The sequence below is a fragment of the Mycobacterium sp. 050134 genome (genome assembly GCF_036409085.1).
Lineage (GTDB): Bacteria > Actinomycetota > Actinomycetes > Mycobacteriales > Mycobacteriaceae > Mycobacterium.
On sequence record NZ_JAZGLV010000019.1, the window covers coordinates 56,551 to 101,321 of the forward strand.

A 44,771-nucleotide genomic window follows, 5' to 3' on the forward strand; every position below is an offset into this window, starting at 1 on the left:
GAGCCCCCGCGCGGAGCCGAGGCCGTGCGGCACGCCGCCGTCCAGCTCGCCGTCTACCGCATGGCGTGGGCCGCGATGTCCGGGATTCCCGCATCGGCGGTGCGCACCGCCTTCTACTACGTGCGAACCCGCACGACGGTTGCCCCGGAGGAACTGCCGGGTCAAGCGGAACTGGCCCAACTCCTGGCGGACGGGGCCGGCAACGGGCCCGCCGGCGTGTGACCTGTGCCGCCCAGGTGCTGCCGGTCCCGTGAGAGTGGTTACATTTGACACGTGCGTGTCTCCGCCACTGCGGTTAAGCCGATGACGGGCCGACGTGGGCAACGGTAGATCGCGCAAACTCGCGGAGCTGAATCAAACGATGGCCGCCCAGCCCGGCCACCAGCTGGTCGGTGTCGTGCGCATCCCGGAAGAGCACGCCAGCCCGTTTCGCGTCATCGCTCGCCGGGTTGCCATCGCCCTGGTGTTTTTGTTCGCCGCCGCGGTCATCGTCTACCTGGATCGCAACGGCTATCGCGACGTTCGGGGCGAGCGGCTGACATTCCTCGATTGCGTGTATTTCGCGGCGGTGTCGTTGTCGACCACCGGCTACGGCGACATCACTCCGTACACCGAAACCGCGCGGTTGACACACACGGTGATTTTCACGCCGCTGCGGATCGCGTTCCTGGCCGTGCTGGTCGGTACGACCCTCGAGGTGCTCTCGGAGCGGTCCCGGCAGGCGTGGAAGATTCAGCGTTGGAGGAGCAAAGTGCGCAACCACACGATCGTGATCGGCTACGGCACGAAGGGCAAGACGGCGGTCGCCGCCATCCTCGGTGACGATGCCGCTCAGGGCGAGGTCGTCGTCGTCGACACCGACCGGAGCGCCCTCGAGAATGCAGCCGCCGCCGGGCTGGTCACCGTCCACGGCGATGCCACCAAGTTCGACGTGCTCCGGCTGGCCGGGGCGCAGCATGCGGCCTCGATCGTCGTCGCCACCAACCGCGACGACACGGCGGTGCTGGTGACGTTGACGGCCCGCGAGATCGCGCCGAAAGCCAAGATCGTGGCGTCGATCCGGGAGGCCGAGAACCAGCACCTGCTCCAGCAGTCGGGCGCGGACTCGGTGGTCGTTTCCTCCGAGACGGCCGGCCGGCTGCTCGGCCTGGCCACCAGCACGCCCAGCGTGGTCGAGATGATCGAGGACCTGCTGACCCCCGACTTCGGGCTGGCCATCGCCGAGCGGGAGGTGGAGCAGGCCGAGATCGGCGGCTCTCCCCGCCATTTGCGTGACATCGTGCTCGGCGTGGTCCGCGACGGCCACCTGCTACGCATCGGCGCGCCGGAGGTGGACGCCATCGAGGCGACCGACCGGTTGCTGTACATCAAGACGGCGGGGCATTAGTGGCGATCGCGAGCGCGGCGGGGCAGATCTGATCGTGGACTTTCAGCTCCGCGAGGTTCCATTGCTGTCGCGCGTCGGCGCGGACCGGGCGGACCAACTGCGTACCGACGTCGACGCGGCCACCGCCGGTTGGGCGGAGGCGGCACTGTTGCGGGTGGATTCGCGCAATCAGGTGCTGGTCGCCGACGGCCGCGTGGTACTCGGCTCGGCGGTCGGTCTGGCCGACAAGCCGCCGCCGGATGCGGTGTTTCTCGGTCGCATCGAGGACGGCCGGCACGTGTGGGCCGTCCGGGGCGCGCTGCAGGCGCCGGAGGATCCGGGCGTGCAGGCCGAGGTGGTCAACCTCCGCAGCCTCGGCCCGATCTTCGATGACACCAGCAGCCAGCTGGTGTCATCGGCGATCGCGCTACTGAACTGGCACGACAGGTCGCGGTTCAGCTCGGTGGACGGCTCACCCACCAGGCCGGCCCGGGCGGGCTGGTCGCGGGTCAACCCGGTCACCGGCCACGAGGAGTTCCCCCGAATCGACCCGGCGGTGATCTGCCTGGTGCACGACGGCGGCGACCGCGCCGTCCTGGCCCGTCAGGCGGTGTGGCCCGAGCGGATGTTCTCGCTATTGGCCGGCTTCGTCGAGGCCGGCGAGTCGTTCGAGGTCTGCGTTGCCCGGGAAATCCGCGAGGAAATCGGCCTTGCCGTCCACGACGTGCGCTACCTGGGCAGCCAACCCTGGCCGTTCCCCCGCTCGCTCATGGTCGGTTTCCACGCCATCGGCGACCCGGCCGAGGACTTCTCGTTCAACGACGGGGAGATCACCGAGGCGCACTGGTTCACCCGCGACGAGGTCCTCGCCGCGCTAGAGGCCGGCGATTGGAGCAGCTCGTCGGAGTCGAAACTGCTGCTGCCTGGGTCCATTTCGATTGCGCGCGTGATCATCGAATCCTGGGCCGCGGCCGGCTGAGCCGTTAGCTGATGCGGTCGGTGACCATCCGCATGATGGTGTTCGCGATCTGGTCCGCCGACTGCAGTCCCACCACCCCCACGGAGACCATGACCGCCGACTTGGTGACGTACAGGTGGGTCCATTGATAAGCGGTGATCCGCAGGGTCGAAGGATTTGGCTTGTCCAGGTTGAACTGGTAATTGGGGTCGTGCAGGTTGTCGCAGGCCTGGATGGCCGTTTCCAGCTGCCGGAAGGCGCCGAGCGCCGCGTCGGTGTTCGGATAGCGGCCGACCGCCTGCGTCACGCCGTTGATCTTCGAGTTGCCGCCCGGCTCGATGTCGTCGGTGATCCCGTGGTAGCCGGCACTGCGGAACTCCGACCAGCTGCTACCGAATGTGGCGGCGTTTTGGCCGATTGCCCGGCATGGCCCCGGCGCGGCGGCGTCCGCGGGCGGCGGCTTGTGCAGATCCGCCTCCGGGTGCGGCGCGAGACTGTCCGCGTCGGCGATGCGCCGCACGTCTTGGACGCTGACGATCATGTTGTCGACTCCGGACGCCGGCGCCTTGCCCGGCGCGGCCGGGGTGGTCGAATGGGAGCAGGCCGCCAGCAGAGCGACCGCGCAGCACAGGCCGCCGGCCGACCGGATCACGTCATTGCGGCTCCAGGGCAGCCGACGCCACGCCATGCCGTTATCGTAAGCTGTCAGGACGCTTTGCCGCCGAGCGAGTTTCGCCCCGCCCATCCCGCGGCCGGCAGGCCGCGTCGTGAACCGTCAGCCGACCTCCGCCAGTTTGGCTTTGACCTGCGCAAGGCTGGGATTGGTGAGCGCCGACCCGTCGGCGAACTTCACCGTGGGAACCGTCCGGTTGCCCCCGTTGACCGAGCTGACGAAATCGGCTGCGGCGGTGTCGTGCTCGATGTCCACCGTGTTGTAGGCGATGCCGTTGGACTTGAGCGCCGTCATGAGCCGGTGGCAGTACCCACACCAGGACGTCGTGTACACCGTGAGTGCAGCGTTGGTCATGCCCCGTTAACGTAGTCCGCCGCCGACGCATTCCATGCCGAGGTCGTCACCCGCGCGGCGAACCGCGACGCGCCGGCAACTCGCCGACGCGCGCCGGGCGGGGCCGCGGTTTGTCGGCGATCACTGCCAAGATGGACGCCATGCCGATGGTCGCCGACCCCTTGACCGCCGGGCTGGACGACGAGCAGCGCGAGGCCGTGCTCGCCCCCCGCGGACCGGTATGCGTGCTCGCCGGCGCCGGAACGGGCAAGACCCGCACGATCACGCACCGCATCGCTCAGCTCGTGGCGGGTGGTCACGTCGCCGCCGGGCAGGTCCTCGCGGTCACGTTCACCCAGCGCGCGGCCGGGGAGATGCGCAGCCGCCTGCGCGCCCTGGACGCCGGCGCCGGGGTCGGTGCGGTGCAGGCCCTGACCTTTCACGCGGCCGCCCACCGCCAGCTGCGGTACTTCTGGCCGCGGGTCGTCGGCGACACCGGGTGGCAACTGCTCGACAGCAAGTTCGCCGTGGTGGCCCGTGCGGCCAACCGCGCCAAGCTGAATGCCAGCACCGACGACGTGCGCGACCTCGCCGGCGAGATCGAGTGGGCCAAGGCGTCGCTCATCAGTCCCGAGGAGTATCCGGCCGCCGTCGCCGGCGCCGGTCGGGACACCCCGCTGGACGCCGCGCGGATCGCCGGTGTCTACACCGCCTACGAGGCCCTCAAGGCCCGCGGGGACGGCGTCACCCTGCTGGACTTCGACGACCTGCTGTTGCACACCGCGGCGGCGATCGAGAACGACCCGGCCGTGGCCGACGAGTTCCGCGACCGCTACCGCTGCTTCGTCGTCGACGAGTACCAGGACGTCACGCCGCTGCAGCAGCGGGTGCTGGCGGCGTGGCTCGGCGACCGGGACGACCTGACCGTTGTTGGCGACGCCAACCAGACCATCTACTCGTTCACCGGGGCCTCGCCCCGGTTCCTGCTGGACTTCTCCCGCCGATTTCCCGACGCGACGGTGGTGCGGCTCGAGCGCGACTACCGGTCCACGCCGCAGGTGGTGTCCCTGGCCAACCAGGTGATCGCCGCGGCCCGCGGCCGCGTCGCCGGCAGCAAGCTGCACCTTGTCGGGCAGCGGGAGCCGGGCCCGGCCCCGTCGTTTCACGAGCACCCCGATGAGGCCGCCGAGGCCGCCGCGGTCGCGGCGGCGATCTCCCGGCTGGTCGAGTCGGGCACCCCGGCCTCCGAGATCGCCGTGCTGTACCGGGTCAACGCGCAGTCGGAGATCTACGAAGAGGCACTGACCGAGGCCGGCATCGCCTACCAGGTTCGCGGCGGCGAAGGCTTCTTCAACCGGCAGGAGATCAAGCAGGCGTTGCTGGCGCTGCGGCGGGCGGCCGAGCGGGACCCGGAACAGGGCCCGGGCGCACCCGTGCCCGAGGTCGTGCGCGCCGTGCTGGAACCGCTGGGGCTGACGGCGGAGCCGCCCACCGGCACCAAGGCGCGGGATCGCTGGGAGGCGCTGACCGCGCTGGCGGAGCTGGTCGACGACGAGGTGGCGCAGCGCCCGCAGCTCGACCTGCCCGGGCTGCTCGCCGAGCTCCGGCTGCGCGCCGACGCTCGGCACCCACCCGTCGTCCAGGGTGTGACGCTGGCTTCGCTGCACGCCGCCAAGGGGCTCGAGTGGGACGCGGTGTTCCTGGTTGGGCTGGCCGACGGCACGCTGCCCATCTCGCACGCGTTGGCGCACGGTGCGGACAGCGAGGCGGTCGAGGAGGAGCGCCGGCTGCTCTACGTCGGCATCACGCGGGCGCGGATGCATCTGGCGCTCAGCTGGGCCCTGGCCCGAAACGCGGGCGGCCGGCAGGGCCGCAAGCCGTCGCGCTTCCTCAACGGCATCGCGCCGCAGACGCGCGCTGATTCCCCCTCGGGCAAGTCCCGGCGGAATCGCGGCACCCCGACGCGCTGCCGGATCTGCAACAAGGACCTGACCACGCCGGCCGCCGTCATGCTGCGCCGCTGCGAGACCTGTGCCGCCGATATCGACGAGGACCTCTTGCTGCGGCTCAAGGCCTGGCGGCTGGACGTGGCCAAGGAGCAGAAGGTGCCGGCGTATGTCGTCTTCACCGACAACACCCTGGTCGCGATCGCCGAGCTGCTGCCCTCCGACGAAAAGGCGCTGGTCGCGATCCCCGGCATCGGCGCGCGCAAGCTCGAACAGTACGGGCCGGACGTCCTTCGGCTGGTCCGCGGCCGCTGATGACGCGGTCCACGCCGAGCGTGGGGTCTATGGCGAAATCCGATGGGTGCGGCGTACGCAGGGCCCACGCTCGACGGCCGGTGGCCGGCCGAAACACGCTGGTCAGAAAATCGGTTGTGGCCCCGGCCGCACACCGTCTACCCTCTAACCCGACCGGCAGTCGCTAGGAGAGGGGGTGGCCACGATGATCGACGACGTGTTTGTCGCGGGCGTGGCCGGCGCGGTACCGACCGCGCGTGCCTCCCATGCCGCCCACTCCGCCGTGCCGGCGGCAGCGGTCAAGCACCGTCTCGCCGCCGCGACTGACGCGTCCGTGGATCGGGGTCACACCTAGGCCCCACCCACGCCCCGGTTTCACCGAATGGCCACGGACCCGAAGTCAAGGATCCGTGGCCATAGTCTTCGTTAGCCTCCCTGGTCCGGATCACCGCAAAAGGTCAACCCGATCAGGAAGCAGGTGAGCAAGACATGACGGCACCGACCGTTCGAAGACAGTCCTTGCCGTGTCACGCTGGCGACCCGGACCTGTGGTTCGCCGAAACCCCGGCCGACCTCGAGCGGGCCAAGGCGCTGTGCGTGGGCTGCCCGGTCCGGCGCCAATGCCTGGCTGCGGCCGTCGAGCGGGCCGAACCGTGGGGGGTGTGGGGCGGCGAGATCTTCGACAGGGGAGCGGTCGTGGGTTTCAAGCGTCCCCGCGGGCGTCCCCGCAAGGACGGGGTGGCGGCTTAGCCGGCGGCGGTGTCGGGGTCGGCGAACCCGGGGATCAGCTGCTCCGACAGCGCCTTGATCGGCACGTGCGCGTCGAGCTGGCACAGGATCGCGGCGACCGACGAGATGACCCGCATCGGAATGGCGAGCTTCGCTGGCAGGTCCATTTGCCGCGCCGTCTTGATTTGCGAGACGGACCGGTCGATCTGACTCACCGTCATCTTCTGCAGCCACTTGCGCGTGTAGTGGAAGACGTCGACCTCGATGGGCTCCACGTATTGGCGCAGCATCTCGTCGATGTCGCGCACCGACACCTGCTGGCCCTTCTGGATGAAGCCGACCTTTTCCATCGTCGGCAACAGCACGTCATAGTCTTTGTCCCGGGCCGAGCGCATGATGAGGCCCAGTTCGATGGGGAAGCCGTCGGGCAGGGGCGCCACAGCGCCGAAGTCGATGACGCCCATCCGCCCGTCGGGCAGCAGCATGAAGTTCCCCGGGTGGGCGTCCCCATGCATCATGCCGACCCGGCGGGGTGCGTCGAAGGTGAGCTCGGTGAGCCGGGTGCCGATCAGGTCGCGCTGCTCGGGGGTGCCGTTGCGGATGATGTCGGCCATGTGGATGCCGTCGATCCACTCTTGGATCACCACCTTGGGCGCGCTGGCCACGATGCGGGGCACGGCGAAGTGCGGGTGGTCTTGGTAGCCCTTGGCGAACGCGCGCTGGTTGTCGGCCTCGAGCCGGTAGTCGAGTTCCATCTCGGTGCGTTCGATGAGCTCGTCGACGACGCCCTGGACGTCGGCGCCGGGCGACAGCTGCTTGAGCACCCCGACCATCCGCTGCATGGTCTTCAGGTCGGCCCGCAGCGCCTCGTCGGCGCCCGGGTATTGGATCTTGACGGCCACGTCGCGGCCATCGGACCAGACCGCCTTGTGCACCTGCCCGATGCTGGCCGAGGCCACCGGGGTGTCGTCGAACGACGCGAAGCGCTCGCGCCACTTGGTGCCCAGCTGGGCGTCGAGCACCCGGTGCACCCGGTTGGCGGGCAGCGGCGGTGCGTCTTTCTGCAGCTTGGTCAGCGCTTCGCGGTACGGCTCGCCGTACTCTTCGGGAATTGCGGCTTCCATGACCGACAGGGCCTGGCCCACCTTCATCGCCCCGCCCTTGAGCTCACCCAGCACGGTGAACAGTTGGTTGGCGGCCTTTTCGAGCAGCTCGGCCTGCACCTCGTCCTTCGACTTGCCGGTCAGGCGTTTGCCGAAGCCCAGGGCCGCCCGGCCGGCCATGCCGACCGGGATGCTGGCCAGCTTCGCGTTGCGCGCAGCACGGCCGCGTTTGATGTCTGCCACACAACCATCATCCACGACGGTCACCGGGCCGTGGTATTGATCTTCGCAACAGTCGAACCCGGCACCCGGTCGGGCCCACGGCACACCGAATCGCGCATCGGAAGGGCGGTACCGACAAAGCCATGTCAGCAAAGCAATCGCAGCACGAGGCCGCGGACTCGCTGTTCCGGGCGATCATCGAGACGCTCGACAAGAACCGGAAGGACGGCACGTTGACGGCGGCGGTTCTCGAGGAGCTCTCGCGGGCTTATGCGTCGGTGGCGACGAGCGTGCCCGAGCCGGGGCGCCTGGGCTAAACCCCCGGCGGCATCCGACAGCATGCGCACAGCGGGTGCGGGGTCCATCGCCGCGCGACGATCGCGCCGGCGTTGAGGTCGAATTCCAAAGTGGTGTTCAGCGTCTGAGGGGGGCCCGGGTCCCGGACCGTCTCCTGGCCCCGCACGGCCGCGATCACGCGATTCACCTGACTGAGCGCCAACGCCGCGGTCGCCAGCACCGTCGCGCGATCGGCCACCCCGATGGTCTCGCGCAGCTGCGCCGAGATGGCCGGCCAGGCGGCGTCGCGGTCGCGGCGGTGCAGGTCCGCGCAACCGAGGCAGCTCGTCACGCCGGGAATGACCAGCGGGCCGACCAGCCCGGTGCCGTCGCGGACCCGGACCGGCAGGTGCGCCACGCCCTGGCCGTGCAGCTCGCGCACCAGGCGGGGGTCGGCGACCAGGTAGTCGGACAACACCACCAGGTCGACGGCGGCCGGGGACACCCCGGCGTGGGGCTGGCTGCTGTGCGCGACGCGCGCCCCAGAGCAGCGCAGCGCGTCGGTGAGCAGTTCGGACAACGGGCCGCGGCCGTGGACCCGAATCGATGCCGCGCGGCCGCGCGGCCGCCCGCATTCGGTCACCACCCCGGCGCCGACGAGTTGGTCGACGAGGTTGGTCAGGCCGGCGGCGTCCCGCAGCCCGCGGTCGGCGGCGTGCCGTTGCAGCTCCGCGATCGGCGTCGGCGACCGCAGGGACTGCAGCAAGGTGGCGAGCTCGGCGGCGCCCAGGCCGCTTGGTGGGCGAACCAGCACGGCACGACGGGGGTCCCAGCCGACCTGAACTGCGCCGTCGGGTCGCAGCAGCACCGGCAACGCCGGATCCAGCGCGTATCGGGAGACCGCGACCGGCGACATGAACCGACACTGTGCCACCCCGGGGGCGACCGCCCCGCCCTTCATCCACAGGCGGCGGAAGCTTAGCGGTCGGTGTCGCCCTCTTCCTCGAGCTTCGCGATCGCCTCGTCGATGCCGCTGGTGTCCCCGCCGATCACGCGGTCGATGAAGCCGGCGGGCTCGTCGAGGTCGTCGGCGGACGGCAGGAGATCGGGGTGCTGCCAGACGGCGTCGCGGCCGTCCACGCCGACGGCCTGGGTCAACCGCTCCCACAACGCGGCGGCCTCACGCATCTTACGGGGCCGCAGCTCGAGACCGACCAGCGTGGCGAAGGTCTGCTCGGCCGGCCCACCGCTGGCCCGGCGGCGGCGCAGCGTCTCGCTCAGCGCGGCGGCACCCGGAATCCGGTCACCCAGGGCGGCCGTCACGACCACCTGCACCCAGCCCTCGATCAGGGCGAGCAGCGTCTCGAGCCGTTCCAGCGCCTGCGTCTGCGCCGGGGTTGCTTTAGGTTCGAAAACACCTTGGCCCAAGAGGTTTTCGATCGCCGCCGGGTCGGACAGCGACGCGGGGTTGAAGTCGCGGGCCAGCTGCTCTATGCCGCTCATATCGATCTTCATGCCCATGGCGTAGGACTCAACCGCGCCCAGCAGCTGACTGGCGAGCCACGGCACGTGACTGAACAGGCGGTGGTGCGCCGCCTCACGGGCGGCCAGGAAGGTGAGGATCTCGCTGCGCGGCTGTTCGAGCCCGGCGCCGAACGATTCGAGGGCGTCCGGCAGGATCGCGGCGACTCCCTTGGGACCTAGCGGCAGGCCGATGTCGGTCGAGGTGAGCACCTCACGGGAGAGCCGGCCCAGCGCCTGGCCCAGCTGCGAGCCGAACGCCATGCCGCCCATCTGCGACATCATCGCCAGCAGCGGGCCGGCCATGCTCTTGGCCTCCTCCGGCAGCGAGGATTCCCACACCGTCGAGATCTGTTGGGCCATCGGGTCGCACAGTCGTTTCCAGGTTTCCAGGGTGTTGTCCACCCAGTCGCCGGGGCTCCAGCCGACGGCCTTCGTGGTGCCCGCAGGCAAGGCCGTCGCCCCGTCGAGCCAGGTCTCGGCGAGGTGGACCGCGTCGGCGATCGCCTTGTTGGTCGAGGCGGGGATCGGCGCAACGAACCCGATCGAGCTCGACGCGACCCGCCGCGCGAGTTCGTAGTTGACCGGTCCCGACGATTGCCCGCCGGCGGTCACGGTGCCCGGGTTGCTGAACATCTGGCCCAGCTGGGTGAAGATCTGGCCCAGGTCGCCCATGCCGAAATCGCCGCCCATGCCGAAGGCGCCGAAGGGGCCGGATCCGCCGGACTCGGGATCGTTCTTCCCGCGTTTGTCGGGGTCTTCCCCGCTAGAGAAGCCGAAAGGCTGGTCAGGCATACCGTCAACGGTACTCACCGCAGGAACGGAACGTGCGGCCTCCGGTCAAGCTCGTAGCTGAACGGGTGACGGCGGCTCCCGGTTAGGGTAATCGGCGTGAACAGGCGGATTCTGACCCTGATGGTCGCGCTGGTGCCGATCGTGGTGTTCGGCGTGCTGCTCGCGGTGGTGACGGTGCCGTTTGTGTCGCTGGGCCCGGGCCCCACCTTCGACACGCTCGGCGAGGTGGACGGCAAGCAGGTCGTGGCCATCGAGGGCACCCAGACCCATCCGACCACGGGCCACCTCAACATGACGACGGTGTCGCAGCGCGACGGCCTAAGTCTCGGTGAGGCGTTGACGCTGTGGTTATCCGGGCAGGAGCAGCTGGTGCCCCGCGACCTGGTCTACCCGCCCGGCAAGTCGCGCGAGGACGTCGACAAGGCCAACAACGAAGACTTCAAGAACTCCGAGGACAGCGCCGAGTATGCGGCGCTGGGGTACCTCAAGTACTCGCCCGCCGTCACCGTCGCGGCGGTCACCGATCCCGGGCCGTCGGCGGGCAAGCTGAGGTCCGGCGATGCCCTCGACGCCGTGAACGGCAAGCCGGTGGCCAACGTCGAACAGTTCACGAGCCTGCTCAAGAGCACCAAGCCGGGTGACGTGGTGACGATCGACTATCGCCGCAAGAACGAGCCCGCCGGCGTCGCGCAGATCACCCTCGGCACCAACAAGGACCGCGACTACGGATTCCTGGGCGTCGCGGTGCTCGACGCCCCGTGGGCGCCGTTCGTGGTCGACTTCAACCTTGCCAACGTGGGCGGGCCGTCGGCGGGACTGATGTTCAGTCTGGCGGTCGTGGACAAGCTCACCACCGGGGAGCTGGCGGGCTCGATGTTTGTCGCCGGCACGGGGACGATCTCCGTCGACGGCAAGGTGGGCCAGATCGGCGGCATCACCCACAAGATGGCGGCCGCGCATGCTGCCGGCGCCACGGTGTTCCTGGTTCCGGCGAAGAACTGCTACGAGGCGAACTCGGACAACCCGTCCGGCTTGCGGCTGGTCAAGGTGGAGACGCTCGGCCAGGCGGTCGACGCGCTGCACGCGATCACGTCGGGCGGGCAGCCGCCGAGCTGCTGAGCTGCACGGGGACGGCGGTCCCGGGATGCGTACAGTTGACACCGTCCGGGAATCGATCAGGGAGCGTAGCCAGTGGGAATGCGGCCCGCCGCAAGGATGCCGAAGCTGACTCGGCGTAGCCGGATCCTGATCCTGATCGCACTGGGTGTGATCGCGTTGCTGCTCGCCGGCCCGCGGCTGGTCGACGGCTACGTCGACTGGTTGTGGTTCGGGGAGCTCGGCTACCGCTCGGTGTTCACCACCGTCCTGGTCACCCGCATCCTCGTGTTTCTGATCGCCGGCCTGCTGGTCGGCGGAATCGTGTTCGCCGGGCTGGCGGTGGCCTATCGCACCCGGCCGGTGTTCGTGCCGAGTAGCGACAACGATCCCGTGGCCCGGTACCGCACGGTAGTCATGGCCCGGCTGCGGGTGGTGGGCATCGGGGTGCCGGTCGCGATCGGCCTGCTGGCCGGAATCATCGGGCAGAGCTACTGGGTGCGGGTGCAATTGTTCCTGCACGGCGGCGACTTCGGGATCCGGGACCCGCAGTTCGGCAAGGACCTCGGCTTCTACGCATTCGAGCTCCCGTTCTATCGCTTGCTGCTCAGCTACATGTTCGTCGCGGTGTTCCTGGCGTTTTTGGCGAATCTGTTGGCGCACTATCTGTTCGGTGGCATCCGGTTGTCCGGCCGGACCGGTGCGCTGAGCCGCTCGGCGCGGGTCCAGCTGGTGACCCTGGCGGGACTGCTGGTGCTGCTCAAGGCCGTCGCCTATTGGCTGGATCGCTACGAGCTGCTGTCCCACACGCGGGGCGGCAAGCCGTTCACCGGCGCCGGGTACACCGACATCAACGCGGTGCTGCCCGCCAAGTTGATCCTGATGGCCATCGCGCTGATCTGCATGGTGGCGGTGTTCTCCGCGGTCACCTTCCGGGACTTGCGCATTCCGGCCATCGGCCTGGTGCTGTTGCTGCTGTCGTCGATGATCGTCGGGGCGGGGTGGCCGCTGATCGTCGAGCAGCTCATCGTCCGTCCCGACGCCCAACGCAAGGAAAGTGAGTACATCAGCCGCAGCATCACCGCGACACGGCAGGCCTACGGGCTGACCGATGATGTAGTGACTTACCGCAACTACACCGGGGATTCCCCGGCCAACGCGCAGCAGGTCGCGACCGACCGCGCCACGACCTCCAACATCCGCTTGCTCGACCCGACGATCGTCAGCCCGGCGTTCACCCAGTTCGAGCAGGGCAAGAACTTCTACTATTTCCCAGACCAGCTGTCGATCGACCGCTACCGCGACCGCAACAACACGCTGCGCGATTACGTCGTCGCCGCCCGCGAACTCAACCCGGACCGGCTGATCGAGAACCAGCGTGACTGGATCAACCGGCACACCGTCTACACGCACGGCAACGGGTTCATCGCGTCACCGGCCAACACGGTGCGCGGTATCGCCAACGATCCCAACCAGAATGGCGGCTACCCGGAGTTCCTGACCAACGTCGTCGGGGCCAACGGCACCGTCGTCTCCGACGGGCCGGCCCCACTGGATCAGCCCCGGATCTACTTCGGCCCGGTCATCTCCAACACCGCGGCCGACTACGCGATCGTCGGGAAGAACGGCGACGACCGCGAATACGACTACGAGACCAACACCGAAACCAAGCGCTATACCTACGGCGGCAACGGTGGCGTGCCGATCGGCGGCTGGCTGTCCCGCAGCGTGTTCGCCGCCAAGTTTGCCGAGCGAAACTTCTTGTTCTCCAGCGTGATCGGCAACAACAGCAGGATCCTGTTCAACCGCGACCCGGCGCGCCGGGTGGAGGCGGTGGCGCCGTGGCTGACGACCGATAGCGCGGTGTACCCGGCGATCGTGAACAAGCGGCTGGTGTGGATCATCGACGGCTACACGACGCTGGACAACTACCCGTACTCCGAGCTCACCTCGTTGGAGTCGGCGACCGCCGACTCCAACGAGGTGGCGTTCAACCGGCTGCAGCCGGACAAGCAGGTGTCCTACATCCGCAATTCGGTGAAGGCCACGGTGGACGCCTACGACGGCACGGTCACGCTCTACCAGCAGGACGAGCAGGATCCGGTGCTCAAGGCTTGGATGCAGGTCTTCCCCGGAACGGTCAAGCCCAAGAGCGACATCACGCCCGAGCTCGCCGAGCACCTGCGCTATCCCGAGGACCTGTTCAAGGTGCAGCGGATGCTGTTGGCGAAGTACCACGTCAACGACCCGGGGACGTTTTTCACCTCGTCGGACTTTTGGGACGTTCCCCTGGATCCCAACCCGACCGCCAGCAGCTACCAGCCGCCGTACTACATCGTCGCGAAAAACATTCTGAAAAACGACAATTCACCGTCGTATCAGCTCACCAGCGCGATGAACAGGTTCAAGCGCGATTTCCTGGCCGCCTATATCAGCGCCAGTTCCGACCCGGCGACGTACGGCAAGATCACCGTGCTGACCATCCCGGGCAACGTCAACGGGCCGAAGCTCGCCAACAACGCGATCACCACCGACCCGGCGGTGTCGCAGGACCTCGGCGTGATCGGGCGGGACAACCAGAACCGCATCCGGTGGGGCAACCTGCTGACGCTGCCGGTGGGCCAGGGTGGGCTGCTCTACGTCGAGCCCGTGTATGCCTCGCCCGGGGCCAGCGACGCCGCCTCGTCGTATCCCCGCCTCATCCGGGTGGCGATGATGTACAACGACAAGATCGGTTACGGGCCAACCGTGTCCGACGCCCTGACCGGGCTGTTCGGCCCGGGTGCCGGGGCGGCCGCGACGGGCATCCAGCCCACCGACGCGGGCGTGCCGCCGAACCAGCCCGCCAGCCCGCCGCCGCCCGCGGGGACACCGGGTTCGCCGCAGCCGCCGGCGGCGGTGCCGCCGGCTCCGGACGGGTCGGTGACGCTGTCGCCGGCCAAGGCCGCGGCCCTGCAGGAGGTCCAGGCGGCGATCGGCGCGGCGAAAGATGCGCAGAAGAAGGGCGATTTCGCCGCCTACGGCGCGGCCCTGCAGCGGCTGGACGACGCGATCAACAAGTACAACGCCACGAAATAATTCACCGCGAGCGTGCGTGTTTGTACGCCGACACGCCGTCAATGCCGGCATTCTGCGCACCCCCGTGACGACAAAGACCCGGCCATGGAAACGACTCAGCCGCGGGCCGTCGTGCGGAACCTCTCCCGGTAGGCCCTCGGCGAGACGCCGAGGTGGTCGACGAACACCCGCCGCAGGCTTTCGGGGCTGCCGAACCCGGCCAGCCGCGCGGTGTCGGTGACGGTGTGGCCCGCGTCCAACGCCGCGCGGGCGGCGTCGATGCGCACCATCTCGACGTAGCGGGCGGGAGTCGTGCCGAGTTCGGACTGGAACAGCCGGGTCAGCTGCCGCGTGCTCAGCGACGCCCGCGCGGCGAGGGTCGTAACACTGTGGTCGCCCGCCGGGTCGGCCGAGATCGCATCGGTGACCCTGCGCAGCGGCGACTGCGGCGGTGGGTTTGCTTCCACCAGCGCCGAGAATTGCGATTGGCCGCCAGCGCGCTTGAGGTAGACGACCAGCCACCGAGCCACCTCCCGGACCAGATCGGTGCCGTGGTCCATTTCGACCAGCGCGAGTGCGAGGTCGATGCCGGAGGACACCCCGGCGGAGGTGAAAACCTCGCCGTCGCGGACGAAAATCGCGTCCGGCTCGACGGTCACCTCGGGGAAAGCCCTTGCGAACGACCTGATTTCGCGCCAATGCGTGGTGGCGCGGCGGCCGTCGAGCAGGCCCGCCTGGGCGAGGATGAACGACCCCGTGCAGATCGAGGCCAGCCGCCGGGTGCGGCCCGCCACCGCCCTGACCGCACGGACGAGTTCGGGATCGATTGGCCTCCGCGGCAGGTTGTCGCTGCCGGCGACCATGACGGTGTCCGCGGACTCGATCGACGCGAGGCTGTCCGTGACGCCCAGCCGGGCGCCGATCGAGGTCGTGACGTCGCGGCCGTCCACCGACGCGATCTTGATCCGGTAGTCGGCGCCGAACCGGTTGGCCTCAGCGAACACCTCGCCCGCCCCGGCGACGTCGAGCATCGTCACGTCGTCGAAGACGACGATGACCACCACCCGTGACCGCGCGCCGCCTCTAACCATTCGCTGATTGTCGCAACTCGCGTCGCTTTCTGTGGAGAAGACGTCGCAGTGGCCGTGGGTGGATGGGGCTTCGCGCCCGCAAACTGTTACTACCCCAACCGAGGAGACGGATCATGGCCACCCAGCCGATCGAAGCCATCGCCGACGTCGTCGTACCGGACACCCCGCTGGTGCGCGAGATCACCGAGTACATTCGCGACACCGAAGACGACCTGCTCTTCAACCATTCCCGCCGCGTGTTTCTGTTCGGCGCGCTGCAGGGCCGCCGGCGCGGACTGCAACCGGACCTCGAATTGCTGTACGCCGGGGCGATGTTTCACGACATCGGCCTCACGCAGCGCTACCGCACGTCAGAATTGCGCTTCGAGGTGGACGGCGCCAACGCGGCCCGCGACTTCCTGCTCGAGCGGGGTGTCGGAAAAGCCGATGCCGACAAGGTGTGGTTGAGTATCGCGCTGCACACCACTCCCGGCATACCCGAGTTCCTGAGGCCCGAAATCGCCTTGGTCACAGCGGGAGTCGAAACCGACGTGCTGGGCATCGGCCGTGCGGACCTTCCTCCAGAAGCCCTCGCCGCGGTCACGGCCGCCCATCCGCGTCCGGATTTCAAGCGGCGCATCCTCGCGGCCTTCAACGACGGCATGAAGCATCGCCCGCGCAGCACCTTCGGCACCGTCAACGCCGATGTGTTGCAGCACTTCGACGCGACGTTCGTCCGCGACAACTTCGTCGACATCATCCTCACCAACAGCTGGCCGGAATAGCGAGGCCGCGAAAGGGAGCAGCGATCATGGTCATGCACTCGATGGAAACAATTGCAGGCGTTGCCATCCCCGGCACCGCACTCGTCCGCGACGCCACCGAGTTCATTCGCGGCGCCGAAGACGACGTGCTCTTCGACCATTCCCGGCGGGTGTTCCTGTTCGGTGCGCTGCACGGGCGGCGACTCGGGCTGGCTGCGGATCCGGAACTGCTGTACGTGGGGGCGATGTTTCACGACTTCGGCCTGACCGCCCGCTACCGAACATCCACCCAGCGTTTCGAGATCGACGGGGCCGAGGCGGCGCGCGACTTCCTGCTCGAGCGGGGTATCGGAAAAGCCGACGCCGACAAGGTGTGGCTGGGCATCGCGCTGCACTCGACGCCTGAGGTGCCCGCGCGCCTCGACCCCGAAACCGCCTTGCTCGCGGCCGGCGTCAAGACCGACGTGGTTGGCGTCGGGCGGGAGGCCCTCGACCCCCAGGATGTCGCCGCGGTGACCGCCGCCCACCCGCGCCCCGACTTCAAGAACCGCATCCTGGCGGCCTTCAACGACGGTATGAAGCGTCGCCCCGACACCACCTTCGGGACGATGAACGCCGACGTGCTGGCGCACTTCGACCCCACCTTCGAGCCGCGAAACATGGTCGATTTCATTCTTAACAGCACATGGCCCGAATAGCGGAAAGGAGTAGAAGAATGGAGATCCACGAGGCGCTGTACACGACCAGGATGATGCGGCGGTTGCGGCCGGACCCGATCCCGCTGGATGTACAGGCGCGCATCAGTTCCCCCGCTGCTCTTCGTGTTCGCCGTCGATGACCTCGGCGGCGCCAACATCTACCCCGCGATCTGGAGCGCCCTGCTCGCCGCCCGCGCCGAGGGCGTCGGCGGCGTCATGACGATGGTGCTCCGAAATTTCGAGGACGAGGTGAACAAGCTGCTCGGCGTCCCCGTCGAGGAAGGCTGGAAGATGTCGGCGATGCCGACCCTCGGCTATCCGCGTGGCAAGTGGGGTGTCGCCGCGAATCGGCCCCCGTGCACGAGGTTTCGTCCCGCAACCGTTGGGGTGCGCCGTTCGGCGTCGAGGTTCCCGAGCCGCTGTGGCGGCCTCGGGAGTCGGCCGCACTGGTCGCGGTGAGCTGAGATGCCCGGCGGGGAAGGTTCGACGTTCGGTGTCACGATCGTGCGCCCGGGGAAAGGGGAGCGCGTGGCGATCCCGGGCTTCGGAGCGGTCTTCAAGCTATCGAGCAAAGCAACCGGCGGGCGGGTGTCCATCGTCGAGCACCCCTTCGAGGTCGGGCTGATCACTGCCCCGCACCGGCACTCCCGCGAAGACGAGCATTCCATCGTCGTGGCGGGCGAGATTGGATTTCGCTCCGACGACAGTGAGGTGGTGCTGGGCACGGGCGGCTACATCACCAAGCCCCGGGGGCAGATGCACGCGATGTGGAACGCCGGGAAAGAGCCCGGCCGCATCATCGAGGTCATCACGCCCGGGGGATTCGAAAACTACTTCCGCGAGTTGGGCGAGCTGCTCGCCGACCGGGCGGACGACCCGATCGCGCAGGTCGTGCGCGAAAGGCCCGAATTCCGTGAGCTCGCCGATAAATACGGGCTCACCTACGGGTCGCCCGACTGGTGCGACGACATCGTGCGGCGATACGGCCTGAATCCGCCCACTCACTGAACCCCCTACCCGGCGGCCTCCTTGTCGAATTCCGAGGCGATGTCCCGCGCGACCCGCTTGAGCAGGGGCGTGATCTCGGAGGCGGATTTCAGGGTGACTCGTGCCGCGGGGCCCGAGATCGAGATCGCCGTGAGTGACGGTGCGTCGGGCACCGGCACGGCGAAGCAGCGGACGCCGACTTCCTGCTCGCCCTCGTCAACGGCGTAGCCGCGGGAGCGGCACAGCTCGATGTCCTGGATCAATTCGTCGGGCGTGGTGTGGGACTTCTCGGTCGAGGGCGGCATGCCCGTCCGGGCCACCAGCGCGCGCACTGCGTCGTTGGGAAGCTGCATCAGCAGCGCCTTGCCCACACCCGTGCAGTGCGGGTACACGCGGCGGCCGACCTCGGTGAACATTCGCATCGAGTGCGGGGAGGGCACCTGCGCGACGTAGACGGCCATGTCGTTGTCCATCAGCGCCATGTTCGCCGTCTCACCCGTCCGTTCCACCAGTTCGAGCAGGTGGCCCCGCGACCACATGCCGACGAGCTGGCCCGCGCTTTCCCCGAGGCGGATCAGTTTTGGCCCCAACGAGTAGTGCCGGTTGGGCAGCTGCCGCAGGTAGCCCATGGCCAGGAGCGTGCGAGCGAGCCGATGAATCGTGGGTGCCGGCAGGTCAGCGTGGGCGGCGAGATCCCCGAGCGCCCCGGTCCCGCCCATGGTGGCCAGGATCTCCAGCAGCTCGAATGCCCGCTCCACCGACTGAACACCGCCCGTGCCTGCAGTTCCACGAGTTCCGCGAGCCATCACCGCTTCCGATCCAGCCCCGCGGGGCCCGTCCATGCTGCCTGGGCTTTTTCGTATCACGAAACGAACTCCGGCAGCAAGGAGGGCCACCGCTCAGTCGTAGAGCAGCGCGGCGGTCGGTGAGTCGTCGATGGATGCCGACAGTTCGTTGTGTTCGGTGATCTTGTCGATGTCGGTGCCCATCGCGATGTTGGTGATTCGCTCCAGGAAGACCTCGACCACGACGGGGACCTTGTGTTCGCGGGCGAGCTGCTGTGCCCGGATGAGCGCGGGGCCTATCGCGTCCGGCTCGGTGACCTGAATGGCCTTGCAGCCCATGCCTTCCACGACGCTGCGGTGGTCGACGCCGTAACCCTTGGGCAGGTCGGTGTCGCCGGCCTCCTGGGCATTGATGTTGTCGAAGGCGAGGGAGACGAAGTAGTTCATGTCGAAGCTGAGCTGCGCCTGGCGGATCAGCCCGAGGTACGAATTGTTCACCACGACATGCACATACGGAAGGTTGAACTGCGCCCCGACGGCGAGCTCCTCGATCAGGAACTGGAAGTCGTAGTCCCCCGAGAGCCCGACCACGGTGGCGTCCGGGTCGGCGGTGACCACCCCCAGTGCGGCGGGCACCGTCCACCCCAGCGGTCCCGCCTGGCCGCAGTTGATCCAGTGCCGGGGGTTGAACACCTGCAGGAACTGGCCGCCGGCGATCTGTGAGAGCCCAATCGCGGTGACGTACCGCACATCCCGGCCGAAGGCCCGGTTCATCTCTTCGTACACGCGCTGGGGCTTGATCGGGACGTCGTCGAAGTGGGTCTTGCGGTGCAGGGTTCTCTTCCGTTCCTGGCAGTCGCGGACCCAGCCGCCCCAGTCCGGCAGCGTGCCGGCGGCGGCTCGCTGCGTGGCCTTGGCGACGAGCAGCTCGAGGGCGGCCTTGGCGTCGGAGACGATGCCCAGGTCGGGGGTGAACACGCGGCCGATCTGCGTCGGCTCGATGTCGATGTGCACGAAGCGGCGGCCGCGCCGATACGTGTCGAGTCCGCCCGTGTGGCGGTTGGCCCACCGGTTGCCGATGCCCAGGACGAAGTCGGATTCGAGCATGGTCGCGTTGCCGTAGCGGTGGGCGGTCTGCAAGCCCACCATCCCGGCGGCCAGCCGATGGTCGTCGGCGATGGCGCCCCATCCCATCAGGGTGGGCACCACCGGGACGTTGAGCAGCTCGGCGAGCTCGACGAGCAGGTCGGACGCGTCGGCATTGATGATGCCCCCGCCGGCGACGATGAGCGGCCGCTCGGCCGTCGCCAGCATGTCGAGCGCTCGGTCGATTTGCGCGGAACTGGCCGCGGGCTTGTAGACCGGGAGGGGGTTGTATGTTGCTGGATCGAAATCGATTTCGGCCATCTGTACATCGATGGGTAGGTCGATCAACACCGGGCCGGGCCGTCCCGAACGCATCAGGTGGAACGCCTGGGCGAACGCGCCGGGCACCTGGCCCGGTTCGAGCACCGTCATCGCCATCTTCGTCACCGGCGCCGCGATGGCGGCGATGTCGACGGCCTGGAAGTCCTCTTTGTGCAGCTTGTTGACCGGCGCCTGGCCGGTGATCGCCAGGATCGGAATGGAATCCGCGCTGGCGGAGTACAGGCCGGTGATCATGTCGGTGCCCGCCGGGCCGGACGTGCCGATGCACACGCCGATGTTGCCCGGGGCGGCGCGTGTGAACCCCTCCGCCATGTGGCTGGCCGCCTCGACGTGACGGGCCAGGACGTGCCTGATCCCGCCATGGGCGCGCATGGCCGCGTAGAAGGGGTTGATGGCGGCGCCGGGCAGGCCGAACGCCTGTGTCGCGCCCTCGATTTCCAGGATCTTGACGGCCGCGTCGACCGTGCGCATCCGCGTCATCGTGCCTGGCCTTCCGCGCGGCCCGACAACCGCTCGACACCCAGCAACAGGCCAGAGTGATCGAGGGCGCCGTCCCCGTTGGCGAGTGCGGATGCCATCAGCTGGGCGACCATCGAGCCGAGTGGGATGACGACGTCCGCCTCGCGGGCCGCGCTGGTCACGATGCCCAAGTCCTTGTGGTGCAGCTCGATTCGAAATCCCGGATCGAAATTGCGGCCCAACATCTTTGCGGCCTTCTGGTCCAGCACCGCCGAACCGGCCAGACCGCCGCCCAGCACCTTGACCGCGGCTTCGAGGTCGACGCCGTAGGCGCGCAGGAACGTGATCGCTTCGGCGAGGAGTTCGATGTTGCCCGCCACGATCAGCTGATTGGCGGCCTTGACGGTCTGTCCGGCCCCGTTCGGGCCGACGTGCACGATCGTCTTGCCGACGGCCCCCAGGATCGGTTTGGCCGCGGCGAAGTCGTCGTCCGCGGCGCCGACCATGATCGACAGCGCCGCGTTCTTGGCACCCGCCTCGCCGCCGGAAACCGGGGCGTCGATGAGTCGCAGCCCCCGCCGTGTCGCCTCTTCGGCCAGCTGGGTCGTGACGTCCGGCCGGATCGACGAGAAGTCGATGATCAGGGTGGAGGGTTGGGCGTGCGCGAAAACCCCACCGTCGGAAAGCAATACGTCCTGCACATCTGGCGAGTCGGGCACCATGACGGCCACCACCTCGGCGTCCTTCACCGCCTCCTCGATCGACTCGGCCGTGACGCCGCCCGCCTCGACCAATGCCTTGGTGCGCTGCGGGGAGCGGTTGTACCCGACGACGGAATGGCCCGCCTTGACCAGGTGGCACGCCATGGGGCTGCCCATGATGCCTAGGCCGATGAATGCGATTCTGCTCATTGGTCCCTCGTCCCCGCGAGTGCTGCCAGGGAAGTGGTGTCGACGCCGCCGTGACCGCGTTCGGCCCGAGGTAACCAGTCGAAGGGGTCCGGTGCGGTCGGCTTGTATTCCAATCCGATGTATCCGCTGTACCCGCGGTCGAGCAGCATCGCGAGATAGCTGCCGAGGGGGATCTGGCCGGTTCCCGGCTCGCCGCGCCCCGGCGCGTCCGCGATTTGCACATGCCCCACGCGGTCGGCGTAGGCGCCGAGCGCGCCGGTCACGTCGTCGCCGTTGACGTAGAGGTGGTACAGGTCGGCAAGGACCCGCAGGTTGCCTTCGCCCGCCCGGTCGACGACCTTGACGGCGTCCGCCAACGACTTGATCGGGTAGCGCGGCGCGCCGCTGACCGGTTCGACGAGTACGGTTGCGCCGATGCGTTGCGCGGCCCGTGCCGCGTACGCGAGGTTTTCGACGGCCACGTCATCCTGGATGACGTCGGCCACCCCGGCGATCCGGTTGCCGTAGAGCGCGTTGAAGGCCTTGGTGCCCAACGCCTCGGCGATGTCGACGGCGATGTCGACGTTGTCGCGAAATACCTTGACATAGGCGGGGTTCGACAGGACACCGCGGTCACCGGCCGGCATGTCGCCCGCCGCGAAGTTCAGGCCGGTCAGCCGCACACCCGCGTTACGGGTGGCGCGGACGAACGCATCGACCTCCGCGTCGGGGGGCGTCGGCTCCGGGAAGGGCCACCAGAATTCCACCGCCTCGAAGCCGGCCTCTCGGGCAGCGGCCGGCCGGTCCAGCACGGGCAGGTCGGTGAACAAAATCGAGCAGTTCACCGTGTATGTCGCAGATGCCACGGCAATCCTTCCGGAATGTGGGGGAACACCCATTGGAGTTAAGTTCCGTAATGCGGAATTAGAACATCGAATTATGAAACGAGTGAACGCCCATGTCCCGACTCTTGTCAAGCGCCGACGCCGCCTGATTCGTTCGAAGGGGCACGCGCGGGCAGTACTTGACAGTTAAAGCTACTGACAACAGAGGTTGTCTTTGACCGCGAAACGTGACCCGTGCCACCATGACCGGAGCGAAACTGCTATTCCATAATGCGAAACGCTTCTGATCAGTCGCGACGGTGTCCGCGCGAGAAAAGGATTGCCAATGACGGCACTAGACGAACGCAGCGCCGACCTCGTCACCAGCCTCCCGAACGTGCCCGTCCTCACCGATCCGGACGTGATCGAAAGCTATCGACAAGACCGGGCCATGGATCCGGATGCGCCGCGTCCATTGGCCGTGGTGCGGGCCAGGGGCACCGAGGACGTGCAGGCGGTGCTGCGTTGGGCCAGCGCGGCCGGGGTTCCGGTGGTGCCGCGCGGGGCGGGTTCCGGGCTTTCGGGTGGCGCCACCGCCATTGACGGGGGCATCGTGCTGACCACGGAGTTGATGCGCGGCATCACCGTCGATCCGGTGATGCGAACCGCGGTGGTGCAGCCGGGACTGATGAACGCGGAGGTGAAGCGGGCGGTCGCGGAGTACGGCCTGTGGTATCCGCCGGACCCGTCGTCGTTCGAATTCTGCTCTATCGGCGGCAATGCCGCGACCAACGCCGGGGGGCTATGTTGCGTAAAGTATGGCGTGACAACCGATTACATCCTGGGCCTTGAGGTCGTCCTTGCCGATGGGACGGCGGTGCGGCTCGGTGGGCCCCGGCTCAAGGACTCGGCCGGGCTGTCACTCACCAAGCTCTTCGTCGGAAGCGAGGGGACGCTCGGCGTCATCACGGAACTCACCCTCCGGTTACTGCCGCCGCAGCCGCCCGCCAGCACAGTCGTGGCGTCGTTCTCGTCGGTGCACGACGCCGCGGAGGCGGTCTGCGCCGTCACTCGGGTGATGCGGCCGGCGATGCTCGAATTCATGGACCACGCCTCCATCTCCGCGGTGGAAAGCCACCTCAAGATGGGCCTGGACCTGCAGGCCCATGCGATGCTCATCGCCCAGTCGGACGCTACGGGCGAGCGCGACAAGGAGATCGCATTCATGGCGGAGGTGTTCGAGCGCCACCACGCCACCGACGTTTTCACCACCGACGACCCCAAGGAGGGCGAGGCCTTCACCGCGGCACGGCGGTTCGCCATCCCGGCCGTCGAGCGCCTCGGCCACCTGCTGCTGGAGGACGTCGGGGTGCCCCTGCCCGCGCTCCCGGCGCTCATCGAGGGCATCGAGGCGATCGCCGAGCGGCGCGCCATCGTGTGCGCGGTCATCGCGCACGCCGGTGACGGCAATACCCACCCGATGATCGTGCACGACCCCGCCGATGCCGACCAATCCCGGCGCGCGCACCTTGCCTTCGGTGAAATCATGGAACTGGCAATTGAACTCGGCGGGACCATCACCGGCGAGCATGGCGTCGGCAGGCTCAAGAAGGCCTGGCTGCCCGACCAGGTGGGTCCCGACGTGATGGACTTGAGCCGCCGCATCAAGCGCGCGCTGGATCCGCAGAACATCCTCAACCCCGGGGCGGTGCTGTGATGTTCCAGCCCGACTACACACCCATTGCCCATTCCCTCGGCTGGAGCGCCGCCGTCGCGGCGTTGCCGCTGCTCGTCGTGTTTGTGCTCCTCGGCGGGTTCAAGGTGCGCGCACCGGTCGCCGCGGCGGTCGGCGTCGTGACCGCCGCGCTGATCGCCGGGCTCGTCTACCACATGCCCGTCGGGCAGGTCGGGAACTCGGCGGCGCTCGGCTTCGCCTACGGCATGTTCCCGATCATGTGGTTGGTACTCAACGCGATCTGGGTCTACAACCTGACGGTGGCGACCGGATATCTCGGGGTGTTACGCCGTTCCATGGCGTCCGTCTCGCCCGACCGGCGGATTCAGGCCCTCATCGTCGCGTTCTGCTTCGGCGCGCTCATCGAGGGCCTGGCCGGTTTCGGAACCCCGGTGGCCATCACCTCGTTGATGCTGATCGCCCTGGGGTTCTCGCCGCTGAGGGCGGCGGCGTTGGCGCTGGTGGCCGACACCGCCACGGTCGCCTTCGGTGCGGTGGGGATCCCGATCATCACGCTTGGGGGCGTCACCGGTCTGCCCGTCGGTGAGCTCAGCGCGATGGTCGGCCGGCAGACACCGGTCCTTGCCTGCGTCGTGCCGTTCATCCTGATCTTCATGGTCGACCGGCGAAACGGCCTCAAGCAGACCTGGCCCGCGGCCGCGGTGGGTGGCATCACCTACGCCGTCGCCCAGTTCGTCCTGTCCAACTTCTCGGTCGAACTCACCGACATCGCCGCGTCCATCCTCAGCGCGGGCTCCATCGTGGCCCTGCTGCGGGTCTGGAAACCCAAGGTCCCGTTGCTCAGGACGGGCGACGAGGTAGAACCGCCGGAAGAGGTCACGGACGCCGGGCAGCCCAGGGATACGACGAAAGTGACTGAGCCGCCAGTGTCTTCGGGTCAGCCGCGAAGCGGCCGTGTCGAAGTCTTGTCGCCTACCACCGCGCCGGTGAGCGGGACGCGCGAGGACGTGGTCGACAAGCCGAGGAACGTCCTGGTGGCCTACGCGCCGTATCTGATCATCGTCGCGGTGTTCGCGCTCTCGGTGTGGCGACCGGTCGGCAACGCGCTCAAGCACGGCGGCACGAGCTTCCGGTGGCCCGGGCTGCACATCGCCAACGCCGCACACAAAGCCTCCGCGGTGACCGTCTTCAAGTTCGACTTCCTCTACAGCGCAGGCACATTGCTGTTCCTATGCGGGTTGCTCAGCATGCTGGTGCTGCGGGCCTCGGCGGGACAGGGCGTGCAGGCCTACGTACGTGCGGTGGTCCAGCTGCGCACCGCCACGTTGACCGTTGGCCTCGTGCTGGCGCTCGCCTACCTGATGAATCTGTCCGGCCAGACCACGACATTGGGCCTGTGGATCGCCGGGGCCGGAGGCCTGCTGGCCGTATTCTCACCGATCATCGGCTGGATCGGTGTGACGATCACCGGTTCCGACACCTCGGCGAACTCGCTGTTCGGCGCGCTGCAGGTCAGCGCCGCGAACGCGGCCGGCCTCAACCCGGTGCTGCTGGCGGCGGCGAACTCTTCGGGCGGGGTGATCGGCAAGATGCTCTCGCCCCAGAGCCTGGTCATCGCGACCGCCGCGGTGCAGATGAAGGGCAAAGAGGGTGACCTGTTCCGCAAGGTCTTCAAGTGGAGCATCCTCCTGCTGGCCCTGATGTGCCTGCTCGTGTACCTGCAGAGCACGTCGTGGCTTGGGTGGATGGTCGTTTGATGGTGGGCCACATCGTGCTGGCCCCGGACAAGTTCAAGGGCTCGCTGACGGCCCAGCAGGCCGTGTCGGCGATGGCGCAGGGTGTGCGGCGCGCTGACCCGACGGCGAGGGCGATCGCATGCCCCGTGGCCGACGGCGGGGAGGGAACGCTCGACGCCGTGGTGGCGGCGGGGTTCGACCGTATCCCCGCCCGCGTGGCGGGTCCCACGGGCGCGCCGGTCGACACGGCCTATGCCCGCATGGGGGCGCGCGCGATCGTCGAGATGGCCGACGTGTGCGGGCTGCAGCGGCTGCCCTCGGCGACCCCGGCGCCCATGACCGCCACCAGCTACGGCGTGGGAAGCGTTGTTGCACAGGCGCTCGACGACGGGTGCCGCGACATCGTAATCACCCTCGGCGGCAGCGCGAGCACCGACGGCGGCGCCGGCATGCTGATGGGACTGGGGGCGCGGGTGCTCGACGGCGATGGCAAGCCCGTCGGCCCCGGCGGTCAAGGGCTGGCCGACGCCGCCCACCTCGACCTGAGCGGGCTGCACCCGGCCGTCGGCGAATGCGCGTTCACGCTGGCCGCCGACGTTGACAGCCCGTTGTGCGGACCGCACGGTGCCGCAATCGTTTACGGGCCGCAGAAGGGCGCCGAGGGCGCCGAGGTGGCGGCGCTCGACCGCGCGCTGTGTCGGTGGGCGGACATCGTCGACACGGCGACTCGAACCGATTGCCGGCAAGCGCCCGGCGCCGGCGCCGCGGGCGGGGTGGGGTTCGCCGCGATCGCCGTGCTGGGCGCGCGCATGCGGCCGGGCATCGAGATGGTCCTGGACCTTGTCGGGCTGGACCGAAATCTGCTGGGCGCGAAAGTCGTCGTGACGGGCGAAGGTTCGCTCGACATCCAGTCCCTGCGCGGCAAGGCGCCCATCGGTGTGTCCCGGCGCGCCCACAAGCACGGCGTGCCCACCTTTGCCATCGCCGGTGTCTCGACACTCACCAGCACCCAGGCTCGCGCGGCTCGCTTCGCGGCGGTCCGCACCCTGCACGAGATCGAGCCCGATTTGACGCGCTGCACCACGCACGCCGCCGACCTGCTCAGCATCGTGACCGAACGGCTGATCCGTGAATCCACGCCGCACCAGGGAGGGAACACATGAGCGAGATCTATTACGACGAGCGGTACACCGTGCTGCACTGGTACGACTTCGTCTGCCCGTTCTCCTACATCGGGCAGTCGCGGACGCCGCTTCTCGTCGAGGCGGGTTTCAATGTCGTGGGGCTGCCGTTCCAGGCACACCCGGCCATGCCCCGCGGCGGCCTCCCGGTCCGGCCGGGTTACGGCACTAGGCACACCGCCCTCGAGCGCGAGGCCGAGGCCGCTGGCGTCGAATTGCGCTGGCCGCGGCGGATACCGCACAGCCGGCGCGCGTTGGCCGCCGCCGAATGGGTTCGGCGCAATCAGTTCGACGCGTTCGACGACGTCCGCCGCGGCCTGTTCGACGCCCACTTCGTTCGGGGGGAGGACATCGAAGATCCGGCGGTGATCGATCGGCATGCGGCGATGGCCGGGGTCGATGTCGGCCGGCTGCGCGCCGCGCTGGCCGACGGCAGCGCGGTGGCGGCGGTCGCGCAGGCAGAGTGGGTGGGCCGGCAGGCCGGCATCGACGGCACCCCGGCGTGGATGGTCGACGGCCGTCCGATCGTCGGTCTGCAGCCGGAGGAGGCTTTTCGGCGGCTCGCCCCGGCGACCGCCCGCGCATGTCGATGAAAAGCCGCTGTTCAGGGCGCGATTTGGTCGCCGCCGCCCAGGTTCGGTAACCTGGCATTTACCCAACGCGGGGTGGAGCAGCTCGGTAGCTCGCTGGGCTCATAACCCAGAGGTCGCAGGTTCGAATCCTGTCCCCGCTACCAGCGGAAATGACCCCAGAGGTGTGACCTCTGGGGTCATTTCCATGCCCGATGGCCACGCGTTTGGCCACATTAGTCAGGCTAGTTAGTTAACTGACCTGTGCTTTCGCGAACTGGATCCCACCCTTTTGCCGACGATAATCCTGCCCCCTTGTTCCGACGGCGTTTCGGTCATCGTTTGCTAAGGGCGCGTTTTACGCGGAAGCTCAGTGCTAGATGGCTGAAAGTCGGTTCGCTGGATGCCAGCATCGTGCTGGTCCCGGGTGACGTTCGACGGCGGTGTGCGGAGCGCAGTGGCCAGGTCATGTCGGCGTGGACCGCTCCGCCGTAGGCGGCGTCGTCGGTTATCAGCAGGGACGGCAAGACCGGGCTCATCGTGGCGGGTATTTTCGGGGCGGCGAGATCGGCGCTCAGAAGATCGCGAAGCACCTAGCCGACGAACTGGTGCACGACAGCGACGGTGTCACAGTCCGTGCCGGCGGCGTCGCGACGGTGTATTCGCAGGTCATCGATGGGGGTTGCGCCGATCACCGATCGGTGATGATGACCGGGCAGTGTGCCCCCGAGGAAAGCAGGGGCGCCCGATCAACTAGTCAGACGCGAACAACTAGGGCGATCTGGTTCCGGCGGTCGGACTATGACTCGGTGCGATCGCGGCGCCGCTCTCTGGCCAGAGCCGCCGCGTTGTCAGGGCAGCCGGCCCGGAAGCAGCGCGGATCGCTCTGGCCGCTAAGGATTTCGGCACCGTTTGCCAGCGTGTAGCGGTACTCGATTTGCTCGGGATGGTTGCCGCCAGAGTACGTGCCCGTGGGCACCTGTCGCTGGTTGAGTTGCATGCCCCTGATGGTATGCGCCGGAGCGACCACATATCGCCTATGGGTGAACGGGCTGCTCGCGAGCCTCAGGCAAGCATGTTCCGACTGGGGTTGTCGATCTTGGTCGCGACGCATTGTTGTTGGGCGGCAAGCAGAATCGAGCAAGCGGTCAGAAACACTGGTTTTTCGCAGTCGGCGGGGTTGATGGGCAGGTTGGCGGCCTGGCGCAGCAACATCAGGGCGAGCGCGCTGTGAGTCGCGTACGGGACAATCAAGAGGTTGGCGCTGCCGTCGTCGCCGCTGACGGTCATCAGGTGCTGGGGTTTGTATCGCCAGCCCAGCCAGTTCAAGTCGGGTGGTCGTCGTAGCGGTGGCCAGTTGACGTTGATGGATGTGATGTGTCCGAGCAAGGGCATCAGGACGGCGACAAGGTGGGGTAATTCGTTGGCGATGCGGTCTGCGCGGGGCCACCAAGCGCCGTCGATGTCGTGGCCTAGCGTGCGGGCCACGCACAGCCGTACGGGATCAGCCCGAGGCGGGCCTACGACCGGATGGATCATCGGAGGTTGGCTAAGTTCCCTTGGCGACCACTTGATCGGCAGTAGCGCGCATCCGACCCGACAATCGAAGCAGATCGTGCTCGCCGACCCCGTTGGGCACGGTGTAGGCGAGCTGCCGTAACTCGACGGCGTAGTTGCGCAACTCCCGGCGGAGCTGCGCCTCAACGGCGGGCGTGAAGTCTGCAAGTTGTGCGGGAGTGATTTTGTATCTGTGGTCGAGCATTGCTGCACCCTCGGGATCTAGCACCCGGGTGCGATGAGGGCGCGATGGTTGTTCCGACCAGTTTGTCTTCGGCGGCAGCACAGAACGCGGACCCAAGTCATCATCGCTACCTTGACCGGTGTACTCACTGTACCCCTTTGTTCCATGTCGAATCGGTCATCTCGGGCTGGCGGTGCCCGCCACAGCTGCCCGGTCGGGGCATAGCTGTCGGGGTGGGCGGCATTCGACGATGCCGGCGCACTTGACATCAATTCGCCTCAAGTTTGAGCTTGCAGTCGGAGGGTTATCCCTGCGTCGCTGAGCACTCCCCGGCGTGGTCGATGTCGGTGCCACATCAGCGTCGATGCTGTCGATCCGGCCGAACATGTGCGCAGACAGAAATTGGTGATGGTCGGCGAGATGCCGAATTGAGCGCTCGGCCCAACTCATTTGGCTGTTGCTTTACCTGGATAGGCGGGGTAGACCTAAGGGTACGGATCCACGGCAGACCAAGGTCGGACCGAAAGAGAAGATTCCTCCTCTCGGCTGTGGCGCCCGGCACGAGCACCAGGCATCCACGCAAAGCAATACCCATCAACTGGGTACAGTGCGGTGGGCTTGCGTCAGGTAGGAAAATGTCTCCTGACGCCGAGGCCACATTTCACCGCGCCATCATCCGCGATTGGTAACCAGGTGGTCCGTGCTTCGGACGGCGCTCCTTTTATCAGGAGCGCCGTCCGACCCGTGTATGCCGAACTTCCCGGTGGCGCAACGCATTACCGGTTGCTGGAAACGGTGCGCCAGTACGCGCTGGAAAAACTTTGGGAGTCCGGCGAGGCCGACACCGCGCACACCCTCACCGCGACCACTATGTGTTGCTCGTTCGGCTTCAAAGTGCGTCGCAGCATGCTCTGGGGAGCGAACAACCTCTTGGCCGTCTCGGACACCACCACAGTCAGCCATTCCATCCTCGCGGTTTCGCCCGTTGCGCCACTCTGATTCCGGACCAGACGCGCGTAGGGTGAAAGTCATCTGCGGTATTTTGTGCGCGACCGGTCGGGGTCGTGCCGTCGCCGATTTCGAATAATTGGCCGGTTGGTGGTCAAGAGGGATCGTCGCAATGACGATGGAACAGGCCCGCAAGAGCTGCAGGCAGCACGACACACCGCGCGTCCGCACACCGCGATTGCGATTGAAGCCCCAGGAGTCTCCCAGCGGGCACGTGGATGGGGCGTGGTGGCCGCGTAGCGATGACCTCACCGTGGAGCTGCCGGATCTGATCGCGGTGTTGTCGTTTCGACTCGACGAAATTGACCGGGTGACGTACAACGTCAACGAATGGATAGAAGCCCCAGCCCAATTCACCGCCGGCGGGCGACCCGTCCGACTCGACGGATGCCACGGCCCGCCGTCCAACACGCTCGGAGTTCTGGACGCCGACCGCAACAAGATCGTCTTGTTGGTCGTCCCGTGGTACACCGCCCCCGACTACGCATACGCGATCGTGATGTCCGCCGCAGCACCAAACGACGCCTCTAGTGTTGACACCCTACTCATGATCAGCGAGCAGGACCGGGAAAGCCGCACAAGAGCAACCGCCACGCAGCGCCACTGGGAATCACAAGGCCGATCCCAACGCTCAGCGAGTCGGAATCGACATCGCCCTCAAACGATTTCCCGCGACTTCCCGGTCTAGCCGCAGGTTCACTGCACCGCATCACACGTTAGGGACAAAGTACAATGACAAGTGACGAACCAACATTCAAAGCCTTCAGCAGTTTTGGTTTTGACGACCTGCCTCTCGAAGCAGTGATTTCACAACGGATGCTTCGGCGACTCGAGGACATCGACAATGCTACGAACGCTGGCCCCACCAGCCCGGCTGCGCGCGCAGCCCTGGCATCTAGCGTCGTCGCACATGCGGTGGTCGAACTCGAGACCCGGCTGATCGAGCTGCAAAGACAACTGGCCTTGAAAGAATGCTGAACCCTCCGATTATCGAGATCGATTGTCCGACCCGGGCACGGGTTTCCGTGGGGGAGGGGGTGGCGCGCTGATGGTTATCCGCTTGTCTGCGGCAGATGCGTTGTCGCTGCACACCCAGACTTCAACGACGCCGGCGCACACCGTCGCGCTGATCATCATGGAGGCTTCCGATCAGCTCAGCCACGACCGGCTACACCGGCTGGTGGCGTCGTCGCTACCGGCTTTGGCGCGCTTCCGCAGCCGGCTGGTAGGCAAGCCACTCGGTATGGGCCAGCCCGTGTGGGCCGAGATCGACGACTACGACCCAGCTCCCCAGATCCATGGCGCAACTGTTCACAATCCCGGCGGCCGGAGCGAGTTCGCCGACCTGATCGGGCAGCTGGCCGCCGAACCACTGGATCGCCCTCTGTGGGAAGCGTGGAGCATCGACGGTCTGGCAGGCGGCCAGTGGGCATTGGCGGTGAAGATGTCACCTGCAGTGAGCGGCGCGGCCGGCGGATCAGCGTTGGTGTGGCCGCGGCTCCTGACTACCCGTGCGCACGACCCCGCCGATACCATGCCGACCGAGCAGAGCCTGGGCACGCCCTCCCTCGGCGAGGTTGTCACCGACACAATGACCGAGGTCCTCGAGAACAATGTCACCGGAGCTTGGCTTCTCGCCGAGGCCGTGACTGATGGCCTCCGGGTCGCCCGCAGTCGGCTGCGCGGCGCGCGCGAACACAAACCCATCGCGCCAGCTGCGTCGTCGATGAGCGGTCCAGTGCCGCACACCGTGTTCGACGCGCCCCTGACCGAGCGGCGGGCGGTCGCCTTCGCCTCGATCCCGCTGGCCGACCTGCAGACCGTCAACAACGCGTTCGGGGGCAGCATCACCAACGTTCTCCTGGCTGTCTGCACACTGTCCCTGCGCGCCTGGCTGCAGCGGCACGACACCGTGCCTGACGCGCCGCTCCTAATGCAGATGCCGCTCGCGCCGCCAGACGCCGATCCCACCGCGATCGGCAATCCGTTGACAGTCGGGCGAATTCGCCTCCCGGTGCAGCTCGACGACCCCGTGCTGGTCCTCACCAACCTGCACACCGCCACCGAGAGGTTGAACACCGTCTGCGAGTGCGCCATCGAGAAGGGCTATGGGACAGTTGATTTCGTGACAATCGCGTCGGTGATGCCGCCGACCGTAGCCCGCGCGGCATCGCAGCTCTACACCCGACTGGGCCTGGCACCGATCTGTCACGGCAGTGTCTCGTACCTCGCCGGCAAGCCCGTGCCGGCGTACTGCGCGGGGGCTATGGTCGTCGGTTTGCACACCGTGGCGCCGCTACAAGCTGGTTGCGGGTTGACCATTGCGCTGACGTCGCGCGGCGACGTGCTCGATCTGAGTGTGTGCGTGTGCCCCGACAACGTGCCCGTAGTCGACGACATCGCGACCGGTATCGCAGAGTCGGTCGACATCCTGGTGGCGGCCGCGCGGGAGTCCCCTCGCGGTCATGGCCGTTCAGTTGTCACGAAGATCACGTCACACGCCACCAAGCGGTCGCACGGCCGGCGCTATTAGCCGCGTTGCACCCCTTGCGCGCCGGTCAAGAGTAGGTCCTCGACCGTCGAGGCGTCGTCGGGGGCCGCCGCAGCCATCATGGTGTGATGTGCGTCGTCTGTGTCGGTGGAAGCGGGTACCACCAGCAGGATGATCTTGCTTCTGTTGCGTCCGGTGACTTCGATGATGTTGACCGGCTGCCGGTTGTATCCCGCGAGTCGTAGCACGCCTCGCTCGGTTGGCAGTTTCCTCGGGGCCGTCACCCATTCGGCGAGGTTGTATATCACACGATCGATCGGACCAAGTCGCACCGAGAGCACCGCGAGCAGATCTGGGAGCTCAGTCGGAAGGTCATCGCTGCGCGGCCACCATGCCCCATCGACATACCCAGTCGTGGGTGCCTTGGGCTTCAAACGCAGGCGCGGTGTGTGCTCGGGCGGGGTCTGTTTCCAACCAGCGCCGGTTCTGCCCTTTTCTAGCGTCATTCGACGCTCCTGTCCTCGGCCGCGAACCGGCCAAATTATTCGAATCGGCGATGACACAATCTCAAACGGTCGTATACGACGTACCGCCGATGCCTCTGATCGTACTCGCGCTGCGGGTCTGTTAGCGACCCACCTGCTGAGCGAGCGCGGCGGGGATCTGATCCAGACGACTCCGTTGACCGCATCACACAATAGCGACTGATCGTCTTTAGGCAGCTGCCACTGGTCAACATGGAGGTGAACAGCCCCAACGCCACACACCCGGCCTTTGCGGGCTCCAGTCGGGAGCAGCTGGGTTATTCGTACATGAAACATGTTCTGGCCCAGTCGAATACAGATCCTACGCGCCGCGCGTGCTACGCTAGGCGGGGATGCCTGTCGGCATCCGTTCAAAATGAGAGAAGTTGAAGGTATGACACAGGGAACTGTGAAATGGTTTAACGGCGAAAAAGGCTTCGGTTTTATCGCTCCGGACGGCGGCGCAGCAGATGTGTTCGTCCACTACACAGAAATACAGGGAAGCGGCTACAGATCGCTCGAGGACAACCAGCGAGTTGAGTTCAATATCGAGCAGGGGACTAAGGGTCCGCAGGCAGTCGGAGTAACTGCCGTCTAGTGCGAGCTCTACCCCGTGTGGGCTGGTGGGTGTTTGCCGCCAGCCCACAACGCGCTGAGGGGTTCCCGGCTTACTCCCGGCAGGCATACGATCAAGGCGTCGGGACCGCCAAGGCCCGGTATCCGGGGATTGAATTGCCGATAAATCTCCCCCGAAAGCGACAAGAAACATAAGCGGGTAGTTCAAACGCGCCATAGTTGAGCTCGCATCATCGAGACCTGAAGTGCTTCACATTCGGAAGCAGTTGGTGCACAGGGTCTTTGACCCGAATTGGTCCCGTCCGGGACGCGACGTGTCTCGGGTCGGCGGTATGTCGCGCGCGACCATCTGAGATCGCGTCGTCGCCGACTCGCTTGATATTGACCGGTTCGCGGCCAAGACGGGAATGTCGCTATGACACGACGCGAAGGACGCGCGGTTTGCGGTGGCCACCACACGGGACCAGAGAACATGTCGCGGCTGCGTATGAAGCCCAAGGCACGGACGGCCGGGCATGTCGACGGGTCACGGGGGCCGCGCAGCGATGACCTGTCGAGTGAACTGCCTGATCTACTGGCGATGCTGGGGGGGCGACTGGACTCCGTTGGGCGACTGATGTACGACCTTGCTGCAGGGCCGAAGGCGCCGGCACGACTCGCAACCGGTGGACGATCAGTTCGACTCGAGGGGTTCACCTGCCGGCCAGCCAATACCCTCGAAGTGCTCGGGGTCGACCGGAAAAAAGAGTCCTTCTGCTGTTGGTGGCTCCGAGCACCGATCCAGACATTGCACACGAGGCGATTCCGACAGCGGCGCCGCCAGACAACGCGTCCACAGTCGGCGGCGTGCCCGGGATCAGCGCGGGGGGCCAAGAACCGCCGGGCGCGTGATACCGACCGGCATTTCACCAACGTGTCCGGAGGTTTCGGGCATGACAGTCAAGGTGACACTTCCCGGCGAGGGAAAAGACAAGTACTTGCGGTTCGGTGACGTGTACGTCAAGCACAACGACGGCAGGCTCGACGTCTTCCGGGTCGGCGCCAAGCCGGCGTACAGCTATGCCTGCGGTGAGTGGACCGACGTAGAAGGCGACCAGATGAGGGTCAAGAGGCGCGGTTTGTGGGGTGACCAACGCCGCCAGTCGTTCGGCGAGACGTCTTTCCTGAGGCTCGCGTGTAGATTGGTTGGTAAGCCGTTCGTGTTGGGCACTGCCACCGTAGACATTTTTGTGTGTAGATGAGCAGCTCACGAATCGATCGCCCTTCGCTCGACAGACCAACGTTTGAGCCGAAACCGAACCAATTTAAGGACCCCGCCCATGAAATCATCGGATTTGTTTTCACATCGCTACGAGCCCGAAGTCGCGTCCGACACCGATCGCGATTCGGAACCGGTGCAACTTCCTACTTTCTCCGACCGCCCCAAGAGCGATTCCGCGGTTACGACACCACGTTCGTGAATGGATTGACCGGGACGCGGCGCCGCGTTCGACCCACCAGACTCACTCCCGCACAGCAGTTTGGGGGCCGATACCGACGGCACGCGGTGACCCGACACTGGTGTCACGGACGTGAATCGCCGGACCGCATCGTCCCCGATGTTGGCTATTCGTGCGGTGCACTGGCGCGCGTGGGACGCTGGTGCTGCCGTAAGGATTCGGCCATGCTGCAATCGGTTTCGTGACAGCGCTACTGAGCGAGTTGCTGGCCGCGATCGACACCTGATCGTCAGGCGACAGGAGGGACAGATGAGGCGAGAGGTCGCCGCTGAACTCGAGGTCGAGATCGCCGAGGCGACGACCTTGGAGTTCCAGATCGCCGTTGCACCGCATCCCAACACTGAGGTATCCGAGTTGTTGTCCTTTGTCTTGGACGGAAAGCCTCTGCAGCCGTTGGAGATCAGCGGTGTGCACGGTAACCGCATCCACAAGCTGGACGTTCCGGTGGGTAACCTCAAGGTCGACTACGCCGCGACGATCGTGGGACAGACCGATCCGGCACCGGTGACCGAGTACGACCTATCGATGTACCTTCGTCCGAGCCGCTACGCCGAGTCCGACAAGTTCTTTGGTTTCGCCGCAACCGAATTCGGGAATTACCTCGATTCGACGACTCTGTTGGAGAGGGTTTCGCTTTGGGTCGGCAGCCGTCTGAACTATGTACCAGGCTCGAGTGACCCTATCGATGGAGCGGTGGATACCTTGCTCTCCGGTGCCGGTGTATGTCGAGACTTCGTGCATCTGGTGGTGGCGCTGTTACGGGCCGTCAAGGTGCCTGCTCGTGCCGTTTCGGTGTATGCGCCAGGCTTGTACCCGATGGACTTTCATGCGGTAGCCGAGGCGTTCGTCGAGGGGCGCTGGCGAGTGGTCGACGGCACGCTGTTGGCGCCGAGGCAAACCCTGGTGCGCATCGCCACCGGACGCGATGCCGCCGACATCGCCTTCCTCGACAACCACAACGGCGCGATCACACTGGACAAACTGGTGGTGACGGCCGTCGTTGACGGCGACCTGCCCAGGGACTCGATCGACCAGCTGGTGTCAATCAGCTGAAGCCGGCCCCGGCCAACGAGTTGACGTGAGCACCAAAGTGGCTCTTCCGGAAATGGGGTGCAGGTAGGGGTGGCGGATATCCGCTGTTGGTTGCCGTGTCGGTGAGCTGAGACGGGCCCCGGCCGACAGATGATGCAGGTTCCTACGCCTTTGCCGTCTGCCTTCCGGGGAGCCCTGTGTCTGACCCTACGTCGTTGCCTGCCGCTGTTGTTGCCGACACGATCGTGCGCACTGTTGAACTCGGTGTGACGATCACCAACGCCGCTGTCGATGGTGTGACCACGGTGGTGTTCTGCGATCTGCTTGACGACGGCCGACGTGAGTGTCCGGGGTGCGGCATCGCGGGGGTCTACCGCGACACCGTAATCCGCCGAGTCACCGATGTGCCCGTAGTCGGGCATCCGCTGCGGCTGCACGTTCGAGTCCCGCGCTACCGGTGCGTGCCCTCCGGTTGCGAGCGAGAAGTATTCGCCCATAACACCGATCGATTGGCTCGCCGCGGCTGGTCTACCACCCGGCGTTGTGCCCGCTACATCTGTCGCCGGCTGATGATCGACCGGGCCACCGTCGCCGCTGTCGCGCGGGAGCTGGGCCTGTCGTGGGACACCGTCAACACCATCGCCATCGACGCCGCCGCGGGGATCGTGGCTACCGACAGCACCCGCCTGGAACAGGTGAAGGTCATCGGGGTCGATGAACACCGCTGGTCGCACACCCGCCGCAGCGGTGACGATGGCTACGTCACCGTGATCGTTGACTTGACACCGGTCTTGGAGGGCACCGGCCGCGCCCGACTGCTCGACCTGGTCCCCGGACGCTCAGCAGCAGCGTTGAGGACCTGGCTGGCAGCTCAGACCGCAACGTTTCGTGACCAGGTCAAGGTCGTGGCCATGGACGGCTTCGGTGGCTACAAGACCGCGGCCACCGAGCAATTGTCCAAGGCCATACCGGTGATGGACCCGTTCCACGTCGTGGCACTAGCGGGCCTGAAGTTGGATCTGTGCCGCCAGCGCATCCAGCAGCAGACCTGCGGACATCGCGGTCGCGCCGGGGATCGGCTCTACGGCGTCCGGCGCGCACTTCGCACCCGGTTGCCCCTCCTGACAGCCCGCCAAAAGCTCAGGCTGGAAACCGTTTTCGCCGACGAGGACCACCTCCCTGTCGAGATCTGCTGGGGCTTCTACCAACGGCTCATCGCCGCCTACGCCCACCCCGACCGGCGGCGCGGCAAGACCATGATGACCGCGATCATCACCACGCTGCGCCGCGGCGTGCCCACCGTCCTAGAGGAACTGGCTCAGCTCGGTCGCACCCTGTGGCGCCGCCGCGCCGACGTGCTGGCCTACTTCGACCACCACGCCTCCAACGGCCCCACCGAAGCCATCAACGGCCGCCTTGAAGCACGACGCCGCAACGCCCTGGGATTTAGAAAACCTCACCCACTACCGACTGCCCTCACTACTGCACTGCGGCAACCTCGCCCAACGAATCGACGCACTCTAATTCCGGAAGAGCCACCAAAGTCCGACCCACAGCCATGCTCAAGCAAATATCCGCGGCCGGCCCCGACGATCGATCCTGCTGAAATGGGCCGGGTGGATCGGCAATCTTGGCTCGTCCTTGCGTGAGCGAGCTAGGACGCCTAGGGGAAAGTCGTTGTGCGTCAGCGCTTCTTGTCGTGGAGCAGGGCTTCGGTGGAGGAGACCCGAGCCGCCGCCTTAGCATGTTTGGCGGCGCGCCTCTCTTTCAGGGATTTTCCGGACTTCTTGGACATCGTTTGCCGCGGAGATTTGTCAGACATGGCCGCCCCTTGATCATGGGGGCCTTTGTGGTCCCGGATGCCCTGACCTTACGCCCGAACACACGACGCGACGGGATCGGATGACCCGATTCAGTTCACGAGGGCCAGCGCGTGGGCACGCCGCAGCTTCCCCGACGGGGTTTTCGGGATCATCCCGGGCTGAAGCACCACCACGTTGCGGGGGCGGACATCGACCTCCGCGAACACCTCGTGCGCCGCCTGACGCTCGATGCGGCGCACCTGCGCTGGGTCGTCGTATTCCTTGGATTCCACCGCCACCGCGAACGTCTCCCGCGAGTGCCCGGCGTCGAGTCGCACCGCCACCGAACAGCCCGGCCGGACCCCCGATACACGGCAGGCGGCGCGTTCAATGTCGGTCGGGTAGATGTTGCGACCCGCCATGATGATCACGTCCTTGAGCCGCCCGCACACCACGACATTGCCGTCCTCGGTGAGATAGCCCAGGTCGCCGGTGTCGTACCAGCCCCGCTCGTCCTGCGCCGAGACGAAGCCGGCCACCGTGATGTAACCCTTGGTCACCGGTTCACCGCGTACCTCGATGACGCCGATGCCGCGTGGCGGCAGCACGCTCCCTTCCTCGTCCATGACACGCACCTCCAGCCCATCCAGCGGCCGGCCCAGGGAGACCAGCCGCCGGGTATGTCCCCTGCTCGCAGGGACGGCGCGGTGCAGGATAGCCAGCAGGTCGGCGTCCACCTCGTCGACGAGCATGCCGCCGCCGCACGCGGAGAACGACACCGCCACCGTGGTCTCGGCCATGCCGTAGGCGGGAATGACCGCTGCGGGTTTCAGCCCGAACGGCGCCCCGGCGTCGCAGAGATCCTCGACGTCCAGCGGGTCAACCTGTTCGGCGCCCGAGAGCGCCCACCGCAGCGAGGACAGGTCGAAATCCCCGGGCGTGGCCTGTCTGCGCAACCGCTTGGCGAGCAGGTTGTAGGCGAAGTTCGGTGCGGCCGTCATCGTTCCCTTATATTTGTCAATCAGCCTGGCCCACAACAACGTATCGCGCAGGAAGTCCATCGGCGTGACCTTCACCAGCTCGGCGCCGACGTACATCGGCACCGTCAGGTAGCCCGTCATGCCCATGTCGTGAAAGCACGGCAGCCAGCTCACGATCACGTCGGTATCGAGGTCGAAGTTGCAGCCGGCCATCATGGCTTCCGCGTTGGCGACGATGTTGGCGTGGGTGATCTGAACGGCCTTGGGCGATCCCGTCGAACCCGACGTCAGCTGCATCAGCGCCACGTCGTCGTCGCACGTGTCGACGGGACCGACCGGGGCGTTCGCAAGCAGCGTCTCGACGGTAAGCACGGTCATACCAATGCCCGACAGCACCGGCGCGGCGGCCATGAACGGCTCGGAGACGACAACGGCTTTCGCCGACATCATGTTGATGACGCCGGTTGTCTCGTCGGCCCAGCGCGCCAGGTCGGTGCGGGGAGTGGGCTGATGCAACATGGTGACGCTGGCCCCGCGCATCCAGATGGCTTGCGCGGTGGGCGCGATCTCGACCGGCGCGCCGGCCAGCACAGCGACGGCGTCACCGTGTCCGATGCCCGCCGCCGCCAGCCCACCCGCCACCCGGCGAGCCCGCTGGTGCACCTCGGCCCAGGTATGCCGGACGGGCGCGTGCGGTTCCCCGGTGACCATCCCCTTCGGGCTCGACCGGGCGTTTTCGTACATCGTCTCGGTAAATCGGCTCATGGCAATCCTTCGGCTTATCCGAAATACGACTTTCGCTGACATTGTGTGAGTAACCGGCGCGCGTTTGCGGGCGCGCAGGCAAATTGGGGAGCCGCTGGGGTTCGGCCGTGGTGCGGCACTGTGTGGGGTCAACTATGACTGCGGAAGTGCGTACAACCCTTCGTATACATCCCAGATGGTCCGTCGCTCCGGTCGAAGCGGCATGCCGTGCAGGTCAGATGGCCTGACTGTACAGACCCGATGCGCGGCGAGCAGCCGAGCACGCGGAACTCCGCACAAATCGTGACAATCGCCGCTGAACCTGATGCCGCAAAGGAATGATGATCGGCGCGCTGACGAAATGACACGGCTCGCATCATCACAGCCCAGGAGGCCTTGATGCGACACGGTATTGAGAAGCTACCGCTCTAGCCACTCACCTTCGCTGTTCGCATCATTGAACTGGACTTGACCTCAGGGGGCCGACGGTGGTGTGGACGGACCGATGTTGTGAGCACGAATGTCCTGGAGTAAGTGAACCAAAATGGCTCAGTTCACCAGCTCTCATCCTCCGGCCCGTCGGCTTCAACCTCGCGGCATTGAGCCGCTAGCGCAAGGTGAGCTTGGAAGATCGGGTATTCGCCGCGCTCACCGACAGGGGTGTTGCGCCAGTGCAATTCGTCGGAAAGATCCCACTCTCAACGGCTTTCAACGCTGCAACGACCTCGGTGTTTAGTCCCGACTCCGGCGGTAACTGGTCGGCGGTGATCACACCGGCCTCGATTGCGTCCAGGTAGGCGACGAACCACAGGCTCAGTTGCAGCGACGGATTCCAATATGACCGCGGTTTAACACGGCGCTGCTGGACAAGCTGCGTTCGGCGTCGGCGTGGTCGTCGCAGCGGGCTGGCGGTGGTGCGCACGATGACTGAGAACTGCGGCGCGTAGCAGGGGTACCATGAATACACCGGTCAAGGTAGCGATGATGACTTGGGTCCGCGTTTTGTGCTGCCGTCGAAACAAACTGGTCGGAACAACCATCGCGCCCTCATCGCACCCGGGTGCTAGATCCCGACGGTGCAGCAAATGCTCGACCACACATCCAAAATCACTCCTACAGAACTTGCAGACTTCATGCCCGCCGTTGAGGCGCAGCTCCGCCAGGATTTGCGCACCTACGCCGTCGAATTATGGCAACTTGCCTACACCGTGCCCAACGGGGTGGGCGAGCACGATTTTCTTCGATTGTCGGGTCGGATGCGCGCTACTGCCGATCACGTGGAACGTCAGCGGAGCTGTTGATGAGGGCTGATCACGTCATGAGGGGCAGTCGCCTCGGAGCCGTGAGCTACGAGACCGCTCGCAACCATGACCTGGCGCCGCGTCAGATCGCGCGGTATCGCACCGAGAACGGCGACGAGTTCGACATGCCCTTTGCCGCCGACGCCGAGGTCCCCGGCACCTGGCTGTGCCGCAACGGCATGGAGGGCACCCTGATCGAGGGTGGTGACCTGGCCGAACCCAAGAAGGTTAAGGTGCCGCGCACACACTGGGACATGCTGCGGGAACGCCGCTCGATCGAGGAACTCGAGGAACTGCTCAAGGAACGCCTCGAGATCGTCAGGTCACGCCGCTGCGGCAGCTAGCTTGCTACGAAAGGTAGGCACTGGAAATGACCGACAAGGGATTACTAGCCATGGACCTGGTGTGCCCCGAGGGACACGTCGCCGGCCAACTAATCCGGAACTTTGAGCACCAGGCCAACGAGATCCAGGTGCCCGACAGGGCGCGCGAGGAATGGCCGCGGGGTGGTGAGATCGTATACACACTCCTGTTTTGCCACCGCTGCGATCGCCGCGTGTATGGATCGACGCAAGCGATCCAGGAGAGGGCCACTTGGCTGTATGGGAGTAAGTCCGAGTCGCAGCGCAGATACTCGCTGCGCTACATCTAGGACGGCCTAACGGGTGATGCCCTCGCTTCCCGGTGTCGAGTTCGTCGGCTGCGATTAAAGCCTCTGCGGCAAGCTCATGCAGTGCGGCACCGTCAAGATCGACCCCGTCTCCGAGCCGCGAGCGTTCATCCAGCAGCGCATCGGCCACGCCTAGCGACGGCAGCGGCCCACCCCACCCCCGAGCCGCACCGCGAAGAGCCGCCCCTGTGTTTCAGAAATTCGTTGATTCAATTCGGCCCGCGTTGGGTGGCGCATAGTTGGTTCAGCGGTGAGACACACCCCGCTCCTGGTAGAACTCGCCGGGAGAGTCCGCCTCACAGAGAGGGACCCATTTTGCTGGACGACCAAGGCATCGCCGACAAGACGGTCGTCGTGTTCGCAGGTGACAATGGTGCCGAGGAGTGCCTGCCTTGGCGCCGCACCTCGGGGTTTTTGACGGGGTCGTATTTCACCGGGATGGATGGCTCGCTGCGCACACCATGCCTGGTCCGCTGGCCCGGACACGTTCCTGTTCGGCGGGTCAGCAATGAGATTGTGCACATCACCTACATGCTCACCACCTTGCTCGCCTGGGCCAGGCTGGCAGGCCCCGGGTGACCGCGTTATCGACGGGGTGGACCAGCGGGTCGTTCTCTTCAGATGAGCAAGAGCGGTCCAACCGGGACGGGTTCCTGTTCTGGAACGGCGACCAGCTCTACGGCCTCAAATGGCAAAACCTCAAAATGAGCCTCGTCGAACAACGCAACTTCTTCGGAAACCCGCACCGCCGTATGCCAACCCCGTGTCACCAACCTGCTCGTCGACCCCAAGGAACGCGAACCCGTCGAATACCCCCAGGTGCGGCCCAGATGCCCCACCGGAACTGCCTGGGCATTCATCGTGTTTCGGGCAGTGGGTCCAATGTGGTCAGTCGTCGCGATCAGCAGACGGCTCTCGCCTGTACCGCAGCGCGTTTGTGTTTCTCGCACTCCGTGCGATGAGTCGCTGCTGCATCGAGGTGAGCCTCTTCATCACCGATCTGATCGATGACGGCCTGCTCGTGCATGGCAGCAGTCTCCTCATGTATTCGAGCGGCTTCCTCGTGGCGTTCGGCGTCTGCCAGATGGGCGCGCCGCGCGCGATAATGGGCCTCCTTCTCACGTTGCCGCGCCAAGGCGACATCGTTTTCAGTGGGTGGCTTCGCGTCGTCTTGTAACTCGGCTATTCGACGCGCGAGTTCATCGGCCCGTCTAGCCGCCCAGACGCCGCGGGGCACATCGGGTTCGTCATCCGCCTGCGCGGGGTCAAGGTCTTGCATCATCTGATTCTGGACTTCTTGACGTCGCCGTGTAAGCCATCCCGTCGATTCCCGATGATCGCCCCGCAGTGCCGCCGCGCGGGATGTTCGCCGCCCGACCGTGTCACCCCCGGGGTACCTCCGCTTGGCGACGGGGCGCTGGCTTCCTTCCAAGGGCAACGGCGAAGTCTTCAACACGTGGTGGGTGCGAATGGCTGAAGGACGTTCTAGAGGCGGTGGCCTCGCTGCGCCAGTGACTTGGGCCGGATTCCGTCGCTTCGGCGGAAGACTGTCTGTAGCGTCACCTTCCATACGACGAGGAACCAGGGGACCTGGGTGAGTAGTACCTCAAGTCGCAGTGTTAAGGTGGGTCGTGGTCGCTGAGGACCGCGTGGACATCCCCAATGAGCTTGATCGCCGGGCTGCTGCGCTCGATGAACGCGAGAAGGCTCTCGTGCGGCGTAAGGCTGAGCTCGCACAACGCGAGTCGCTCGCTGCCGAGAGAGATCGGATCGCTGATAAGCGGGACCAAATCGCAAACGATCGCGAGCAGTTGGCAGACGAACGAGAGCTGCGCGCGGACCAACGCGAGGGCCCGACCGCGGAGTGTAAACGCGAGCGACTGCAACGCGTGGACGATTCGGCGGAGCGCAAGAGAGCCGAAGCCTTGCGAGAGCAGGCAGAGGTCGAGCGTGCGATGGCCGAAACCGAACGACGTCGCGACGACGACTAACTAACCCTCGCCCGCGCGGCGGAACGAGCGACGTGGTCGAATCGCGACCCAACTGCCGAGCGGGTACGCATCAGCCCGCGTACGAGTGACGACGCAGGCGTCATCGTGTCTATTGCGGTAGTGCTGTTTGCAGCGCAGGCACTTGAGGTTCGACAGGGGCGGCACGAGTGGACACCAGGGCGACACGCCGAGGATGGCTCAGCGAATTTTCGGCGGGGTTGGCCGAGGTCAGCGAACCTCAGGCGTTAGGGTGCGGCTGGGGTGCGTGCCGGTCGGCGCGGCTCAAAAATAACCGCTGAGCTGCGAAAACACCGGTGCCCCCGGCAGGATTCGAATCTGCTGGCCGGATTAGACCGTCTGTAGCGCACATGAAAACCCCGGCGCGGCCCTCCTGCGCGCGGATCACAGCGTAGATTTCATCCGCTCCGCATCCGCCGCGCCGCTCGTATCGCGTGTTCTGAACCCCAAAGGTTGGTCCAGTTCGTCTGGCTTGACCAGCATGAACGTCTGGCTTCCGACATCGCTTCAGCTTCACACCCGGAAGGTCCTTTCAACTGCGGGCGGTAGGGCGCCATACAAGTCGGTCTAGCACTGTTACGTCGCGCAACACGCCTACGCATATCCGCAGGAAACGAAGCACCCGCGTAACGACACCGAATGACAGAAAGCGCAGTTCAAGAACCATTTCCCCAGGTTTGGCACAGGGTTCGAATCCCCCTAGCCCCGCCAGGGAAATACGGTTTCAGGGCCCTGATGTCCGAGCGTTTGACGACGCTGCCTAACCCGCGCACCAGCAGCCGGTCGGGTCCCCCGCGGGCCTGGCCGGTTCGCTCTGGCTACGAACCTTGCGCCCCATGGGCCGGTGCCGACGGTCACGTAATTCCCCAGGGGCTGCCGTCACGTAATTCCTCGTGTTGGGGCCCTGCTCGGCTGAGGGTAGCGGGTGGTGTGACGGCT

Annotated in this window: 44 protein-coding genes, 1 tRNA gene and 4 pseudogenes (1 of these 49 running past the window's edge); 32 read left to right on the top strand and 17 right to left on the bottom strand. The window is 66.5% G+C overall.

What is annotated here, in order from left to right; all coding sequences use genetic code 11:
* From SKC42_RS21060 to nudC, 3 genes are all read left to right on the top strand, one after another.
* Nucleotides 1–222 carry the 3' portion of an ATP-dependent helicase gene (locus SKC42_RS21060; RefSeq protein ID WP_442932215.1) on the top strand. The gene continues 3,096 nt to the left of window position 1, outside the view, so the window shows 222 of its 3,318 coding nt (coding positions 3,097–3,318); the start codon falls outside the window, past its left edge; its stop codon occupies nucleotides 220–222.
* A 139-nt stretch (nucleotides 223–361) separates the two neighbouring features.
* Nucleotides 362–1,387 (top strand): potassium channel family protein, encoded by a 1,026-nt coding sequence (locus SKC42_RS21065; protein WP_330966210.1) that lies wholly within the window; start codon nucleotides 362–364, stop codon nucleotides 1,385–1,387.
* Nucleotides 1,388–1,415: 28 nt separating this feature from the next.
* Entirely contained in the window at nucleotides 1,416–2,345 is a 930-nt protein-coding gene (gene nudC / locus SKC42_RS21070; protein ID WP_442932216.1) for an NAD(+) diphosphatase, read from the top strand.
* A gap of 4 nt (nucleotides 2,346–2,349) precedes the next feature.
* Here nudC and SKC42_RS21075 read toward each other — a convergent pair whose 3' ends face one another.
* Together SKC42_RS21075 and mrx1 are read right to left on the bottom strand one after the other, a co-directional pair.
* Nucleotides 2,350–3,012, bottom strand: a complete 663-nt coding sequence (locus tag SKC42_RS21075) for a sensor domain-containing protein (RefSeq protein WP_330966212.1) — start codon at nucleotides 3,010–3,012, stop codon at nucleotides 2,350–2,352.
* Nucleotides 3,013–3,099: 87 nt separating this feature from the next.
* Nucleotides 3,100–3,351, bottom strand: a complete 252-nt coding sequence (mrx1, locus tag SKC42_RS21080; RefSeq protein WP_330966213.1) for a mycoredoxin Mrx1 — start codon at nucleotides 3,349–3,351, stop codon at nucleotides 3,100–3,102.
* A 140-nt stretch (nucleotides 3,352–3,491) separates the two neighbouring features.
* Between mrx1 and SKC42_RS21085 the strand changes: the two genes are divergently transcribed.
* From SKC42_RS21085 to SKC42_RS21095, 3 genes are all read left to right on the top strand, one after another.
* Nucleotides 3,492–5,591, top strand: a complete 2,100-nt coding sequence (locus SKC42_RS21085; protein WP_330966252.1) for an ATP-dependent helicase — start codon at nucleotides 3,492–3,494, stop codon at nucleotides 5,589–5,591.
* 175 nt (nucleotides 5,592–5,766) lie between these two features.
* Nucleotides 5,767–5,925, top strand: coding sequence for a hypothetical protein (locus tag SKC42_RS21090; RefSeq protein WP_330966254.1), 159 nt, complete (start codon nucleotides 5,767–5,769; stop codon nucleotides 5,923–5,925).
* A gap of 134 nt (nucleotides 5,926–6,059) precedes the next feature.
* The gene (locus SKC42_RS21095) at nucleotides 6,060–6,320 is read left to right on the top strand and encodes a WhiB family transcriptional regulator (protein ID WP_330966214.1); all 261 of its coding nucleotides are present in this window, start codon (nucleotides 6,060–6,062) and stop codon (nucleotides 6,318–6,320) included.
* On the opposite strand, the gene SKC42_RS21100 is transcribed toward SKC42_RS21095, so the two are convergent.
* Nucleotides 6,317–7,660 (bottom strand): macrolide-binding ATPase MABP-1, encoded by a 1,344-nt coding sequence (locus SKC42_RS21100; protein WP_330966253.1) that lies wholly within the window; start codon nucleotides 7,658–7,660, stop codon nucleotides 6,317–6,319. The two genes, SKC42_RS21095 and SKC42_RS21100, sit on opposite strands and share 4 nt — an antisense overlap.
* A gap of 107 nt (nucleotides 7,661–7,767) precedes the next feature.
* Between SKC42_RS21100 and SKC42_RS21105 the strand changes: the two genes are divergently transcribed.
* Nucleotides 7,768–7,941, top strand: coding sequence for a hypothetical protein (locus SKC42_RS21105; RefSeq protein ID WP_330966215.1), 174 nt, complete (start codon nucleotides 7,768–7,770; stop codon nucleotides 7,939–7,941).
* Here the strand turns inward: SKC42_RS21105 and SKC42_RS21110 are convergent.
* Nucleotides 7,938–8,816 carry a TOMM precursor leader peptide-binding protein gene (locus tag SKC42_RS21110; protein ID WP_330966216.1) on the bottom strand — a complete coding sequence of 293 codons (879 nt, stop codon included), beginning with the start codon at nucleotides 8,814–8,816 and terminating at the stop codon, nucleotides 7,938–7,940. The genes SKC42_RS21105 and SKC42_RS21110 overlap by 4 nt on opposite strands.
* Before the next feature lie 62 nt (nucleotides 8,817–8,878).
* Complete coding sequence (locus tag SKC42_RS21115; RefSeq protein WP_442932210.1) at nucleotides 8,879–10,216, bottom strand: zinc-dependent metalloprotease; 1,338 nt, start codon at nucleotides 10,214–10,216, stop codon at nucleotides 8,879–8,881.
* A 96-nt stretch (nucleotides 10,217–10,312) separates the two neighbouring features.
* Here SKC42_RS21115 and SKC42_RS21120 point away from each other — a divergent pair, with 96 nt between their 5' ends.
* Nucleotides 10,313–11,335, top strand: a complete 1,023-nt coding sequence (locus SKC42_RS21120) for a YlbL family protein (RefSeq protein WP_330966218.1) — start codon at nucleotides 10,313–10,315, stop codon at nucleotides 11,333–11,335.
* A gap of 72 nt (nucleotides 11,336–11,407) precedes the next feature.
* Nucleotides 11,408–14,389 carry a UPF0182 family protein gene (locus SKC42_RS21125; RefSeq protein WP_330966219.1) on the top strand — a complete coding sequence of 994 codons (2,982 nt, stop codon included), beginning with the start codon at nucleotides 11,408–11,410 and terminating at the stop codon, nucleotides 14,387–14,389.
* Between the two features lie 95 nt (nucleotides 14,390–14,484).
* On the opposite strand, the gene SKC42_RS21130 is transcribed toward SKC42_RS21125, so the two are convergent.
* Nucleotides 14,485–15,459, bottom strand: a complete 975-nt coding sequence (locus tag SKC42_RS21130) for a GlxA family transcriptional regulator (RefSeq protein ID WP_330966220.1) — start codon at nucleotides 15,457–15,459, stop codon at nucleotides 14,485–14,487.
* Nucleotides 15,460–15,572: 113 nt separating this feature from the next.
* Between SKC42_RS21130 and SKC42_RS21135 the strand changes: the two genes are divergently transcribed.
* The 4 genes and pseudogenes from SKC42_RS21135 to SKC42_RS21150 all read left to right on the top strand — a co-directional run bounded on the left by SKC42_RS21135 (nucleotide 15,573) and on the right by SKC42_RS21150 (nucleotide 17,908).
* Complete coding sequence (locus tag SKC42_RS21135) at nucleotides 15,573–16,223, top strand: HD domain-containing protein (RefSeq protein WP_330966221.1); 651 nt, start codon at nucleotides 15,573–15,575, stop codon at nucleotides 16,221–16,223.
* 32 nt (nucleotides 16,224–16,255) lie between these two features.
* Nucleotides 16,256–16,900: an HD domain-containing protein gene (locus tag SKC42_RS21140; RefSeq protein WP_442932217.1), complete on the top strand. Its 645-nt coding sequence runs from the start codon at nucleotides 16,256–16,258 to the stop codon at nucleotides 16,898–16,900.
* Between the two features lie 17 nt (nucleotides 16,901–16,917).
* Nucleotides 16,918–17,364 (top strand): annotated as a pseudogene (locus tag SKC42_RS21145) (nitroreductase family protein).
* A 1-nt stretch (nucleotide 17,365) separates the two neighbouring features.
* Nucleotides 17,366–17,908: a cupin domain-containing protein gene (locus tag SKC42_RS21150; RefSeq protein WP_442932211.1), complete on the top strand. Its 543-nt coding sequence runs from the start codon at nucleotides 17,366–17,368 to the stop codon at nucleotides 17,906–17,908.
* 5 nt (nucleotides 17,909–17,913) lie between these two features.
* Here the strand turns inward: SKC42_RS21150 and SKC42_RS21155 are convergent, their stop codons facing one another.
* The 4 genes from SKC42_RS21155 to SKC42_RS21170 form a co-directional block, all read right to left on the bottom strand.
* Complete coding sequence (locus SKC42_RS21155; protein WP_330966224.1) at nucleotides 17,914–18,693, bottom strand: IclR family transcriptional regulator; 780 nt, start codon at nucleotides 18,691–18,693, stop codon at nucleotides 17,914–17,916.
* 93 nt (nucleotides 18,694–18,786) lie between these two features.
* On the bottom strand, nucleotides 18,787–20,580 hold the full coding sequence (gene gcl / locus SKC42_RS21160) for a glyoxylate carboligase (protein ID WP_330966225.1): 1,794 nt from the start codon (nucleotides 20,578–20,580) through the stop codon (nucleotides 18,787–18,789).
* Nucleotides 20,577–21,470, bottom strand: a complete 894-nt coding sequence (locus SKC42_RS21165; protein ID WP_330966226.1) for a 2-hydroxy-3-oxopropionate reductase — start codon at nucleotides 21,468–21,470, stop codon at nucleotides 20,577–20,579. Before SKC42_RS21165 ends, gcl begins: the two co-directional genes overlap by 4 nt.
* Nucleotides 21,467–22,315 (bottom strand): hydroxypyruvate isomerase family protein, encoded by an 849-nt coding sequence (locus SKC42_RS21170; protein WP_330966227.1) that lies wholly within the window; start codon nucleotides 22,313–22,315, stop codon nucleotides 21,467–21,469. Before SKC42_RS21170 ends, SKC42_RS21165 begins: the two co-directional genes overlap by 4 nt.
* A 304-nt stretch (nucleotides 22,316–22,619) precedes the next feature.
* Between SKC42_RS21170 and SKC42_RS21175 the strand changes: the two genes are divergently transcribed.
* The 6 genes and pseudogenes from SKC42_RS21175 to SKC42_RS21200 all read left to right on the top strand — a co-directional run.
* Nucleotides 22,620–23,990 (top strand): FAD-binding oxidoreductase, encoded by a 1,371-nt coding sequence (locus SKC42_RS21175; RefSeq protein ID WP_330966228.1) that lies wholly within the window; start codon nucleotides 22,620–22,622, stop codon nucleotides 23,988–23,990.
* Nucleotides 23,990–25,726, top strand: a complete 1,737-nt coding sequence (locus SKC42_RS21180; protein ID WP_330966229.1) for an L-lactate permease — start codon at nucleotides 23,990–23,992, stop codon at nucleotides 25,724–25,726. Before SKC42_RS21175 ends, SKC42_RS21180 begins: the two co-directional genes overlap by 1 nt.
* On the top strand, nucleotides 25,726–26,868 hold the full coding sequence (locus SKC42_RS21185; RefSeq protein WP_330966230.1) for a glycerate kinase: 1,143 nt from the start codon (nucleotides 25,726–25,728) through the stop codon (nucleotides 26,866–26,868). The genes SKC42_RS21180 and SKC42_RS21185 overlap by 1 nt, the downstream gene beginning before the upstream one ends.
* Nucleotides 26,865–27,479 carry a DsbA family oxidoreductase gene (locus tag SKC42_RS21190; protein ID WP_330966231.1) on the top strand — a complete coding sequence of 205 codons (615 nt, stop codon included), beginning with the start codon at nucleotides 26,865–26,867 and terminating at the stop codon, nucleotides 27,477–27,479. The genes SKC42_RS21185 and SKC42_RS21190 overlap by 4 nt, the downstream gene beginning before the upstream one ends.
* A 66-nt stretch (nucleotides 27,480–27,545) precedes the next feature.
* Nucleotides 27,546–27,622, top strand: a tRNA-Met gene (locus SKC42_RS21195).
* Nucleotides 27,623–27,920: 298 nt separating this feature from the next.
* Nucleotides 27,921–28,126: pseudogene (locus SKC42_RS21200) on the top strand (hypothetical protein); the annotation flags it as partial.
* 128 nt (nucleotides 28,127–28,254) lie between these two features.
* Here SKC42_RS21200 and SKC42_RS21205 read toward each other — a convergent pair.
* From SKC42_RS21205 to SKC42_RS21215, 3 genes are all read right to left on the bottom strand, one after another.
* Nucleotides 28,255–28,455, bottom strand: coding sequence for a hypothetical protein (locus SKC42_RS21205; protein ID WP_330966255.1), 201 nt, complete (start codon nucleotides 28,453–28,455; stop codon nucleotides 28,255–28,257).
* 65 nt (nucleotides 28,456–28,520) lie between these two features.
* Nucleotides 28,521–28,994, bottom strand: coding sequence for a DUF5994 family protein (locus SKC42_RS21210; protein WP_330966232.1), 474 nt, complete (start codon nucleotides 28,992–28,994; stop codon nucleotides 28,521–28,523).
* Nucleotides 28,995–29,004: 10 nt separating this feature from the next.
* The gene (locus tag SKC42_RS21215; RefSeq protein WP_330966256.1) at nucleotides 29,005–29,217 is read right to left on the bottom strand and encodes a hypothetical protein; all 213 of its coding nucleotides are present in this window, start codon (nucleotides 29,215–29,217) and stop codon (nucleotides 29,005–29,007) included.
* A 723-nt stretch (nucleotides 29,218–29,940) separates the two neighbouring features.
* On the opposite strand from SKC42_RS21215, the pseudogene SKC42_RS27815 reads away from it, so the two are divergent.
* The 4 genes and pseudogenes from SKC42_RS27815 to SKC42_RS21235 form a co-directional block, all read left to right on the top strand.
* Nucleotides 29,941–30,077 (top strand): annotated as a pseudogene (locus SKC42_RS27815) (hypothetical protein); the annotation flags it as partial.
* Between the two features lie 245 nt (nucleotides 30,078–30,322).
* On the top strand, nucleotides 30,323–30,892 hold the full coding sequence (locus SKC42_RS21225) for a DUF5994 family protein (protein WP_330966234.1): 570 nt from the start codon (nucleotides 30,323–30,325) through the stop codon (nucleotides 30,890–30,892).
* A 44-nt stretch (nucleotides 30,893–30,936) separates the two neighbouring features.
* Nucleotides 30,937–31,182 carry a hypothetical protein gene (locus SKC42_RS21230; protein WP_330966235.1) on the top strand — a complete coding sequence of 82 codons (246 nt, stop codon included), beginning with the start codon at nucleotides 30,937–30,939 and terminating at the stop codon, nucleotides 31,180–31,182.
* A gap of 82 nt (nucleotides 31,183–31,264) precedes the next feature.
* Entirely contained in the window at nucleotides 31,265–32,737 is a 1,473-nt protein-coding gene (locus tag SKC42_RS21235) for a wax ester/triacylglycerol synthase domain-containing protein (RefSeq protein WP_330966236.1), read from the top strand.
* Here the strand turns inward: SKC42_RS21235 and SKC42_RS21240 are convergent.
* On the bottom strand, nucleotides 32,734–33,201 hold the full coding sequence (locus SKC42_RS21240; RefSeq protein ID WP_330966237.1) for a DUF5994 family protein: 468 nt from the start codon (nucleotides 33,199–33,201) through the stop codon (nucleotides 32,734–32,736). The two genes, SKC42_RS21235 and SKC42_RS21240, sit on opposite strands and share 4 nt — an antisense overlap.
* 412 nt (nucleotides 33,202–33,613) lie before the next feature.
* Between SKC42_RS21240 and SKC42_RS21245 the strand changes: the two genes are divergently transcribed.
* The 5 genes and pseudogenes from SKC42_RS21245 (at nucleotide 33,614) to SKC42_RS21265 (ending at nucleotide 37,850) form a co-directional block, all read left to right on the top strand.
* The gene (locus SKC42_RS21245) at nucleotides 33,614–33,817 is read left to right on the top strand and encodes a cold-shock protein (RefSeq protein WP_075509363.1); all 204 of its coding nucleotides are present in this window, start codon (nucleotides 33,614–33,616) and stop codon (nucleotides 33,815–33,817) included.
* 465 nt (nucleotides 33,818–34,282) lie between these two features.
* Nucleotides 34,283–34,786 (top strand): DUF5994 family protein, encoded by a 504-nt coding sequence (locus SKC42_RS21250; RefSeq protein WP_330966238.1) that lies wholly within the window; start codon nucleotides 34,283–34,285, stop codon nucleotides 34,784–34,786.
* Entirely contained in the window at nucleotides 34,728–35,036 is a 309-nt protein-coding gene (locus SKC42_RS27820; RefSeq protein WP_442932212.1) for a hypothetical protein, read from the top strand. Before SKC42_RS21250 ends, SKC42_RS27820 begins: the two co-directional genes overlap by 59 nt.
* 507 nt (nucleotides 35,037–35,543) lie before the next feature.
* Nucleotides 35,544–36,347, top strand: coding sequence for a transglutaminase-like domain-containing protein (locus tag SKC42_RS21260; RefSeq protein WP_330966239.1), 804 nt, complete (start codon nucleotides 35,544–35,546; stop codon nucleotides 36,345–36,347).
* A gap of 194 nt (nucleotides 36,348–36,541) precedes the next feature.
* Nucleotides 36,542–37,850, top strand: a pseudogene (locus SKC42_RS21265) (ISL3 family transposase).
* A gap of 160 nt (nucleotides 37,851–38,010) precedes the next feature.
* Here the strand turns inward: SKC42_RS21265 and SKC42_RS21275 are convergent.
* Entirely contained in the window at nucleotides 38,011–38,148 is a 138-nt protein-coding gene (locus SKC42_RS21275; RefSeq protein WP_330966240.1) for a hypothetical protein, read from the bottom strand.
* Nucleotides 38,149–38,238: 90 nt separating this feature from the next.
* The gene (locus SKC42_RS21280; RefSeq protein WP_330966241.1) at nucleotides 38,239–39,873 is read right to left on the bottom strand and encodes a fatty acyl-AMP ligase; all 1,635 of its coding nucleotides are present in this window, start codon (nucleotides 39,871–39,873) and stop codon (nucleotides 38,239–38,241) included.
* Between the two features lie 1,064 nt (nucleotides 39,874–40,937).
* Between SKC42_RS21280 and SKC42_RS21285 the strand changes: the two genes are divergently transcribed.
* From SKC42_RS21285 to SKC42_RS21295, 3 genes are all read left to right on the top strand, one after another.
* Nucleotides 40,938–41,153 (top strand): hypothetical protein, encoded by a 216-nt coding sequence (locus tag SKC42_RS21285; protein WP_330966242.1) that lies wholly within the window; start codon nucleotides 40,938–40,940, stop codon nucleotides 41,151–41,153.
* Nucleotides 41,153–41,497, top strand: a complete 345-nt coding sequence (locus SKC42_RS21290; RefSeq protein WP_330966243.1) for an RNA polymerase-binding protein RbpA — start codon at nucleotides 41,153–41,155, stop codon at nucleotides 41,495–41,497. The genes SKC42_RS21285 and SKC42_RS21290 overlap by 1 nt, the downstream gene beginning before the upstream one ends.
* Nucleotides 41,498–42,138: 641 nt before the next feature.
* Nucleotides 42,139–42,402, top strand: a complete 264-nt coding sequence (locus SKC42_RS21295; RefSeq protein ID WP_330966244.1) for a sulfatase-like hydrolase/transferase — start codon at nucleotides 42,139–42,141, stop codon at nucleotides 42,400–42,402.
* 322 nt (nucleotides 42,403–42,724) lie between these two features.
* Here the strand turns inward: SKC42_RS21295 and SKC42_RS21300 are convergent, their stop codons facing one another.
* Nucleotides 42,725–43,102: a hypothetical protein gene (locus tag SKC42_RS21300; RefSeq protein WP_330966245.1), complete on the bottom strand. Its 378-nt coding sequence runs from the start codon at nucleotides 43,100–43,102 to the stop codon at nucleotides 42,725–42,727.
* Nucleotides 43,103–43,454: 352 nt separating this feature from the next.
* Here SKC42_RS21300 and SKC42_RS21305 point away from each other — a divergent pair, with 352 nt between their 5' ends.
* Nucleotides 43,455–43,814, top strand: coding sequence for a hypothetical protein (locus SKC42_RS21305; protein ID WP_330966246.1), 360 nt, complete (start codon nucleotides 43,455–43,457; stop codon nucleotides 43,812–43,814).
* The last annotated feature ends 957 nt before the right edge of the window (nucleotides 43,815–44,771 follow it).

What these genes read in the sequence shown, in the direction of transcription:
- SKC42_RS21065 (WP_330966210.1), top strand. Translation starts at nt 362, where the DNA reads ATGGCCGCCCAGCCCGGCCACCAGCTGGTCGGTGTCGTGCGCATCCCG.
- SKC42_RS21075 (WP_330966212.1), bottom strand. Translation starts at nt 3,012, where the DNA reads ATGGCGTGGCGTCGGCTGCCCTGGAGCCGCAATGACGTGATCCGGTCG.
- mrx1 (WP_330966213.1), bottom strand. Translation starts at nt 3,351, where the DNA reads ATGACCAACGCTGCACTCACGGTGTACACGACGTCCTGGTGTGGGTAC.
- SKC42_RS21085 (WP_330966252.1), top strand. Translation starts at nt 3,492, where the DNA reads ATGCCGATGGTCGCCGACCCCTTGACCGCCGGGCTGGACGACGAGCAG.
- SKC42_RS21095 (WP_330966214.1), top strand. Translation starts at nt 6,060, where the DNA reads ATGACGGCACCGACCGTTCGAAGACAGTCCTTGCCGTGTCACGCTGGC.
- SKC42_RS21105 (WP_330966215.1), top strand. Translation starts at nt 7,768, where the DNA reads ATGTCAGCAAAGCAATCGCAGCACGAGGCCGCGGACTCGCTGTTCCGG.
- SKC42_RS21110 (WP_330966216.1), bottom strand. Translation starts at nt 8,816, where the DNA reads ATGTCGCCGGTCGCGGTCTCCCGATACGCGCTGGATCCGGCGTTGCCG.
- SKC42_RS21115 (WP_442932210.1), bottom strand. Translation starts at nt 10,216, where the DNA reads ATGCCTGACCAGCCTTTCGGCTTCTCTAGCGGGGAAGACCCCGACAAA.
- SKC42_RS21130 (WP_330966220.1), bottom strand. Translation starts at nt 15,459, where the DNA reads ATGGTTAGAGGCGGCGCGCGGTCACGGGTGGTGGTCATCGTCGTCTTC.
- SKC42_RS21135 (WP_330966221.1), top strand. Translation starts at nt 15,573, where the DNA reads ATGGCCACCCAGCCGATCGAAGCCATCGCCGACGTCGTCGTACCGGAC.
- SKC42_RS21140 (WP_442932217.1), top strand. Translation starts at nt 16,256, where the DNA reads ATGCACTCGATGGAAACAATTGCAGGCGTTGCCATCCCCGGCACCGCA.
- SKC42_RS21150 (WP_442932211.1), top strand. Translation starts at nt 17,366, where the DNA reads ATGCCCGGCGGGGAAGGTTCGACGTTCGGTGTCACGATCGTGCGCCCG.
- SKC42_RS21155 (WP_330966224.1), bottom strand. Translation starts at nt 18,693, where the DNA reads ATGGCTCGCGGAACTCGTGGAACTGCAGGCACGGGCGGTGTTCAGTCG.
- gcl (WP_330966225.1), bottom strand. Translation starts at nt 20,580, where the DNA reads ATGACGCGGATGCGCACGGTCGACGCGGCCGTCAAGATCCTGGAAATC.
- SKC42_RS21165 (WP_330966226.1), bottom strand. Translation starts at nt 21,470, where the DNA reads ATGAGCAGAATCGCATTCATCGGCCTAGGCATCATGGGCAGCCCCATG.
- SKC42_RS21175 (WP_330966228.1), top strand. Translation starts at nt 22,620, where the DNA reads ATGACGGCACTAGACGAACGCAGCGCCGACCTCGTCACCAGCCTCCCG.
- SKC42_RS21180 (WP_330966229.1), top strand. Translation starts at nt 23,990, where the DNA reads ATGTTCCAGCCCGACTACACACCCATTGCCCATTCCCTCGGCTGGAGC.
- SKC42_RS21185 (WP_330966230.1), top strand. Translation starts at nt 25,726, where the DNA reads ATGGTGGGCCACATCGTGCTGGCCCCGGACAAGTTCAAGGGCTCGCTG.
- SKC42_RS21190 (WP_330966231.1), top strand. Translation starts at nt 26,865, where the DNA reads ATGAGCGAGATCTATTACGACGAGCGGTACACCGTGCTGCACTGGTAC.
- SKC42_RS21205 (WP_330966255.1), bottom strand. Translation starts at nt 28,455, where the DNA reads ATGCAACTCAACCAGCGACAGGTGCCCACGGGCACGTACTCTGGCGGC.
- SKC42_RS21210 (WP_330966232.1), bottom strand. Translation starts at nt 28,994, where the DNA reads ATGATCCATCCGGTCGTAGGCCCGCCTCGGGCTGATCCCGTACGGCTG.
- SKC42_RS21215 (WP_330966256.1), bottom strand. Translation starts at nt 29,217, where the DNA reads ATGCTCGACCACAGATACAAAATCACTCCCGCACAACTTGCAGACTTC.
- SKC42_RS21225 (WP_330966234.1), top strand. Translation starts at nt 30,323, where the DNA reads ATGGAACAGGCCCGCAAGAGCTGCAGGCAGCACGACACACCGCGCGTC.
- SKC42_RS21230 (WP_330966235.1), top strand. Translation starts at nt 30,937, where the DNA reads ATGACAAGTGACGAACCAACATTCAAAGCCTTCAGCAGTTTTGGTTTT.
- SKC42_RS21240 (WP_330966237.1), bottom strand. Translation starts at nt 33,201, where the DNA reads ATGACGCTAGAAAAGGGCAGAACCGGCGCTGGTTGGAAACAGACCCCG.
- SKC42_RS21245 (WP_075509363.1), top strand. Translation starts at nt 33,614, where the DNA reads ATGACACAGGGAACTGTGAAATGGTTTAACGGCGAAAAAGGCTTCGGT.
- SKC42_RS21250 (WP_330966238.1), top strand. Translation starts at nt 34,283, where the DNA reads ATGAAGCCCAAGGCACGGACGGCCGGGCATGTCGACGGGTCACGGGGG.
- SKC42_RS27820 (WP_442932212.1), top strand. Translation starts at nt 34,728, where the DNA reads ATGACAGTCAAGGTGACACTTCCCGGCGAGGGAAAAGACAAGTACTTG.
- SKC42_RS21260 (WP_330966239.1), top strand. Translation starts at nt 35,544, where the DNA reads ATGAGGCGAGAGGTCGCCGCTGAACTCGAGGTCGAGATCGCCGAGGCG.
- SKC42_RS21275 (WP_330966240.1), bottom strand. Translation starts at nt 38,148, where the DNA reads ATGTCTGACAAATCTCCGCGGCAAACGATGTCCAAGAAGTCCGGAAAA.
- SKC42_RS21280 (WP_330966241.1), bottom strand. Translation starts at nt 39,873, where the DNA reads ATGAGCCGATTTACCGAGACGATGTACGAAAACGCCCGGTCGAGCCCG.
- SKC42_RS21285 (WP_330966242.1), top strand. Translation starts at nt 40,938, where the DNA reads ATGCTCGACCACACATCCAAAATCACTCCTACAGAACTTGCAGACTTC.
- SKC42_RS21290 (WP_330966243.1), top strand. Translation starts at nt 41,153, where the DNA reads ATGAGGGCTGATCACGTCATGAGGGGCAGTCGCCTCGGAGCCGTGAGC.
- SKC42_RS21300 (WP_330966245.1), bottom strand. Translation starts at nt 43,102, where the DNA reads ATGCAAGACCTTGACCCCGCGCAGGCGGATGACGAACCCGATGTGCCC.